Here is a 51,436-nt window from a genome sequence, read left to right on the forward strand (position 1 = left end):
ATGGTGAAGATCCTGTCGGTTCCCGCGGTGATGCGGCGGTATTCAGCCTCCATGCCACCAAGTTGTTAAACGGCTTCGAGGGTGGATATCTAACGACCAACGACGACAATCTAGCTGCCACGATGCTCCGTCAGCGGAACTTTGGCATAGGCGAAAGTGCGTTGATTGAGGACTGGGGGCTCAATGCAAAGCTTAACGAGATTCATGCCGCGCAGGCTCTTGCCAATCTGCCACATATCAATTGCGTCATGAGCGACAATCGGGCTCGCTTCGAGGCCTATCAAGACGCTTTTCGGGATATTTCATGGGTGAACTTTGCCGACTACAGCCGCTCGCCAGGCAACTACAGCCTCGTTCTGCTGCAAGTAGGCCCAACGTCACCATATAGCCGCGATGATCTTATCAGGCTTTTACGTGCGGAGAACGCTTTGGTTCGCTCATATTACTCCCCTCCCTTGCATTGGGTTGATCAGCAAACTCCTCGTGTGACGAACTTGCCCGCCACCGACAAAATTTCGCGGGAGTTTATTCAGATGCCTGTCGGTGACCACACATCGATAGAGGATATTTGGCGATTGGGAGATTTTTTCAGGAGGCTCGATCGGCAGAGGATGAGTATCACAACGCGCATGATGAACGTGCTTTCATGAAGGAAATTTTGTCCCCACTGCATGTTGGACAGATGAATCTACCATCCAATGAAGCATTTCGAGCTGCTTTCGAAGGAATTTTCGCACGTCGTCACTATGCCAATCACGGCCCCTTGGAACAGCACCTCGATAAGGCTTTAGCGGAACACTTTCAGGTTCGTCATGCCATCAGTGTGGTGAATGGAACCGTGGCGCTAATCCTCTTGCTCAAGGCGCTCGACATTCAGGGGGAAGTTATTACCCCTGCATTCACTTTCTCGGCTACTGCGCAATCATTGCTGTGGGCTGGCCTAAAGCCGGTTTTCTGTGACGTGAATGTCGAGAGCCAGATGTTGACAGCGGCAGGCGTCACAAAAGCAATCACCCCGGCAACCGTCGCGATTTTGGGTGTGCACATCTGGGGTAGAGCTTGTGATCCGATAGCTTTGGAAGAATTGGCCGCAGAGCGTGGCCTGAAGCTTATTTTCGATGCGGCCCATGCTACGTCGTGCACCTTCGCAGGGCGACGTATCGGAGGCTTTGGCGATGCCGAGATATTTTCCTTTCATGCCACCAAAGTGTTGAATGGAGCGGAGGGCGGATGCATTACGACCAATAATGATGCTTTGGCCGCACGGCTGCGCGTGATGCGAAGTTTCCACGATGGTACTGGAGACCCCTCCGGCCTCTTGCGTATGAACGCTAAGATGTCGGAAGCCCAAGCCGCAATGACACTGCTAGGGCTTGATGCTATCGATGGATTCATCGCCGAAAATCGCGCGCGATATGAGCGTTATCGCAAGAACCTCGCACACATCCCAGGTATCCGTTTCCTGCATCACGAGGGCTACGGCGAGAACAATTATCAATATGTTGTGTCACAAATCGACGCGCAGGCCTTCGGTTTAACGTGCGACGCCTTAAGCAATGCGCTCCAAGCTCGGAACGTTCTTGTTCGCCGTTATTTTTCACCTGGGCTCCATAAGAGTCCACCATTTTCGGAGGAGAGGTGGAACTTGCCTGTCACTGATGATCTGTGCCGTTCTCTCCTCCAGTTCCCGTCCGGACAGGTGATCAACCTAGAGGATGTCGACGCAGTTTGCTCCCTGGTGCGTTCGCTTCAGGCTGGCACGCTATGATATTGGGCGTAATGCAGCCCTACTTCTTTCCCTACCTTGGCCATTTTCAGCTGATCATGGCGACGGATCGATGGGTTGTTTTCGATCTTGTCCGATACAATCGCAAGAGTTGGATGAACCGCAATCGCATCTTGCACCCTACGGACGGATGGCAATATGTGAGCGTTCCCGTAAGTGGACCGCAAGACCAATTGGTGAGCGCCGTTACCATGGTCGACCCCGACGCCGCGCTGCGACGTATTCAAGGACAGTTGGAACACTATCGCGGAAAAGCGCCCTACTTCCACGTCGTTCGCGACTTGGTCGACGCCGCCTTTGCGCGAACCAAAGGTGGCAAGCTGCGTGACCTCAACATACAAACACTCTCTGTTGTCTGCGAGTTTTTGAACATCAGATTCGATTGGTGTATCGGATCGGAACTTGACCTTGATCTTTCCGGAGTTCAGCATGCAGGACAATGGGCGCTTGAGATTGCGGATGCCTTGAATTGCGTGCGCTACATCAACCCACCAGGTGGCAGGGATATCTTTCGTGTGGACGAGTGGACCGCTAAAGGCATTGAGTTGCGTTTTATCAATCCTCCCGTTTTTCAATATCCAACAGGTCCTTACGAATACATAGAAAATCTTTCAATACTCGATGTATTGATGTGGAACAAGCGAGAATCAGTAAGAGAATTTATTGCCGGAAACATTCACGTAACAGAATAATATCTGGATACCGAAAAGAGGGTGGATACGTGTTTAAAAAAATCATTCGCTTGTTGCGCGGGACCAGCGATCATGACGTTTCCGAAGATTTTAATCCTGACTTTTATAAATCCCTCTACTCGGACTTGAATGGCGAGGACCCACTTATCCATTGGCGGCAGCAAGGACGGCGAGAAGGGCGTATTGGTAACATTCCGACGGAACTCCCCGCTTTTGATCCAGATTATTATCTTTCTCGGTACTCCGATGTCGGTATTGCCGGGGTAGACCCGTTTCATCATTGGCTGCGTTTTGGTCGGCTTGAGGGTCGGGTCGCTGCTTGGCCCGCGGATCAAGAGGGAAACTTTCCACGCTTGCGCCAAATGATCGAGCAATATAATTTTTTCGATCGGGAAACCTATCTCGCCAACTATCTAGAAGATATCTCCGAGGGACACGACCCCCTTGATTATTATATTTCTGTTGGCCAGCATAACAGTCATAAGCCAAACAATATTTTTGATCCTCTTATTTATTTGCTGAATTATCCGGATGCCCATTATCTCGGACCGGTGCTACATTATCTAGAAAGACTGAGGAATGGTGAGGCGTCCATTGGAGACTTGTGTTACGCTTCTGTCTTTTCAGATATTCGTCAACAGATAAGCTGGCCGGGCTTCAATGTTCAATCGCAAGAATTAAAGGATCGCGATCGAAATCAGGGGATCGAACAATCCGAGGCTTTTGCCCAAGAGCAGGTATTGGAGTTCACGATTGACGACAAAAAGTATAGTCTTGTTGCGCCGTCTGCGGATGATTTATTTAACCGAATACGGGATGATCAAGCTTTTGCCCTATCCCGATTGCCACACGGCTTCTGGGATGGGCTCCTGTACTTAAGTCATGCGCGCGATACTGTAACAGCTAAGATTGCTGTTCTTGCTCCAAAGCTGCAATTGTCTGATGATGATCTTGATCGGCTAGCAGAGAGGGCTTGTGACACCATTTTGCCGGAGATGGGGATTTATCAGGAGAATTTTCTCCGTGAATTGTTTAATGAAACGACGAGCAGTGAAGTGAGTAAGGATCACCTCCGCTCGGTGTCCTTCAAATGGCAGCCGACTGTGGAAAATCGAGTATTTGGCCGTACCGATACAATGGGTGGCATGGAGCTCGATCAACTGAAATTCTTCTCAAAATATTTCAAGCCCGAACATTCCGTCTTCGAAGCAATGATTTGGAAACGTTGGGTATTTTCTGGTGACGTGATGCGATTGCCAGTCGAAGCCCGCGATAGGCCCGTTGTGCTGGTAGGCCCTGAACGTATGGCGGAATTGGGTATGCGATGGAAATTGCCATGGTTCTCCCACGTCACGATACCTCTCATAAATCATGAGCGGCGCTATAGAAGTTATGAGCTACGCTATAGCATCCTGGAACAATGCAAAGATGCGGTGCAAGTCGCAAAAGCACTCGCTATTGAGAATGGAACAAAGAAGCCTCTGATTGTCTTTCAGGGTGGCTCATTTGCCTATTGGCTGATCGCGCGACTGCACAAATGGGATCCTAGTGTGTTCTATCTCGACTTCGGGCAATCCTTACATATCTGGTTTCTAGACAACCCCGAAGTCTTGGCCCCATGGTTGACATTCCATCCAAGGCTCATCATGGAAAATTGTAAACTTGATGAATTTTACGAGGGTTTAGGTATTCATTTGGCAGCACCTTTTGGCCTCTCCATGTCAGATGAACGGGAACTTTAACAGCATTCTAGCCCCTGAATATTAAAGGGCACAGATATGACTTTGTTGCAGCGATCCCCATATTCCTGCGATCAGCCGACCATTTGGGCCTGTCGCAAATTTTCGCGCTTAACCCTATGCTGACCATCTGAAGAGTAATTCCGCCAGTAGGTAGTGCTGTCTGCAAAAATGTTTGCGACACGCCCCTAAAACACGGGGAGGTTTCTCACAAAATCAGCAGTTTCATGGGGGTGAATACGGGTAACCCTGATCAATTCATCGAAATGGCGTTGCATTTTGCGGATGGCTTCCGTGCTGTTGAGAACAAGATACATGCTGCCAATAAAAAGTGCAGCGCGCTGCGAGCCAAAAATGGTGTACGGCACAGAAAATCTTTCTTTTTCATTGAATAAAAACAGTCGGAAGGACGGATAAAGTTCATTGATCAGATTGGACATATGCTGGAGCTGCGCTAGACGAGTCTCTCGCGTCAACCCACTCCACATGCCGCGCCCTTCAGCAAGTGCCTCCAACGTTTCGCGGGGCATACACACTTCCATGTCAGTTCCCGGTTGGCGGTTGTAATCCAGACGAAACGCCGTTTCACTTGCTTGCGCCATCACGTCCTGATGTGCCCCCAAGGCCTCGAAAGCGACAATTTCCGGCGTGCGAAGGAGGTCGGGAATGCGAGCAGGGACGTAACGGATTTTGGAGCCCGCAGCCTCTGCATGCCATTTCATCAAAAGTGTTTTCCCGTCATCAGCCCCTCCTTCCTCCATTTCAAAACTTGGTCGCAGCTCTGGCATCAAACCTTGATCGTATGAAAGGCCCAGCAGCCAATCGAGCGTTACCGAATGGCGCTCGGCAATATTCAACAGCGTCTCGACACGTGGAAGCCGGGCCGAGTGACCCGATAACAATTGCGATAACGCTGATCGATCAATGCCGATGGCTGCGGCAAAATCGGCCTGGCTTTCTCCGGCCCGGTCTACCAATTGGGTCAACCGGGCACGAAACATATCTGCAAGAACACGCTTGTCCACTTTTCACCCATTTGGTTACAATTATCATCATTCTAAATAAATCATGACCAAATTCAACAATTGGTCACCATAAACTCATTGTGCGACGCACACGCGAATGAGACCCTGAGGCCAATGGGCATCAAGGGTATAAGATGACAAACAGAACCAACACAGAATTTCCGACGTCGCCGAATTCGGGCTATGTCAGAAATCCCCATCGTATTGAATGGCCAACATTAGCGCTGCTGGCGGCCTGCTACAGCCTGTGGATCTGTGCGGGATATGCTGTTTTTCCTGCGTTTCCCTTGCTTTCCCTTGTGATGATGGGAATTGCGGTGGCGCTTTATTCTTCACTTCAACATGAAGTTCTGCACGGCCATCCCACACGCAATGCACGGTTTAACGAGGCACTTGTTTTCCTGCCTATTGGTATTTTTTACCCCTACCGCAGCTATAAGCGGACGCATTTGCAGCATCATGCAGACGAACGTCTGACAGACCCTTTCGATGACCCGGAGAGCTATTATCGAGCCGTGGCGGATTGGGAGAAAATGCCATCATTTCTGAAGATCCTTCTTGCCTGGAACAATTCATTCACAGGTCGTCTGGTGATTGGGCCGCCGCTGATGGTTATTGGTTTCACAATGGCAGAATGGCGCAAGATCTTCCTTGGGGATCGTCGGGTCATGTACGCATGGTTGTTACATCTCGCGGGTCTCATACCCACGCTGCTCATCATCGCCTTTGTGTTTGGCATTCCGCTTTGGCTCTACGTCAGTGTCGCCGCCTATCTCGGCATTTCCATCATCGCCATTCGTTCCTATTGTGAGCATCAATGGGCGGATCGGCCGGATGGACGAACAATTATCGTTGAAAACTCGATTCTTGCGCCGTTGTTTCTTTTTAATAATTTGCACTTCGTGCATCACAAAATGCCAACAGCTGCCTGGTACCAATTGCCGTCGCTCTATCAAGCGAGAAGAGCCGAGTGGCAGCAGATGAATGATGGCTATGTCTATCGCAATTACTTCGACGTGTTTCGTGCCTTTGCTTTCAAGGCGAAGGAGCCAGTCGCGCATCCGGTATTGCGACGCGATGGAGGATCACAAACGTGACATCAAACGTCAAATGGATTGCCGCACTGCCGATGTACGATTGGCCTGAATTGCGCAGCGAGACTGATGCCCTTTGGGCCAGCATGCGCCGCCGATTTCTCGATCACGGTATTGATGCCCCCGAAAATCTCGTCCGTCGTAACGCCGATATGCCGCCTGTTCCCGGTGGCATTCGAAGCAAAGATGGAACCGTCATCGCCGCAGATCCTGCCACACTTGATCCCGATGCTTTCGACTTAGCGGTTTTGTGGCGACATCCGGGCCTGCTTGTTGCCAATACCTGTTGGGGACCCATGGAGTTTGGTCTGAAAGACCACGTTCAGGTGATCGGACAGAGTGATTACCAAGGGGTTGAGGGTGGTAAGGGAGAATTCTATTGCAGCGCCATCATTGCCAGAAAAGGTGATGGCGAAGAAGAGATTGCTCCCTCATCGGTTGGCGACGCACTCTTGCCGCTGGATTTCTTTCGACAGAAAATTTTGGCATTTAACGACCCAATATCCTTATCAGGCTACCTCAGTCTAAAGCGGGATCTCAAGGCGCTCGGTGAGAGCCTGGAGGTGTTTGCAAATCGTCTTGAAACAGGTGCCCACCGGGCTAGTGTCACAGCAGTTGCCAGGGGGCAGGCCGATATTGCCGCCATTGACTGTAAGTCCTGGATGCTTGCGCAACGCTATGAGCCTGCTGCAAAAGAGCTTCGCGTCATCGGCTGGACGGCACACCGTAAGGGTCTGCCGTTTATTCGCGCCAAAGGTATCAGCCTGCCGTTCGGACTATGACTTTGCGCAAGACGACCTAAAGCGGCTCCTTCTCGCGCAAAAGCGCCCGTACCCCCTCGATGTCCATTGCCAGCGGCCGGTCGTCTGAATAAGGCAGAACGTGTTCACGAAGCATCCTGTGCAGAGCGTTGGTTCCCGCTGCACGATCACCAAGATCGCTCAAAAAATCATGGGCTTGTACGGCGGCCATCCATTCGATCGCAAAAATATATTCTGCATTATCAAGAACTGCGAGCAGTTTGTTTGCGGCTGCCGTAGGATGCGCCAGAAAGTCCTCCTGCAAGCCGGATGTCAATCCGCCGTCGGTGGAAGCTGGCGCTGCAAGGCGGCGGTTGTCCCCAACCAGGGCTGCTGCCGTGTATTGGGCGATCATAAAGCCCGATTGGGTCCCCGCATCGGAGGCGAGAAAGGGCGGAAGGCCGCTCACCAGTGGATTGACCAGACGGTCGACGCGGCGCTCACTCATCGCCGCGATCTGCGCAATCGCAATCGCCAGGCTGTCAGCCGCTTGACCCAATGCCGGTGCAACGGCATGGGCTTGTGAAGCAATAAGCGGCTGTTCGACCGTGCCCATAAGTGCCGGATTATCGGTGACAGACGCCAGTTCACGGTTAACAATGGAAGCAGATATTTCAAACACATCACGAGCAGCGCCATGGGCTTGCGGCACGGCCCGAAGACTTAAAGCATCCTGAGTTCTTTTGCCATGCGCTGCTGCAATCAGGCCGCTACCCTGGAGTCTCGTCCGAAGCGACGCGCCGACCTCTGCGATGCCTTTTGAGGGGCGCAATGCAAGAACGCTTTCATTGAACGCATCCATCTGCCCACCCACCGCCTCAAGCGTGAGAGCTGCAATGGCGTCGGCCCAGTCGAGCAGGTGAGCAGCACGATTCAGCGCCATACAGGACAAGCCTGTTGCGCAAGATGTACCATTCACCAAGCTCAGCCCCTCCTTGGCACCCAGAACCAAGGGCTCAAGACTCATTTCCGCCAAAGCCTCGCGGCCGCTGAGAAGACGACCTCCCATACGAGCCTGACCCTCACCGATCAGCACCAAAGCTGTGTGAGCATTGTGGGTGAGGTAGCCCGCCGAGCCCCGTGACGGCACGATCGGGATGCAGTCACGCTCCAGAAATGTTGATAGGTTTGCAACAATTTCGCGCCGGACGCCGGAATAACCATGGGCGAAATTGGCAATCTGCGCAGCGATAATGGCCCGCACCTCCGGCGCATCCAAATGAGGTCCAATGCCGCATGCGTGGCTGAGCACAATTCCGCGCGAAAGCTTGCCTTGGGTTGTGCGGTCAACCACAGTATCCGAGAGGGCACCCACGCCTGTGTTTATCCCATAGGCGCGGACACCCACGGCCACGATGGCATCGAGAATCTGGCTTGCCCGATCGATACGTTCATAGGCATTTTCCGAGACATGCAGCGCTTCTCCTTTGCCGACGCGCGCAATAGAGCGCCAATCCAGCCCGCCATCAAGAAGAACGGTCATGCATTTCTCCAGTATTGAAATCTGTGAGATTACCAGACATCGGTCCAGGTCTCACGTGCTGCTATAAAGACGATAGCGACTGCCGGGATAGAGCAGACGAACGGAAGAGACGACGCCTTCTGTCGACCATGTTCTGCGTCGAACAAGCAGGCATGGCTCGGTTTTTGAAATTGCCAACAGCTTGCATTCCCAAGGCTCCGCCTTGACCGCTTCTATATGCTGTTCTGCTTTGACGATGGGTGCCGCCATCATCAGATACCGGTTCGGTGTCGTGACATTAAAGTCCAGATTGATGTAATCGGGCGCACACACGGGATTTACAAATCGATCTTCGATCTGCATCGGAATGCCGTCTTCGGCATGCACAATAACAGAATGCGCAACAGAGCTGTTGCATGGAACAGCAAGTGCTTCTGCAAGCTCAGGACCACAGGTTTCGAGCTGAAGAAGAAAGACCATTGCGCTGTGAGTGCCACCGTTGCGGCTAATCTCATCGGCAATGTTGGGCACAGTTTGAAACTGCGATGTGCGCTTGTTGGTTGAAACAAAAGAGCCCTTGCCTCGCACCCGTACCACAAGGCCTTCGTCGGCCAGCTCGCGCAAGGCACGATTAGCGGTCATACGGCTCACGCCGAGAATATCGACGAGTTCGTTTTCGGATGGAACGCGCTGACCAATCTTCCATTCACCGGATTCGACGCGGCTGCGAACATAATCCTTCAATTTTACATAGAGAGGGGCAGCCGAAATAGGCTCCTCCCGTTCGTCCTCGGCCGTTTGCTGTACCAATGGCATTGTTTTACCGGATATTTTCTGCGTTACGATCCATCGCGATGAACCAATCTGGTTGCACAATACACATGGTTTTTGGCAGGCACCAGAGTGCCTGCCAACAGTCCTCAGTTCAGCTTTTGCTTGGTAAGCCAGTCTCCAGCCACAACATCGAAACTGTCATGATTGCCCAGGCGACCATTCATCTCGATGAGATCCTGGGTGGTGAGCGCAGCAGATACCGCATCCAGCGTCTTTGTTACGACGTCATTGATTTTCGGAGTGGCGATCACAGGAACCACGTTCTGAGCCGGAAAGAGGTTTTTGACATCTTCCAACACAACCAGATTGTTTTGTGCAATGGCTGGATCGGTTGAAAACAGGTTCGCAGCCTGTATCTGATCATTGACAAGCGCCGACAGCGTCAAAGGACCACCGACGTCAAGTGCCTTGAACGACTTGAACTCCAAGCCATACACATCCTTCAAACCAACGATGCCTTCCTTGCGTGTTTTCCATTCCGGTGGGCCACCGAGCACCAGCTGCGAGGCGACGGGTGCAAGATCACCGATTGTCTTCAATTTGTATTTATCAGCCGTCGCGCGGGTCACGGCAACACCGTCTGAATCCTGCGCTGGTGATGGAGTTAACATCGAAACCCCCTTCGGCAAGGCTGCCTTCAGGGCCTTCGCCACATCTTCAGGCGCATGGGCGGTCGCGTTTTTGTCGAGATAGCTCAATGCTGCACCGGCGTATTCCGGCAAAAGATCGATTGAGCCGTCAAGCAGCGCCGGCATATAAACTTCCCGACTGCCAATGTTCAATTTTGTTTCAACCGCGACACCCTTGGCTTTCAGCGCCTGGGCATAAATAGTCGCCAAAAGTTGGCTTTCGGGAAAATCGGCGGAACCGATGATGATTGTCTTCGAATCCGACCGCGCAGCGGGGGCTGCGAGAGGGTCATTGGCGGCAAATGCGGAGGGCACTGAGAGGGTCATAAGCGCCAATGCGCTGAAGGCAGTAATAATCCTGAATGCCATGCGAGCTTCTCCTTTTGGTTGGGTCAAAATCTTGTCTGTGGGGTGGAAAGACAATCTTGTGTCATGATGGCCGCCCTTTCACCCGGCGTGTCAGGCCAGCTGATACAGTGAAACGGGCGACGAGGCCGATGGTGATATCAACCGCGAGGGCAAGCACACCGACCAGTACCGCTCCGGCAGCCATCTGGTAATAGTCATGCTGCGCCCGACCATCGATAATCAGACGACCGAGGCCGCCGAGCGAAACATAGGCGGCAATTGTTGCCGTTGAGATGATCTGAAGAGTGGCACTCCGCAGGCCTGAGAAAATCAGCGGCAGTGCACAAGGCAACTCGACGTCGAACAGGATATCAAGCGGGCGCTTGCCCATACCGCGTGCGGCATCGACCGCAGCCGGATCCACGGCTGCAACGCCCGCATAGCTGCCTGTCATGATCGGCGGCACAGCCAGAAGCACCAGCACGATCAGGCTTGGCACGGTAAAGGCCAAATCGGACGCGAAGACGGGGCCAAACAAGATCACCAGAAGTGCGAGAAGGCCAAGGCTTGGCAAGGAACGCAACGCATTCGCAAGCCCTGCAATAAACACGACGCCGCGCCCGGTGTGGCCAACATACAAACCCACTGGCAAACCGATCAAACAGGCAAAGAAAAGTGCTATTGCACTATAGCCCAGATGCTGAGCGACCAGAATGATGACACCGTCGGTGCCAGTCCAATGCTCGGGATTTGAGAACCATTCGATCATCGCACCATTCTCCCCGGTTGCCAAGGCGTCAAACGGCGCGCGATAAACAAAACAAGCCCATCCAGAAGGGCGGCCAGAATGACGCAAAGCACAATGCCCGCGATAATCGGAGTCATGAACCGCAACTGGAGTCCCTGGGTGAAAAGCAGGCCGAGCTGAGGTGTTCCAACCAGAGCGGCAACCGAAACGATACTGACATTGGACACAACAGCAACACGCAGCCCGGCAGCGATGACCGGAACAGCGAGCGGCAGCTCTACCGTCAGAAGACGCGCGGCACGTCTGTAACCCATGGCATTGGCTGCCTGAAGAACGTCAGGGGAAATGGAGTCGAGACCGTCGCTGACCGTGCGCACAAGAAGCGCCAAGGCATAGACTGTCAACGCGACGACGACATTGATAGGATCAAGGATGCGCGTTCCAAGGACCCATGGCAGCAGAACAAACAGCGCCAGCGATGGAATCGTATAAAGAAGTCCGGAGGCACCGAGGAGGGCTGTGCGAAACAGACCGGCGCGCTGCGCTATCCAGCCCAGTGGCAAAGCGAGAGCAAGGCCAATCAACACCGGCATCACGGACAGATAGAGATGCCAGAGAAAAAGCTCTGAGATCCAACCCGACTGATTATAGAGCCAATCGAATCTCATGGCTGCCCTCCAGATCGCCCGTTGCGCGCGCGGTCAATAGCGGCAACGACATCTGGTAATGTGACAGTCCCCACAAGCGTGCCGGATGAAGACACGACGACGCCACGGCCAGACGGAGAACTAAGCGCCGCATCCAGCACATGGCGCAGACTGCTCCCTTGCGGGGCCAGTGTGCCGCTGAGATTGAGATCATCGTTGCGCAATGGTTGTTTCAGGCTCTGAGCATCAGCCCAGCCTATCGGCTTGTTTTCATGATTCGTTGCAAGAACCCAGCGGTCTGTGGCGATATCGCGCAAGGCCTCCGGTGTAATGCCGAGCTTCGCCGTAGGTTCCGCACCCAGAGGAACGCTCCCATCGAATTCGGCAAAACTCAGAAACCGATAGCCGCGATCCCGACCAATGAAGTCAGCCACAAACGCATCGACCGGGCGCGCCAGAAGTTCCTGTGGCGAGGCGATCTGGGCAAGCTTGCCCCCGGTGCGCAATACAGCCACCTGATCGCCAAGCTTGAGCGCCTCATCAATGTCATGGGTGACCATGATGATTGTCTTGCCAATCTCTCGCTGCAGGCGCAGGAATTCGTCCTGTAACTGGCCGCGCACAACCGGATCGACAGCGCTGAACGGTTCGTCCATCAGCATGAATTTCGGGTCAGAAGCCAAAGCGCGGGCAACGCCCACGCGTTGCTGCTGGCCACCGGAGAGCTGCCAAGGAAAGCGATCAGCAAAGGCGCTGCTCAGTCCCACGCGCTCCAGCAAATCATGGGCGGTGCGCAGTGCTTTTTGCTTGGGAACGCCATTGAGGCGTGCTGTGGTGGCAATGTTTTGCACAACGGTCCGATGGGGAAAAAGACCAGCGTGCTGGATGACATAACCGATCCGCCGCCGCAAAAGAGCAACATCCATGTGCTCCGTTTTCTCGCCATCAAGCAGGATCGATCCGGTCGAAGGCTTGATCAATCTGTTGACCATGCGCAAAGACGTCGTCTTGCCACACCCCGAGGGACCAACCAGAATCGTCAGCTTGCCGGTTGGCGCTGTGAGCGAGAGACTATCTACAGCTAACGCCGCGTTGTCATAACGCTTGCAGACGTTATCAAAAGTTATCATGCATTCCCCTTTAGTGAGCGGTTGCGTCTTCTTGTTGGACGCATTTGGCCTGCCGTTAAGTTGTCTATACAATCACGCAGGAATTAATTTTGCAAGCTCGATCGGTGAAACAATGTGCCACTTTTGATGCTGATGAAGATTTAGGCACATCATCGCCTCACCCTGATGCCAAGAGCATGCTGGGTGATTGTTTAGAGCCTATAGCTTAAGCTCAGAAAGTCGATTGAGATTGAGCGTAAAGAGAGCAGAAAACGCCGGCCGGACGCCAAGAGCAGTCTCGCGACTTTGCGGTGCTCGCTTAACATTGAAAGTCAAATAGACATTTAAAGTCATTGCCCTCCTTTGGTGCGACGGATTAGAACACTTTTGATGGCACGAGCGGAGGTGAGCCCTTGAAGAGCGAGCGCGCAAAGATGGACGCTGGCGAATGGTATTGCTGTTTCGATCCTGAACTGGATGCGTTGCGCATGCGGGCCAGACGCGCCGTGCATGCCCACAACAGCATGACACCCGACGAACGTGGACCGATGGCGAGCGAACTCCGCGCGCTGTTTGTTACCGCTAAAGACGCCTTCATCGAGGCACCGTTCCATTGTGCATACGGTATGAACATCTCCCTTGGAAGCGGTGTCTATCTCAATTCTAGTTGTGTCATTCTCGATACTGCAACCGTGTCCATTGGTGATGGCACGATGCTTGGGCCAGCCGTTCAGATATATTGCCCGGAACACCATCGCGACGTAACGCTACGAAAGTCGGGTCTCGAAATAGCCCGGCCAGTCAGCATCGGGAAAGATGTCTGGATCGGAGGTGGCGCGATAATACTTGGGGGTGTGACGATCGGCGATGGTGCGATTGTCGGCGCGGGTGCGGTGGTGACGCGAAGCGTGGCCGCAGGAACGACTGTGGTTGGCAATCCGGCACGGCCGCTCCGCCAATTTTGATTTTGCATGAAGCGCGCCTTCATGAAGTCTTTGTCGGGTGGCCTCGCCTTAACCACCTGGTTGGGACCGAGTTGATATTCGAGTTGCCATGAACGAGGCCCCGAACTCCCACTTCAGCCGTTTCACATGGTCGCCTTTCAAGCCGCCATATTCTCCACGCCAGCGGTCGTGCGTAACTTCCGTCACACATATCGACCGGATCGCTTCCGCCATCGATTTTCCCTGTGCATTCAGCACGTCAAGGGCCGCGTTACCGTTCGCCGCGAACGCTTTTAACCCGTCGTTTGAGTTCACGTGCTGGCGAGTTCCACGCCCGCTTCTGTGGCCTGGCGGTCGCGGTCGCGACGGCAATACCACAGAAGCAGAGCTTCGCAATTTACTCGAGCTTCATAGGTCCTGCGTTCTCGGACGACCGGAGGATCCTCGGGCGGTTGAGGGTCGAGGCTTCGGCAGCTGTCGCCGATCAGATTAAGGATGTGAGGAGCCCGGCTGAGGCAGAGAGACAGGGGCAAGCCACTTTCGTCGCGAAGATCCGCGAATTCGTTATCCGAGACCAGCGCGGAGATGCGGTTCGCCGCACCGTTGGTTTCTTCGATCAAGCCTCGATATGTGCCGATATTGAGATTTGCGACAGGGTTTCGCTTTATCGTCTACTTCATGACGAAGCCTATCAAACGGGTTAGATGTTTGCCACTTTGATCACCGAGTTACAGCAGACTCAGCCTTCGTTCGGGCTAGGCCTAGATCGCCTGGCGGGCCCTGACGTCCTCAAAGCTAAAAAAAAATGACAAGCAAGATTGCAATTCTGTCCGTTTTTGAATGATTTTTTTGGTAGGCGGTGCTCGGACGCACCGTCAGCAGTCGCCAAGCGTTCCCTCATTTCAGAGACCGATGTACTGAACAGCGTCTTACTTGTCGGCCTCATTCGTAGCGCTAAATTTATTAATACGGCCGAAGTGGAGGCGCACTAAAAATTAAGCTACTATTTGAAATGTGATTGTGCTGGAGGAGTCGTCACAATCCTGACGACAGTCGAAATTGAGCCGGTGCCCTTGGCGTCCGGTGGGAGTAGATGAGATGCAGATTAAAGACGCGATTGACAGGATTCCCGGGGGCTTGATGCTTGTACCGCTACTGCTGGGCGCGGTCTGCAAGACCTTCGCGCCCGATGCAGCCGGCTATTTCAAAGGTTTTACTCAGGGGATCATGACCGGGGTCATCCCAATTCTCGCGGTCTGGTTCTTTTGCATGGGGGCGTCGATCGAATTGAGATCGACCGGAACGGTCTTGCGCAAGTCGGGCACGATCGTATTGACCAAATTCATAACTGCTTGGATTATCACGCTGATTGCGTCGATGATTCTGCCGTCAGAGGGAATTCAAACCGGTATTTTTGCCGGCCTTTCGGTGCTTGCAATCGTCTGCGCCATGGATATGACCAATGGTGGTCTTTATGCCTCGCTGATGCAAACTTACGGGACCAAGGAGGAAGCCGGGGCCTTCGTTTTGACGTCTATCGAATCCGGTCCGTTGATGAGCATGATCATTCTTGGCGCTTCCGGTGTCGCACATTTCGAACCTCAAATATTTATCGGTGCCCTTTTGCCATTCATCATCGGTTTTGCACTGGGTAATCTGGATCCGAAATTGAGAGCCTTCTTTGCCCCGGGAAGTGTCTTGATGATCCCTTTCTTTGCCTTCTCTCTGGGCAACACCATCAACCTGCACACTTTGCTGTCGTCATTGGCAGGCCTGGGCATTGCCCTTGCGATTGCAGTGATTGTTTTGACGGGAATACCGCTGATCCTTGCCGACAAATATATTGGCGGCGGTAACGGCACAGCCGGCGTCGCCGCATCCTCTACTGCAGGTGCCGCTGCAGCCAACCCGCTCGCTATCGCCGCCGTCGCGCCGCAATTTGCGCCTGCCGCGCCGAGTGCAACGGTACTCGTTGCGATCTGCATTATCGTGACGTCGATCCTCGTGCCGATCATTACAGGCTTCTGGTTCAAGAAGTTCGGCCCCCCAAAGGAATCGAACATCAGCGGTGACGACAAAATTTCGGCCAACAAAATCAATTTTGTCGACTGATATCTTCACTGAGTGTGTGGTTTGCATTGGCCGCCCCGACCGATGCAAAATTGGAAAATGTACGCCCAGCGCTTCGTGCCCGTTTGACAGGGGAGGGGATCAGCGCTCACTCGACGCCGTCTGGACAGCCGCTTGCCCTATAAGGTTAGCTTGACCCCGGCGAACATCAGGATGGACGCCCCTGACGGGGCGGTGAGATTGCCCCCGTTTGACGATGGTCATGCATGAAAAGGATGGTATGCTGTCGCCAATGGCTAAACGGTGCGCTGCGGCCGGGCAGTCAATTGACATGGCGGCAATGCAGGCAATGATTGACCCCGCCGATTTGATCATCGCCCACAATGCCAGGTTTGATCGACCGTGTTATACGGGTCAGATTCTGGTTGAGATAACCCTACCTGTGAAATTTTTCATGCAACGCGCTTGAACTCTGGACAGCCAAGTTCCGTCATCCGGTTGAGAACACGAACGCCTATCTTTGCTTCTGTCGTCTGATTGCGGACCTTGAACTGCCGTCTTGGGAGGCGGATGATGACCTCAACGAGTTCGCCGAGGCGGGTTTCGAGAAGGCCTCGGGTTGGCGATCCGTCATAGGCACCATCAGCGATAAACCTGGCAACTGAGCCGTCAATCTGATCAAGAAGGTCAGGTAAGGCTGTTGGTTCTCCAACATTATCCGTGGTCAGCTCGGAACAAGTGATCTCACCGCTGGCAAGGTCAAGACCAAGGTGAAGCTTGGGGGACCAAAACCGTCGCCTGATATCAGATTCTTGGCGATCCGCGCAAAAAGGCCGTGCCAAGGCACCTGAAGACGTGCCGGTCAGAGCACTCAAGATGCAAGCGGTACTCGATTGTCCAATTGCTGGAGACAAAAAGTTGCCGCTGGTCATCATTTCTCACGGCTATGGCGGCTGGTACTTCGGTCATCACGACACCGCCGAGGCGCTGGCGGATTCCGGATTTGTTGTGGTCGCCATCAATCATCCGTATGCGAACTATGCCGATATGAGCCGCGAGAATGGTCAGGCTGCGCTCGTCAATCGATCTATCGATATCGATCGAACTATTGATTTCATACTTACCGCGTTTCCCGATTCAGCCAGAATCGACCCGCAACGGATAGGGGTCTATGGCTTCTTGCAGGGCGGCTATATCTGGCTCATCCTCGCCGGTGCCAATCCAGACTTCAGCAAGCTGCCGCCGCGTTGCGCCGACCCGAAGGTAGTGGGCTGCCCGCAGTCCGGCCAACCCCGCCCTTTTCGACATGCGCACTGCCCCAAATTCTAACGCATGATCCCCGTATCAGGGTGATGGTGGTTCCCGACCCTCTCAGCATTGTGCTTCAGACAAGAGGAAGCGTAAAGAATATCAGAATTCCACCTCAGGTCTGGGGATCGGAACTTGGAGGCGGCGGTGGAGCGTCGCCGAAAGATGTTGCAACGCTGGTACGTTTACTGCCGGAACGGCCTGACTTCGGGATTGTACCCAAAGCTGTTCATATGTCGTTTCTGACGATGTATCCCAAGGTCAACACGTCTTCGCCGGCGTGCATCGATGCGCCGGGCTTTGATCGCGCGGCGTTACACCGCATGTTCAATATCGAAGTCGTTGCATTCTTCCGGCGGAATCGTGCGGAATGAAGGCTCATAAGAGAACGTCGGTTTTCGGGATTCCCCGCTGGTTGATCAAACGTCCGTTTTGGAGACGCTAAGCAGAAATAATTTCCACCTCGGGGCGCGCTAGTGGACGATCTGCATAACGGTGCGAGTTCGGCACTCTTTTGGGTTTCAACGAACCACGGCACAGGCGATATGCGCGCCAGCAGCCTCTGCTATTGCTTACTGTCGGCCGACAAACTTTCAAGTTATGGCAACCCGGAAGTAATTTCAGCGTTGTCTTGACTGAGCCGACCAATGCAGGTGCCCTCCGAGGGTTAAGCGTTATACGTTTGATAGCAGAAATTCCAATAGGCACATTAAAAGCTGGCACTTCAACGTAGACGTCCACACAAACCGCGCGACGTTGCTTTTTGTCGCCGTAGGTTCAGTGCTTCGTAACCACGAAATTTCCAGATCAAAGGCGCGCGTGATGTTGGCATTCGTCACCAATTGAGGTCAGTTCCTGCTTGGGGTGAAACGACGCCCTAGCTGTAATCAAGCGCAATAGATGGTGATTTCCAGTTCAGATTATTTGAGACGAATAGCATTCTTGGAATCACACTGGTTGAGAATGAGCTCACATTAACTGCGACCAACGCAAATTGCTGACTTCAAAGAGCGCGTTGAGTGACCAGACTTTTTGAATCCCGACAGTTAAATCCGAAATGCCGCTTGATCTGCCCTTTTCAAAAAACACAACCTAGACCTTGACCTTTTGGGAATGCGGCTTAATTTTTCACATTGGCGTGATTGCTACGCCCGATTGCACGACTATTGCTTCGATACGATCTTTTGATTTTTTGAGAACGACATTTTGGGGGCCTTTCGTATGGACGACGAACTCTCACCCGCCGATTTCATTCAGGCCAGTCGTGTTTTGAACGTGTCCTCGCCTCTGGGAGAGGATCAATTGCTACCAGAGCGGTTGATGGTGGATGAGGGCGTCAATCGCCTGTTCGAAATTACTTTGAATGTGCGGGCCAAGCGCGAGGCAGTCAAGCCGGAAGAGCTGATTGGCAAGCTGGTCGATGTGTCTTTGGAAATCCGTCAAGGTGAATTTGGTGAGAACGGTGTGCGGCGTCCGTTTAACGGGTTGGTGACCAATCTGTCGGAAGGACCGCCGGTCACACGCGGGCTTCGCAGCTATACGCTCACCATCCGCCCGCAGATGTGGTTGATGTCTCGCCGGTCTGATTGCCGCATCTGGCAAAACAAGACATCTTTACAGGTGATGGAAACGCTGTTGTCCGAACAAGGCATTCCAGCCGCCTCCTCCTCTCCTATGCACAAGCCTCCGCTTTCGCGCGAATACAGCGTGCAGTGGAACGAGACAGATCTGGATTATCTGCTGCGCCGGTTTCAAGAAGATGGTCTTTTCTACTGGTTTGAGCATGAAAAGGGCGTTCATCGCCTGAAGGTCAGTGATCACAAAGTAGCATGGAGCGCACCATCCGCGTCGGCCGAGGGCGAAGATAAGGTGAGATTGGCCCAAGGCTCATCCGACCGCAACCATATCACTGAATGGATGCGCGAGTTTTCCTTCATCCCCGGCCAAAGAGCAGGTGCAGACTGGAACTTTGAGACCCCCAGCACCGTGCCGCTCAAATCCACGCCGTCGCTGATCCAGATGCCGGGAGCCAAGCAGCGCGAACTGTATGAATATCCAGCTCGCATCGCCGATGATCAGGAAGGTGATAGGGCTGAGACGTTTCGAATGCAGGCAGAGGAGGCCGATCACGAGAAAGTCACGGGTCAATCCACTGTGCGGGTGCTGGAGGCAGGCCGCCGCTTTACCCCGTATGAAGAGCCACATCCAGATCATGTTTACGAAGAACACGTCATTACACGCATCAAGCACTGGGCGGTGGATCGGTCTTATGAGACCACCGAGAACGAGCCAGAATATCGCAACGAGTTTGAGGCCATCCCCTCACGGGTGCCGCTAACGCCGCATCGGGAGACGAAGCGCCCGCGCATCGAGGGTGCGCAGGTGGCGATTGTGGCTGGTCCAGCGGGTGAAGAGATCCACACCGACAAATACGGCCGCATCAAAGTGTGGTTTCCATGGGATCGCAAGGCACAAAAGGATGGCTCTGACACCTGCTGGGTGCGGGTTAGCCAGGCATGGGGCGGCGGCACCTGGGGAGCACAAGTCATTCCACGCATTGGCATGGAGGTGATGGTGGCGTTTGTGGACGGTGACCCGGATCGTCCACTGGTGATTGGCGTGGTGCCAAACCCTAAAAACCCGGTGCCTTATGATCTGCCCGATAACAAGACCCGTATGGTGCTGCGCTCCAACACCCACAAGGGCAGCGGTTTTAATGAAATGACCTTTGAGGATGAGGCTGGGCAGGAGAACATGTTCTTCCACGCCCAGAAGGATCAAACCACGCGGGTTTTGAACGACCGCACCAAGCGGATTGATCGGCACGAAGTGGCCTCCATTGGCGGCAACCGTGCTGTAGAGGTTAGTGGCAATCAGAAGCATGAAATTGGCGGTTCGCTCAACACCGTTGTCGGGGGCACGGGTCCGATGGCCACACTGGCCATGGCGGGTGTGCAGGCGCTTTCTGGCCAAACAGCAGGGCTTCTGGCACAGGCCGGTCAAATTGCAGGTGGCGGCGGACCGGGCCTTGCAAGCTTCGCCACCACGCTGGCCTCATCCGCACTCGGCTTTCTGGGTGCGGGAGGGCTGATGGCCCGAGAAGGCGTTGTGGCAGGCGCAAGCCCAAGGGCGGATGCTGGCACAGCACTGGCAGGCTCCGGCACGGGCGTTGGGCAGGATGCATCCGGCCTGTTCCCGCTTCCTGGGATTATGAACACTATCGTCAGCGCGTTCAAATCCGACACCGTGGGAGTGGCTCGGGCTGAGCAGATCGGTGTCAGCAAGGTCACCAATGTGGGACAGACCCAGATCACAAATGTTGGCAAGGAACAGCGGACAACCGTTGGCAAAACAGTTCGAATGGAAGTCGGTGAATTGTTCGATCTTTGGACACACAAACAATTCCTCGGACGATCCGAGACTTGGTCAATCAATGCCTCAAACAAGATTGTTCTGACTGCACCGGGCGGCAAAATAGAAATCAACCAAAACGGCATCGTCATAAAAGGCTTGCGTGTCGACATTCAGGGAAATCAAATTAACTTTTCACGCGGCGGTCCGGGAAAGCGGACTGACAAAGGCTTTGCCGAAGATTGTTCAAAGAAGAAGCGATAGATGAGTGACACATTTAAATCTCAGATCCTTGCACAACTTTCAGCCTCCGGTGAAAGCGATATCTCGCTTTATGCCCTGTTGGATCCTTCACGTAACGCGGGCATGCTGAATGTCGCTCAGGCTATGGCCGAAGAAGGCGCTTGCCTGTTTCTGGGTGAAGCGAGGGAAGAGTTTTCGGATGATGCCCCCTGGCTCTTCAAATGCGACGCCTCGGGCGAACTCGCCCGATATCTCATCAACGAGAGCTTGGGGAAGCGGTGGGCCGTTTTCATTCAAAGCAGTAGGCACTTTTCAGAGCTCTTCAACCATTTCAGAAAGTTCGTCAAAATTACCGATGCGGATGACGATCAGATTTTTTGGCGATTCTATGATCCCGCGATTCTGATGGGACAGATGCCGTTTTTAACCTTGGAGCAGCGTCAGTTTTTCTTCCAAGGGATAAAGCGTATCGGCACGGAAGTCGGCCAGGATGGCTTTGTGTTTACATCCTGCAATGCTGGCGGTTTGCTGGATACCAACGTATTTGTTCGGCACGGTGATCTGGTTGAACAATCAGAACACCAGATTGGCGATGTAAGAGACATTCCCAAAGACCTTGTACCAATCTCGGTGGAAGGTGCAAGTGTTCGGCCTATGATGCGGTTGACACAGAGCCAGATCGATGGGCCTTTGCTCTACAATCGCCCGGCGCTTGTCGCACATGTTATTGAAACGCTGGATGATGAATTCAGGCCTTCCATAGAGAAAATAGATCAAGCTCCTCTTTACGAGATGATCAGTCATGGCATTCAACTTGCCATGTTCTCTTATGCGATCCACGATGTACAGCACATTGAATTGTTTATTGATTTCATGTTCCGTATTGCTCCGGGCTGGCACAAGCAGCCGCAACTGAACAAAATTCTCATCAGACGGGACATCACAACTGAGGTTAAATTTGACCTGCTTGCTGCGGACAACATGGCGAAAGCTTGGGATGACGCAGAACGCTATGATGACGCACGCGAATGGCTTCCCGATGCCATCGCTCGCCAGCTTGATGCGAATGGAGACCCATTGCCATGAGTGAGGCCTATAAAGCGGAGTTGAATACCGGCATTTGGGCAAAAGCCAAGGAAATGGCAAAAAATGATCCTGCCATTCTGACGGATATCACCGGCATTTTTGACCCAACGCCAATTTCTGACGGAACCAGCACGGTGATCCGGTTGGCTAAAGCGGATTGGTGGGGAGCGCTTTTTTCCGCAGTTTCAATTGTGCCTTACATTGGCGATGCGATTGGTAAAAGCAAACTGCTTGCCCGTTATGGACCGGAAGGTTTGAAGCTCGGCAAGGCCATCACCAGCTATTTCGGCAAGAGCGCCAAAGCCTTGCAGGAAAGTTTTGTTGAAATGAAAGGCGTCAAGGAAGCCATCGCAGCCCGCAAGCGCGCAATGGAAAAAGTGCGCGAAGCAATGAAAAAGAAACGCGCCAAAACCAACTGCAAGAAATGCAGCAAGGTGCCGAACGGGCGGATGCCTGCCAACAGCAAAAACGGCAATTGGACTGATGCCGCTGGCAACAAGATCGCGCAACCCGCAGATGGCAACGGTCTTTTCAAGTTCAGCGAGCCCAAGACGCTGCCGGATGGAACCAAGGTTGACGGCATTCCATATAAGGATGGCTTTCCAGATTTCGACAAGTATGTCGTTGGTGGCCGCAACGACATCTCGGTTGTCACCGGCGACGCCGCAGCCGATGCGCGAATGTTACTTAAAGAGAAAGGTATTGCTTCTCCCAATGAGCGCACATACGTCCTCAACCATTTTGAAGACGGAACTGTAGGATATGTTCCACGCGCTGTTCACGATACCGTGGAAGGTGGCGTAGCCCATGTCGGAGGCGCGTCTATGGTTAACTCCGAACTTTTCTAAATGTCAAAAATGTCCACAAACAGGAAAGTTAACATGCGAATACCTGAAGCACTCCTAAAAATTTTGAATGCTCCAGATTTCGCTGGTCGGCTAGAACAGCCAATAATACTCGAAAACATACATAATTTTGAGAAAAAAGTCGGAATAGCTCAATTGCGTAACAAAGCTCTTGGGACAACCAAGAGGTCGTAAGACTCATAAGACTGCATGCTTGTCGAAACATTAATCATTTTAACAACGTCGCAAGATATGGGAGAAGTTTGAAATGTCATTACAGATACCAGCCGAACTCAATGCCTATTTGAACAAACCGGATGAGATGGGGCGTGCAGAAGAGCTCATAACTCAGGCAGATTTAGATGAATTCGAACGATCGCAAGATGTTAAACTGCCATCTGACTACAAAGAATATTGCCTGAAATACGGCTCAAGAACGTTGCAGAACAAACAAATTTTCTGCTTCACTACTAAAATATCTTTTCCTGATAGAAAGAAAAAAAAAGCTAATATTGGCTCCATATCGGGACCGCCCTATATTCTTGAAGCACATGATCGCTATATCAACCCAACATATGGCAATAGTGGGCCGCGTTTACCTGAGAAATTATATCCGTTTACATTCGACAGCGGCTATGGTCACTGCCTACTCGATCTTAACAAGGATACCCTTGGACGTATTCTCTACATTGTCATCAAGGCCAAAACTTTCGGTGAACCCGGCTACGGTTGGGATCAAGTGGGATTTGTTGCAGACAGTTTTTCGGATTTTGTCGCCAACCTGAAGCCTGATTACTTGTAGAGAAAATTCCAAAATAGTGGATTGGATTTGGTGAGTTGGGGGCGCTCAGAGATGTTACAGGAAACATATACTCGACTTAGCACAATTATAAAAAAACATAGCGAACCTGTTATCATGACATCCTATGAGAATTGGTCTCCTCTGTATCAAAATCATGCCTTGGTTGAGCCTGAGTATTCAATTCCGCTTTCGTGTTCCGTCATAAGTTCCACTGTTGGTTTTGGAGATGCAGATTATAAAAAAAATGCCGATAATATAAGTATTATTTGGGAAAATATGCGTATTGGGCGTCCGTCAAATTCGAACAACCTGTTTCCCAAAATCGGACCAGTAAGCTGGAAAGAAGTTCCAGCGTTTATTTCGGTGAATGCTGAAGAGCTTTCATGCGAGATCCCTTTTCTTTTTGCCGCCGTGACAAGCAGAATGAAAATCATACTACAGCCATTCATTGATCTTCAAATTCCAACATTCCTCCATCTTTTTCCTTTTGTTGATTTTTCTCGATTTATGGAAGTGAGAATGACGGTGATGGATGGGAAGGTTGTCGATGCTCAATGGCAAAATATTCCCAAAGGAACCGTTCCGTCTCAGCGCTGCAAAGATATTTTGGCACAACTTTCGGTAGATTTAGTAAGGAATAGTCCAATGCCAAATTTTTATCTTGATCTCTGTCTGGATAGCCGTGATGCAAATGCGAAACCGAGATTGGTTGAATTCAATCCACTCATTCCTGAATTGAAAAGAGGAGTTTGAAATGGGATCACCTGTTTCCCTCAAAGGTCATATGCACGTCTGTCCAAAAGTCGATCCGGGGCCACGACCGCATATTGGCGGTCCAGTGATTTCAACGCAGCAAAGCTTTGTCACCGTTGATGGTATACCGATTGCGACGGTTGGGGACACCTGTATTTGCACAGGTGTTCCAACCAACGACGGTATTGCCAGTGGTTCGACGATCGCAAACATTAATGGAAAATCGATTGCACGGCAGGGCGATCCTTGTGACCACGGAGGTAAACTGACTCAGGGTGTGCCATGGCTCACCTTTGAGTGAGACTTCCTGGTCGGGATTTTGTTTTAGCCTGAATTGTTAAGTGCACGGCCTGAAATCAAAATGTGCCAACCGTTTGATCGTTCAAAATCAACGCATGACTGCTCCGAGAGGTGGCTCGGTTTGTCTGAACAGTTTCGTGCGTTTGGTTAAGTGGATTTCCGCCTTGATTATGTTGCCATCATCATTGGAGCCAGCGCGTTGAAGTAAGCTTGATCCGGCGTCTGCCGGTCAAGGGATGAATGTGGGCGTCTGGTGTTATAAAAAGTCAGATATCGGCCAATGGCAGTGCGAGCCTCGGACACTGTTTTGGAGGCGTGAAGATAAACCTCCTCGTATTTGATTGACCGCCATAGCCGCTCGACGAACACGTTGTCGCGCCACGAACCCTTGCCGTCCATCGAGATAGCGATCCCGCCTTATTCAGCACGGTGATGAAATCTATCGAGGTGAACTGCGATTCTTGATCTGTGTTGAAGATTTCTGGCCTGCCATAGCGGGCAAGGGCTTCTTCAACGGCCTCTATGCAGAAAGTGGCTTCCATCGTGATCGATAGCCGCCACGACAGAACTCTCCGGTTGAACCAGTCCACGAGGTGGCAGAGATAAACGAAACCACGCGCCATCGGAATATATGTCAGGTCCATTGCCCAGACCTAGTTGGGCCGAGTGACCGAAAGCTTGAGCAGGAGGTAGGGATAGATTTTGTGCCCGGGCGCTGGTTTCGAGGTGTTCGGACGAAGGTATATCGCATCAAAGCCCATTTTCTTCATCAGAGTCCTGCGCGCTTTCACCAGATGCTAACTCTTTGTTTTAACCTATTTCTGATTGCCAGCCGCATACACTTTTGCTCGATCAAAATGGAGCGGAACAACGTTGGCGGGACGTAGTATTTCCCCTCTGAAACTTGCTGCGCCAACGGTTGGGTCGAAACGAGGTTACAGCGTTCCCTCGTTGATTGCGTTCAGTGCTTTTGCAGCTTGTTCCCGGATGGCTTGCTGTCGTTCGGGCGTGAACTTATCCCAGGCTGCATAGACATATGGCATGCGTTGGTTGCTTTGAAACAGGTTCCGGTGACGGTCAAGAAAATCCCAGTAAAGTGCGTTGAAGGGGCATGCGCAGTCACCGATGGTCTCAGCAGGATCATAACGGCATGTGGAGCAAGAGTTGCTCATCCGGTTGATGTATTTACCGCTGGCCGCATAGGGCTTGCTGGCAACAATGCCGCCATCACCAAACAGGGCCATGCCGAGCGTGTTGGGCATTTCCACCCATTCGAAAGCGTCTGAATAGACAGCCAGATACCAGTCCTGCACTTCCTTCACATTGAGACCGGCAAGAAGTGCGAAATTTCCAGTAATCATCAATCGTTGGATATGGTGTGAATAGGCATGGTCGCAGGTGTGATGCACTGCTTCCGCCACACAAGCCATCTCAGTCTTTCCGGTCCAGTAAAACGCAGGCAAGGGCCGCTCGGCCTGCAGGCTATTGCGTTGCCCGTAATGGGGCATCAGATGCCAGTAGATTCCGCGAATATATTCCCGCCAGCCAAGAATTTGCCGGATAAAGCCTTCCACTGCGTTCAAGGGCGCGCGGCCTTGATGATAGGCCTCCTCTGCCGCGCGACAGATTTCTAACGGCAGCAGAAGTCCGACATTCAGATAGCTCGCGAGAAGCGAATGAAAGAGATAGGGCTCACCAACCACCATTGCGTCCTGATAGTCGCCAAAATCAGGAAGAACATGGTCTATGAAATGATCCAGTTCCAGCAGCGCCTGCGGACGGGTCACAGCAAAATGGAAGGGTCGCAATTTTCCAAAGTGTCCCGCAAATCGGGCCTCCACCATGTCAAGAACCGCTTGGGTGATCGCCGATTTGCGGTGGCTAATTCGCTTGGGCGAGGTCAGTCCTTTTTTGGGTGGCTTACGGTTTTCCTTGTCGAAGTTCCAGACACCACCCGTCGGTTTGCCGTCCTGTTCCATCAGGATCTGATGCTTCTTGCGCATCTCGCGATAGAAAAACTCCATACGCAGTTGCTTCTTGCCCTCCGCCCAGGCTGCAAATTCCCGGATGGTGGACAGAAATCGCCCATCTTCGCGCAGATCAACCGCAATGCCGAGGTCGGCCCTCACGGCTTTTAGCACGTTGATCATCTCATAGGAGCCGGGCCGGGTTGCAACCAGCCGGGATGTGCCAAGTGCCCGGACCGCCCGCTCGATTTCACCCAACACATTGCCGCTGTTATCGGCGTCTTCGAGTTGCACATAGCGAACATGAAAGCCCTGAGATGTCAGTTCTTCGGCAAAGTGGCGCATGGAAGCGAACAGGAAGGCGAGTTTTTTCTTATGGTGCGGCACATTGGTAGCCTCAGCCATGGTCTCGCATATCAGCACAACGCCCTCTGCCGGATCGTAATCGCGCAGCGCTGACAGGCTTTGCGACAGTTGATCCGGCATGACCAGATGCAGCGTGCGCGTCATGCTTCAGTCTGCTGTTGCAGCCGCGATTTGCGTTCGTGCTTGGCGGCGCGCCCTGACACCCGCTGTCGCCAGATGCGGAAGCTGGCCGGTTTCAGATTTTGTCGCATGGTCCTGATCACCTGCGCTTCGTTCAAGCCCGTATAACGCTTGATCTGATCGAACGAGACATCATCCGCCCAAGCGAGATCAATAATCCGGTTGATACGAATGCTGTCATCTGACTCGATCATGGCTATGCTTTCGTTCATGTCATCAGACCGGCTGCAATGGTCATTTCATCCTACAAACCACGCTGCAGAATTTGCTGGTGGGCAGCATCGACCTCCAAATAAAGCGCAAGCTTGATGAATCAAGACTGTGGGGCGCGCCATAAGAGTCTGTCAGGTTCAGGGTGAACCAGACAGACTCTATACTTTCTTGTTTTCATTTGTCTTTTCTGGAAATTCGGATTCCACTTTTCCCTGACAAACCCTAGAAATCAAACTGCATCTGCTTCTTGTCGACGGGTTTTGTTTTTTGGCGTCGGTTGGGCTGCTTCTTGCGGCTTCCGAGCTTTTCATGCACTTCGCGCGCCTCATCCCGAAATCCCGGGCGAGACCATCGCTTTGCTATTTCCGCCTTTGCAAAGCGGATCGCCGCTTGATGATCGACAATTGGCGGTGGATAGGAGCGCAACGGCCTATCCATTCGCCACGGTTCATGCACAAACATGGCGGGCACATCGCGCAGTTCGGGAATATACCGGCGGATGAACCGGGCTTCAGGATCCTGATCGATGGATTGCTTGATCGGATTATACATGCGGACGGCATTGATACCGGTGACGCCTGATTGCATCTGGAATTGCGAATAGTGAATGCCGGGTTCGTAGTCGGTAAACAGCCCGGCCATAAAAGGCGCGGTCTTTCGCCAGTCGAGCCACAGATGATAGCTGGCAAAGGATACAAGCATGGCCCGCATGCGAAATGTGATCCAGCCATTGTCCTTCAATGAGCGCATACACGCATCAACCAATGGATAGCCGGTCTGGCCCGCTTTCCAGGCTTCAAAAAAGTCGTCGCGAAAATGCGGCTCGCGCATACCTTCAAAAGCCGGGTGCATGCACTGATACTCAATCTGCGGCTGCTGCTCCAGTTTCTGCACAAAGTGGCAGTGCCAGGCAAGCCGTGACAAAAAGGCTGAAAGGTTGCGTCTCTTGGCAACCGAATCCGCATCGGAAAACGCCAGAAGAGAATCGATCTCTCGCCGGGTTGCCTGTTCCACCTCTCGCACAGACAGGGTTCCGAAGGTCAGATGCGCACTCAGCCGCGAACAATGCCGGGCCGAGATACCGGGTTTCGATATTGTTTGAAGATAGTTCCGCGACCGGTCGGCCAAAAATGATGAGAGGACCCGCAAGCCTTCCTGCCTGCCGCCCGCCTGCACACTGCCGATGTCGACGCTGCCAAACAGCGGATCATTCTTCTGCGGCAATGGATCTGATCCTATCCCAACGCAGAGGGTGGCCTGATGTGACGAGAGTTCGGGATATAATGGTTGCCCGATTGCGGCGTCCCGAGCCTTCGCCCAGCCATCCCGCGCCCGCAGGCCACGCACAACGCCGTTGCTGGTAAATTCCCGCCACGCAATTCCATGCCCCTGGCACCAGGCCTTGACCGCGAGATCGCGCCGGAATGTCCAGCCATTGCCTGTTTCCTGATGAGACCAGAGCGAGAATCCGCCCGTTTCGGCGAGGAGATCGGCAAAAACCGTTTCCACCGATCCGATCCTGATGATCAGATCCAGACCCAAGGACCGCAGATCCTTTTGCAAGTCGATCAGCCCATCGCGGATAAAACACCAATGACGCCGCGAGGAATCGGCACATTTCCAAAGTTCAGGTTCAACAATGTAGAGCGGCATCAAAGGTCCGCGTTTTGCCGCTTCCCACAATGGAGCGTGATCTGCGAGGCGCAAATCCCGTTTGAACCAGACAATGTTGACCCGATTGACCATGCACAAATCTCCTTGGCAGAGAAACTATGGCGGAACATACAAATTGCCACCGATTGCATGCACTTTCATCCGAAAAGGCAACGTTGAAGGCGTTGTTGCAAATTTTCGAAAGGCTTTAGGAAACGGTGGTCTTGCTTGAGAATGTTGTTGAGATATTTGATCTGTCTGATCCCGATCCTACACCTGCTGTTGGTAAATTTCAGGATGACGTTCACCGCTTGAAGCCCGGCGAGATTGGCACCGCTCTTGTCGATAACGACGCGGTCAGGCACCCATTTGTACTGATCGTCTTCTTGCAGAAACGTCGAGCGGCAACGAGATCGCGGCGCTTGGCGATCAGTGGTGCAAACTTGACAACCCATCGGTTCAACGTCGCACGGTCGGCCTAAACCCCGCGCTCAGCCATGATCTCCTCAAGGTCTCGGTGCGAGACGGCATAGCGGACATAGAAGACCACCGCGAACAGAACCACCGATTTCGGGTAGTCTACACCTTTGAAATCAATAGCCATCTGCCGGATCCGCCGCTCTTGCCTTCCATCCGACGTAGCGAGAAATTCAAAGGGACGGAAGCAGGGACATGAGTTTGCGACAAAACCTCGCCTATTGCTGTTGCGCCGTGATTTCAACAGATCGGTCGCAGGTCTTGTCAATCAATGCCCGGTCATGGCTGACAATCAACACGGCACACTGTCTCTCACGGGCGAGCTCGACCAAAAGCTCGATGGTTTCCTGCTGGGTAATCAGATCCAGACGCGAGGTTGGTTCGTCGGCAAACAAAAACACCGGGTCGAGAAGCAAAACGCGCAGCAAAGCAAAGCGCTGCAACTCTCCACCCGATACTTCATTCGGCAAACGGCCAAGAAGGGCGCGCGGCAAGCGCAATCTGCGCATCAAGGGCTCAATCTGATCGGGATCAAGCTTATGCAGACGCACAAGATCAGCAAGCGTCGCGCCAAGGGTGATTCTGGCCGGAAAGGCGGATGGCGGATCCTGATAGATCTTTTGGAAGCGGGTCGTTGCGATGCCAGAGGCGCGCGAAATACTGCCCTGATCGGGATCAAGCAGGCCCAGCAATATATCCCCCAGCGAGCTTTTGCCCGATCCACTTTCGCCAGTGATACCAACAATGTCGCCACGATGGAGTTGAAGGCTTTGATCTGAAAACAGCAGTCGTCCGCCCCGCGCCTTTGACAAACCTTCTGCGGTCAGCACCACGTCTTGTTTTGCGTCTTCAGGTGCCGCCTTTTTGACCCATTTTTGCGGATCTGCGGCAATCAGGCGCTTGGTATAGTCATGGGAAGGATTTTGCAGCACTTCTTGCGTCTCGCCTTGCTCGATGATCTTGCCATCAAGCATCACGGCCAGATCTCCGCCCATTTGCTCGGCCAAAGCAAGATCATGGGTGATGGTCAGCACGCTACCGCCGCTTTCCACTTCACGCATCAACAGTGCAATGACCTCATCGCGCCGCGCCACATCCAGACCCTTGGTGGGCTCATCGGCAATGATAATGTTTGCGCCGCCCGCCCGCGCTGCCGCAAAAGCAACACGCTGGGCCATGCCGCCCGAAAGCGCTCCGGGCAGTTTATGGCCCGCATCGCCCACGCCAAGGGCTTGCAAATCGCCCATCGCTGCCTCTGCCGCCGGCGCGTCAGCAAGACCACGGACATAGTGATGGCCTTCCGCAATCTGAGCCATCGCAGGCATGGTTGGATCGAGCGCCAGCCAAGGTTCCTGCGGCAAGATGCCAATTTTGCGGCCCCAAAGCGGGCGATGAGAGACCGGATCGGACAGATCCAATGCTGCACCATCCACCAACACCCGTCCCGATGCCTGCAAGCCTTCAGGCAACAGGCCAATGATCGCCTGCGCCAAAAGGCTCTTGCCCGATCCGGTTTCTCCCAGAATGGTAAAGGACCGCCCGGCCCGCAATGTCAAAGACACAGGCGCAACAAGAGGGCCAGAGGGTGCGGCCACCGTGGCAGCGTCAACCTGCAATAATATGGTCATGCTCTGGCCTTTCCAGCAATCAATTGGAGCGACAGAACCATCATGAAAATGATGAGGATGGGCTGTAGCAGGCCATGCGGCGCTTCTTCGTAATAGGGCAAAAGCTCGATCATCATGCTGCCAAGTTCAGGCGTTGGCGGGCGAACGCCAACGCTGACAAAACCCAAAGCCGCAATGGCCATCACCGCAGAGGCGGCACCATAGGCTCCTATTGTCAGCAGCATCGGGGCAACTTCCGGCCAAATGTGCCTGCGCAGGATATACCACGGGCCAAAACCAAGCAGCTTGGAGGCCTGCACCGCAGGGGAGGCCAAAAGCGGCCGCGACATGGCTCTGGTCATGCGGAAATATTCCACCCACAGCACCAGCGAAATACCAATATAGAGCATAGCGGCATTATCGGGAACGATGGCGGTCAGCATCAACACCAGCAGCAGGCCGGGAAGCGCCAGAAACGCTTCGGACACACTGCCGATCATGCGATCCACAAACCCGCCCCGCCATGCCGCAGCAACGCCCAGCAAAACACCCGGAATCATCGCCGTTACCACGGATAGCATTGCCAGCCCCAGCGACAATCTCAACGCGGCGGCAAGCCTTGCGGCCATGGAGCGACCGAGATGATCATAGCCAAACCATGAATCCGCCGTTGGCCCCTGCAACGCATACCGCAGGTTCTGCTTCAGCGGATCGGTCCCGCCAACCACCAACGGCTGGAAAGCAAACACAAGCAGTGCCAGCAGAAGTGCCAGACCGATTGCGCGCCGGATCGGTAAGCGCGCCGGGCGGGGCATGACATCCTCAAACATGGTCATTGTGCCCGCCTCCTTGGATCAATCATGTAGCAAGCCGCATCCACCAGACCATTGAGCGCAACAAAAGTCAGGCCCATAACCAAAGCGGTTCCCTGCACCATGGGTATGTCGCGGCCAAAGATGGCATGCACCAGAGAGTGACCAATTCCGGGCCACGCAAACAGTGTTTCCACGACAACCACACCTTCGACAAGATAGACAAATTGCATGCCGAGATAGGTCAGGATCGGCACTGATACATTGCGCAGACCGTGGCGACGAAACACCTGCCACTCGGACAGACCCTTGGTGCGGCCAAAGGTGTAATAGGCAGAGCGTGACACCGCCAACATGGCATCCCGCGCCACTCGGTTGGAGACCGCCGCAAGTCCGAGGGCCAAAGTCAGCGCAGGCAAAATCAGATGGCCACCGTGATCATGGCCCGCCGCAGGCAGGAGCTGCAATGTCAGACCAAAAACGATAATCAGGACAAGGCCCACCACAAATTGCGGCAAGGCCCTGAGTGCAGTGGAGACAAATATGAGGCTGTTGTCGAGCCAGCCACCCGGACGCAAACCCGCAAGAATGCCCAGTGGAGGGCCAATGAACAATGACAGAAGGATGGCCGCCAAGGAAAGCTCCAGCGTATGGCCAAGCTGATGGCGGATTTCATCGATAACCGGCGCACCTGTAACCAGTGAGGTGCCAAGATCAAGCCGCAGCATATCGAGCAACCAATGACCAAGTGCTTGCAGTGCGGGTTGGTCCAGCCCAAGCTCGGCGGAGACTTTTGCCGCTGCCGCACTATCGACCACATCAAAACCATAGCGGCCAGCTGCGATACGGTAGGCAAGATCACCGGGCAAGGATCGCGTCATTGCAAAGGTGAGCAAGCCTACCAGAAGGGCAACGAGAACGGCCTGAATGAGACGATGCAGGATGGCTTTGATCATGGTGCCCACCGCATCTTATCCAGCCCAAAGCTGCGCTCAAAAGGATCAATGGTTGCGCCTTCGAGCTTTGGAGACACAGCAATCGTCTGCTGATACCAGGCGACAGGAATGACCGGAAGATCGGTCTGGATTGCTTCAACGGCTTTCAGGCGAAGCAGTTTGCTGGCGTCGGGATCGGCAACGCGGGTCAATGCATCAAGGGCGTTTTCAAACTCTGGATTGGACCAGTTCATGGCCCCCCAATCGCCGCCACCGCGACCGTAATCAGACAGCATTGTGCCGATGGGATCAGGCACCAGTGCAAAATTACGCGCCATCAACGCCAGTTCCAGTGTGCCATCCTGATGCTTGGCGGGTATTTCTGAAGAATTGGTCGAATTGATCGTCACCTGAATGCCAATATCCTTGAACTGCTGCTGCAACACGGCGGCAATCAACGGCAATTCCGGGCGATCGGGATAGGTGGTGAGCGTCAGCTTGAACGGCTTTCCATCTTTTGCCAGAACACCATCGCTCTGCATGGTCCAGCCAAGTTCAGCCAGCAATTGCTTTGCTTTTTCGGGGTCGTAAGACAGAGGGGTCAGCGCGTCGTTGTGCCAGCTTGCAAGGCTTGGCGGAAACAATTGGGTGGCAGCGGCCGGATAGCGCAAAATGGCAATGGCCAGCCCTTCCCGATCAATGGCGGCGCTCAGCGCCTCGCGCGCCTTAACCGTATTGAGAAATTCATGACCGGCATTGACTTTCAAAAGCACGCTCCGGGGAATGGACACCGAGAGTAAATTCACTTTCTTGCTTTTTGCAAGGCGTGTGCGGCTGGCCGGATCAAGATTGAAGACATAATCTGCATCGCCACTTTCCGCCATCAAAGCGCGGGTTTCAGGGCGGCTGACCGAGAGAAATGTGGCCTTTTCAATCGATGGCTTTGCCCCCCAGTAATGGGCAAAACGCTCAACGCTGAGGCTTTGTGGCGGCTGTATCTGGGTGAGATCGAAAGGGCCTGTGCCGATAATGGCTTTCACCTCTTTGCCCTCATAGGAGGCCGGTGCCAGAATTTGCGCACGACTTTCAGCGAGAAAGGCAAGCAAAGGTACAAATGGCTTGCTGAGCGTGATCACCACGGTGTCCGCGCCATCCGCTGTAATTGTTTCAATTGGTGCTTTCGCCAGCAAGCCGGGCTTGCCACGGGCAATGTTCAAAGATGCCGCCACGGCGTCAGCAGTCATAACCGTCTCATCTTGAAATTTGACGCCCGATTGCAACGCAAATCGCCAAACCTTGCCATCATCAGAGATGGTCCAGCTTTTGGCCAGTGATGCCACCGGATTACCAGCCTTGTCTGCCTCAACCAGCGTCTCTACAATGCCCATGCGCAGGAAAATATCGCCAGATTTGGCCGGATCCAGTCCGGTGATCTCAAAGGGGGCAACCACATTGACCGCACCGCCGGGTGCCGCAAAGCTTGGCGCCGCTGAAAAAAACAAAAGCGAAATGCTAACACCAATATTCTTGAACATACAAATCACCATTATGTTATATCGTTACCGCCCTATATTGAGGCCAATACCGTTTGTCCAGCATTTTTGAACGAGCCAACCACAGACCCGGTGAAGTCTGAGGAAGACCAAACACTTCCCTTATCGCGCTCCAGTTTTGGTAATCCCGAGAGGTCAGTTATGCGTTACGCCTCGCCTCAGATGGCGTGAGTTGTGCTGACCACCAGTTCCAGATTGCGCTTCTGCTCGTCTTCGGTACCGGTGGCGAATTTTCGAGCTTAAGCGTATGTTGCCCATGGGAAGAGAAATTGCCGCTCCGAAAGTTGTGGAGCGAGCCCGTGATTCTGAATGCCATTTCAGGTTATTTGCTGCTTTCGCGCACAATCAATTCGGGCTTGATTAGCACATGGTCGGTCTCGAGCTTGTCGTCGAGAATGTCCAGAATGAGTTGGCCGGTGTATTGGCCGATATCACGCGAGCGGGCATTGATTGTGGTGAGGGTTGGCACGGAAATGCTGCCAATTTCGTAATCACCGAAGCCGCCAATGGCGATCCTGGATGGAACAGCAATATTGCGCCGCTGACATTCTGTCAGCGCACCGAAGGCCGAAAGGTCGGAGACGCAAATAACCGCTTCGGTATCAGGAAATTCCTGCAATAGCCGCGCCATGGCATTGGCACCCTCACGCATGGAAATGGGTGGGGGGCCGGCTGCAATCAGGCGCGTCGTGTCCAGGCCATGGGTTTTCATGGCGTCAACAAAACCGACGCGGCGGTCGCTGCCGCGGGTGTCGCGACCAACATCACCCCCAATAAAGGCGATGCGGCGATAGCCCACCTTTACGAAATGATCGACCATTTCGCGCACCGCCGCCGCATTGGAAAAGCCGATATAATGGCCAATCGGCTTTGCGGGCACGTCCCAGGTTTCAATAACGGGAATGGGAGCATTTTCGAGCAGTCTTCTGGCACGATCTGTGTGCTTGCCGCCCGTTACCACAATGGCCTGTGGCTTGCGGCGCAGCAATTGCTCGATCAGGCGTTCTTCTTCCTGCATGTCGTAATTGGTATAGCCCAGCAGGATTTGCATGCGCCGGGTTGCCAACGTCTCTGACAAGCCGCCAACGGTGTCGGCAAAATTGGCATTGTTGATGGAAGGAATGGTAACCGCGACGAAATCAGACTTTTGCGAGCGCAGATTGGAAGCGGTTGAATCAAACACATAGCCCAGATCTTCTGCCGCTTGCAAAATGGCTTCACGGGTTTCCTTGTTGATCAGGCTATCAGCCTTGAAAGCACGCGAAACCGTCATGGGAGAAACCCCGGTGATCCGGGCAATATCGGCCATGGTGGGTGGTTTGCGGTGTTTGCTCATCAATTGCCTGTTGTTATCAATGCCGGTGTCAAGATCGTCGCTCATATACCGGCCCCAGCTGTTTCACCAACTGGGGATGATACCGTATTGGAGTTTGTCAGGGAAAAGTGGAATCCGGTTTTCCCGAAAAGACAAACGAAATCAAAAAATCTAGAGCGCAAACTCGTTGGCGAGCGTGACGTGGTGGTGGATGCGTCCATCAAAGAACTCCGCAATAACCTCTTCGGTCGCGGCACGGGCCTGGGTGCGCACCGGGCTTGCCAATGCAGCATCGACCGCTGCCAGATCGGGATAGTTGACGGCCAAAATCATCGGAAATTCCGGCGCGCCATCGTCGCGGCTTTCCGCAAACGATACCCGCACATCCAAAGCGCCGGGAAACTGCTTCCATTTTGGCAGGATTTTTTCCAAAACGGCGGCGCGAAAGGCATCCGTCTGGCCGGGTTTGATGCTGCCTTCAAACAAGGCGTAACGTGTGATCATGGCGAAATCTCCCTTTTCGCGCCTGTGAAAAACTCCATCAACGCCGCTTGATCTTCTCCTCCAAGACCGGCTGCGGTGAGCATACGATGCACTTCGGCGCAAACGGCGGTCAGCGGCATGGCCGTGTTGGTGCGGCGTGCCAGATCCTGTGCGCTGTTTAAATCCTTGACCATATTGTCGATACGGCCTGTGCGCCGATAATCCTTGGTGGCAAAGCGTGGCATGTATTCTTGCAAAATTGCGCTATCAGCCCGGCCACCCTTGAGTGCGAGCGGAATTTTTGCGGCGTCAACACCGGCATCAAGCGCAAGCTGGGTGGCTTCTGCTACGGCCAGAAAATTGAGGCCGCACAAGACTTGATTGATCAGCTTGGTGGTCTGGCCAGCACCAACTGGTCCCATATGGGTGTAGTTGCTGGCAAGATGCTTCAAAACCTCATGGGCATCCGCAACATCGGTCTCGCTACCGCCTGCCATTAAGGTCAATTCGCCAATCAAGGCTTTGGGCGCACCGCCCGAAAGAGGGCTGTCGACCCAGCGCAAACCTTTTTCAAAAGCGTCAGCGGCCAGCTCTTTGGTGGCGTCGGGATCAATGGATGACATATCAATAATCAACGCGCCCTGCTTGGCACCGTCGGCAACCCCATCCTTGCCAAACACAGCTGCACGAACAATTTTGGGCGCGTTCAGGCTGAGAATGATGACGTCTGAGGTAGCGGCAGCTTTTGCTGCCGTCTCGGCCTCGATGGCACCAAGGGCTGCCAGGGCGGCGCGTTTTTGCGGATCGAGATCGAAAACGGTGAGACTATGCCCCGTTTTGACCAGGCGGGTGCCAATTGCGCCACCCATGGCACCTGCACCAATCAAGGCAACCGTCTTGGTCATGATATTTTATTCTCCAGCGCAGCAAGAATGGTGGCAATAATCCCGTCCAGCGATTGGTCGATGTCGACTGTCAGGGCCAGCTCGTCATTTTGTGGCGCCTCAAGGGTGGCAAACTGGCTGTCCAGCAGCGAGCCGGGCATAAAGTGGCCAGACCGTTTGCCCATGCGGGCGGCAATCACTGCGCGGCTGCCGGCAAGATGAATGAACAACACCGGCTCGGCCACAGTCTCGCGGATTTTATCGCGATAGACGCGCTTAAGGGCCGAACAGCCGATGATGGCACAGCCTTTGTTGGCCGCGAGGGTTTCGCCCACTTTGCCAAGCCACGGCCAGCGATCCTCATCATTCAGCGGCAGACCCTTGCTCATTTTGGCAATGTTTTCTGCCGGATGTAGATCGTCACCATCGACGTAAGCCACACCCAGTTTTTCACCCAAGGCGGCCCCGACCGAGGATTTGCCACAGCCTGAGACACCCATAATGACGAATTTTTGTGCTGCTATCATATCAGAGAGACACCGTGATGCCGCCATCGACATAGAGAATATGGCCGTTGACGAAGGTGGACGCTTCAGAGCTTAAAAAAATGCAGGCCCCGACCAGCTCTTCAACCTTGCCCCAGCGCCCGGCGGGGGTGCGCTTTTCCAGCCATTCGGTAAAGGCAGGGTCATTGACCAGCGCTGCATTCAATGGCGTGTCGAAATAACCGGGCGCAATAGCGTTGCATTGCAAACCGTATTTGGCCCAATCGGTGGCCATGCCCTTGGTCAGATTGCCAACGGCTCCTTTGGTGGCGGTGTAAGGGGCGATAGAGGGGCGGGCGAGCGCCGTTTGCACGCTGGCAATGTTGATGATCTTACCGCGCCTGCGCGCAATCATGTGGCGGGCAGCCGCCTGTCCAACGTTGAAAACACTGGAGATATTGGTGCGCAGCAAGCGCTCAAACGCGTCAGCCGGAAATTCTTCCAAAGGTCCGCGATGCTGCATGCCGGCATTGTTGACCAGAATGTCAATCGGGCCGGTTTCCGCTTCAAATTGATCAATCGCCGCACGGGCGGCGGCGTGGTCTGTGACGTCGAATGGCAAAACATCAACGGGTTTGCCACATTGGGCCGCCGCCTCGGATAGTTTTGCCGGATCACGGCCATTCAACACAATCGAGGCACCGGCTGCGGCCAAACCTTTGGCAAGAGCAAGCCCTATGCCCTGCGACGATCCGGTCACCAAAGCGCGTTTGCCAGTGAGATCGAAAAGACTAAGGGACATGGCATTCTCCGGATTTTTTAACTCGACAAGCACCTGTTCCCCTGTTTATGTTATCGATAACATAATCTGTCAAGATATTTCCGTGGGAGGAAGATGAAAATGGCGAAGCCGGATATTCTTCAGGTTGGCCCCTATCCCGCATGGGATGAAGAGCCATTGAATGAGGCTTTTCAAGTGCATCGCTATTTCGATGCCACTGATAAAGACGCCTTTCTCAAAGAGGTTGGCCCGCGCATTCGTGCCATTGCAACGCGTGGTGATCTTGGGGCCAGTCGTGCCATGATTGACGCTTGTCCCCAGCTGGAAGTGATCTCGGTCTACGGGGTTGGCTTTGATGCGGTCGATCTTGCCGCATGTCGTGCGCGCGGTATCCATGTCACCAATACACCAGACGTGCTGACCAATGATGTCGCGGATCTCGGTGTTGCCATGATGCTTTGCTTGGCGCGCGGCGTTATCGGTGCCGAATCCTGGGTCAAAGACGGAAGCTGGGTCGAAAAAGGCACGTATCCTCTAAAGCGTCAGGTGTCAGGCAGACGTGCTGGCATTCTCGGCCTTGGTCGTATCGGCTTTGCCATTGCTCAGCGTCTGAAAGGCTTTGATATAGACATTGCCTATTGCGGCCCAAGCCCCAAAGAACATGCGAAAGGCATGACTTACATTGCCGATCCTGTCGCGCTTGCCGAGCGTTCAGATTTTCTGTTCGTTGCGTTGGCGGCATCGGCGGCCACCCGCCATATTGTCGGGCGCGAGGTGATTGCGGCACTCGGGACGGATGGCATGTTGATCAATATTTCGCGCGCATCCAATATCGATGAGGAAGCCCTGTTGGAAGCGCTGGAATCCGGCGCGCTTGGCTCAGCAGCTCTTGATGTGTTTGAGGGTGAACCAAAGCTCAATCGGCGTTTTCTCACGCTGCCCAATGTTTTGGTACAGCCGCATCACGGCTCGGGCACCATTGAGACCCGCAAGGCCATGGGCCAATTGGTTCGCGATAATTTGAACGCGCATTTCGCAGGCCAGCCATTGCTAACCCCGGTTTTCTAAGGAGCAGAGTATGAGAGCCATTGTTGCCCACGCGGCCAAGGATGTTCGCATCGAACAGGTTGGACAGGAAGAGCCGGGAAAAGGTGAGGTCAGGCTGCGGCTGGCCACCGGTGGAATTTGCGGCAGTGATCTGCATTATTACAATCACGGTGGTTTTGGCGCCGTGCGCCTGAAACAGCCTATGATTCTCGGCCATGAAGTCTCGGCCTTTGTTGAAACGCTGGGCGAGGGCGTATCTGGTCTGGACGTTGGCCAGTTGGTGGCGGTTTCGCCGTCCAGACCGTGCCGCACCTGCCGCTATTGCCAGCAAGGGCTGCACAATCAGTGCCTCAATATGCGCTTTTATGGCAGCGCCATGCCGTTTCCGCATATTCAGGGTGCTTTTCGTGAAAGTCTGGTTGCCGATGCCCTGCAATGTGTTGCAGCCGATGGATTAACACCCGGAGAGGCGGCCATGGCCGAGCCCTTGGCCGTTACCCTGCACGCCACCCGCCGTGCAGGCGAGATGATGGGCAAGAAAGTTCTGGTCACAGGCTGCGGGCCAATTGGCGTTCTGTCTATCCTTGCGGCCCGGCGCGCTGGTGCGGGCGAAATTGTTGCAACCGACCTTTCCGATTTCACCTTGGCGATGGCAAAGTCGGCGGGGGCTGATCGTGTTATCAATTCCAAGGATGAACCGGAGGCCTTGGCCGCTTACGCCGCAGACAAGGGCACATTTGATGTGCTTTACGAATGCTCAGGCGCTGCAGCAGCACTCAGCAGCGGCATTGCGGCCCTTCGACCCCGCGGCGTGATTGTTCAGCTTGGTTTGGGTGGTGATATGACCCTGCCGATGATGGCGATCACCTCCAAGGAATTGGAGCTGCGTGGTTCTTTCCGCTTTCATGAGGAGTTTGCGGTGGGTGTTGAGCTGATGCGCAAAGGTTTGATTGATGTGAAGCCGTTGATCACCCACACCGTTGCCCTGGACGATGCAATCTCGGCGTTCGAGATTGCATCCGACCGCAGCCGCGCCATGAAAGCGCAAATCGCCTTTTCCTAATTCTGTATCTGCTTCAGCCAAAGAAAATAGGCGGCGTGGTCCAGTTCCGCGCCGTCTTTGTTGTTGACCAGATCATCAAAGCCAGCTTGCGCCTGTCCAGACAAGGGCAGGGTTAGTTTATGCTCTTTGGCAACATTGAGGGCGTTGTTGAGATCCTTGAGTTGGGCCACAGAGCGGCCACCGGGCACAAAATTGCCTTCGACCATGCGCGCGCCATGCAGATCGAGAATGCGGCTATCGGCAAAGCCGCCGCGCAAAGCGCCCCGCAGCGTGCCAATGTTGCAGCCTGCTGCTTCTGCAAGGGTAAAGGCTTCGGCCACTGCACCAATGGTGATGGCGACAATCAGCTGATTGGCCAGTTTGGCGGTTTGCCCGGTGCCGATTGCGCCCATATGGGTGGGGCGGCCCAGCACCTCAAGCAGTGGTTTGGCAGCCGTGAAATCGTCTTGCGATCCGCCAACAAAGATAGAGAGTGTCTGTTCATTGGCCCCTTTGACGCCCCCCGAGACTGGCGCATCGACAAAGCGTTTGCCGAGGCTTTTGGCGTACGCTTCAAGTGCGCGGTCGCAGTCGGGCTCTACGGATGCCATATTGATGATCAGGGCACCGGGTGCCGCCGCCTCAATCACACCTTCATCTTTCAAAATGGCTGTCGATGTCGGGCCATCAATCAACATGGAAACAACCACGTCAGCCCCATTTGCAGCCTCAGCCGCAGAGGTTGCAACCTTTGCAACGTCACTCAGCGCCTGGGCTTTTTCGGTGCTGCGATTCCAGACGGTCACCTGATGGATCTTGGCCAAATGCCGCGCCATCGGTCCGCCCATCAATCCCGTTCCGAGAAATGCAATCTTTGTCATGGGGTCTCCTCTCCCGGCTTTACATGTCGTGTCTTTTGCATATGTTATCGTTACCATACTTGATGGCAATGGGAGGAGAAATCAAGATGACATTCTTTGAGGTCGTGGATCCGGTGTTTTCCACCTATGTGTTGGGCAATGCGCCGCTCAAGGAAATTGCCTCGGGTTTTGATTGGGTCGAGGGGCCGGTTTGGTTTGGTGATCTCAATTGCCTGGTTTTTTCGGACATTCCTAATAACAAGATGCATCGCTGGATACCGGGTGTGGGCACCAGCGTGTTTCGCTCGCCATCGAATTTTTCCAATGGCAATACTCGCGACCGGCAAGGTCGTTTGATCAGTTGTGAGCATGGTGGGCGGCGTGTCACCCGCACCGAATATGATGGCTCCATCACTGTGATTGCCGATCGCTATCAGGGCAAGCGTTTGAACTCGCCCAATGATGTGATTGTGGCCTCGGATGGCGCAATCTGGTTCACCGATCCGCATTATGGCATTCAAACCAATTATGAAGGAACGAAATCCGAGCAGGAGCTGCCGTGCAACGTCTATCGGGTTGATCCGAATGGCGAGATCAAAGCGGTGCTGACGGATTTCAATTGCCCCAATGGTCTGGCCTTCAGCCCGGACGAGCGCAAACTCTATGTCGCCGATACCGGCCGCATGTTTACCGATGATCCGCGTCATATTCGCGTGTTTGATGTGGGGGCTAAATGGGCATTGTCGGGGGGCGAGGTGTTTCACACCATTGTGCCGGGCTGCGCCGATGGCATGCGGGTGGATAGTGATGGCAATATTTGGTCATCGGCGGCCGATGGTGTGCACTGCCTTGCACCGGATGGCCGCGTGCTTGGCAAAATTCTGGTGCCACAAACCGTTTCCAACCTCTGCTTTGGGGGGCGCAACCGCCATGTGCTGTTCATTACCGCATCGACCAGCGTTTATTCTGTCGCCCTGAACAGACAAGGATAAAAGCGCATTTCAAACAACAAGAGGAGCATGTCGCCGTTCTCTCCCCATAAAAATGCACAGCTGTGCATAGTTTTGCTTTTCCTGCGCAATATTAGTCCCTAATAAAGAGGGGAGATGGTCTGGGAGGATCACCCACGCGACGTTCATGTCGCGCAGGACCACAGAAAAGGGAGGAATTCATGTCTTTTAAGCTGTTTTTTGCGAGCACTGCGGCCTCAATGGCGATGATGGGGTCTGCCTCTGGTGCATTTGCTGCAACGGAGTTGCAATGGTGGCATGCCATGTCCGGTGCAAACAACGAGGTGGTGGAGAACCTCGCCAAGGAATTCAATGACAGCCAGAGCGAATATAAAGTCACGCCGGTCTATAAAGGCAGCTATCCCGAAACATTGAATGCCGGGATTGCCGCCTTCCGCGCCAAGCAGGCTCCCGCTATTTTACAGGTTTTCGATGCTGGCAGCGGCGTGATGATGAGTGCGCAGGGGGCCGTCATGCCGGTTGCGGAAGTGTTGAAAAAGGGTGGCTACACCTTTGATAAATCCGAATATCTTGCCGGTATCGTTGCTTATTATTCCAAGCCGGACGGCACCATGTTGTCATTCCCTTATAATTCATCGTCGCCGGTGATGTATTATAACAAGGATGCCTTCAAAAAGGCTGGTCTGAACCCGGATGATGCGCCCAAGACCTGGCCAGAGGTGTTTGCCGCCGCCGAAAAAATCAAAAAGTCTGGTGCCAGTGCCTGTGGTATGACCTCCACCTGGCTCACCTGGATCCAGACGGAAAATTTTGCGGCCTGGAATAACATTTCCTACGGCACCAATGAAAATGGTCTGGCGGGCACCGATGTCAAGCTCAAGGTCAACGCGCCCTTGTTTGTCGAGCATTTCCAGAAGCTTGCCGATCTGGCCAAGGATGGCACTTTCCGTTATGGCGGCCGCACTTCTGAAGCCAAGCAGCTTTTCACCTCGGGTGAATGCGCGATGTTGACCGAATCCTCTGGTGGTTTGGGCGACGTTATTAAGTCCGGCATCAATTATGGCATCGGTCAGCTGCCTTATTATCCGGGCGAAGGACGTCCGCAAAATACCATTCCAGGTGGCGCAAGCCTCTGGGTGTTTGGCGGCAAGAGCGATGCAGAATACAAGGGCATTGCCCAGTTCTTCCATTTCCTCTCCCAGACCAAGATTCAGGCGCGCCTGCATCAGGTGTCGGGTTATCTGCCAATCACCAAGGCAGCCTATGAGGAAACCAAAAAGTCTGGCTTCTATGAAAAGAACCCGGCCCGTGAAACGCCGATCCTGCAAATGATGGGCAAGGCACCCACCGCGAATTCCAAGGGTGTTCGTCTGGTCAACCTGCCGCAGGTTCGCGACATCATGAATGAAGAATACGAAGCCCTGCTGGCTGGCAAGCAAGACGCCAAGACCACGATGGATCATATTGTTGAGCGCGGTGATGCCGCAATCAAGAAGGCCCAGCGCTAACCAACAGACATTTGCAATGTCCTCAAGGCGAGAATGCGTCAGCATCATCTCACCTTGGTATAGAACGATCATTCGCCAGTTCGCGCCGAGTTCGTGCGGGCTGGCGTTAAAACAGGACAATCGCCGTGCAACGCGTTGTGTTTCCCAATAAGGTGCTGCCCTATTTTCTGGTGGCACCGCAAATCATCTTGACGGTGATTTTTTTCTTTTGGCCTGCCAGTCAGGCGCTCTATCAATCCACCCAGCGCGAAGACGCCTTTGGGCTCAGCAGCATGTTTGTCGGGCTGGATAATTTTCGCTTCGTGCTGTCGGATGACAATTATCTGCATTCGCTGCAAGTGACAGCCGTGTTTAGCGCCGCAACCGCCTTTTTGGCGATGGCGGCAGCTCTTTTGCTGGCCACGGCTGCCGATCGCGTTGTGCGCGGCAAAGGCCTTTATCGCACCTTGTTGATCTGGCCCTATGCGGTGGCACCGGCGGTGGCGGGTTTGCTGTGGTTGTTCATGTTCAATCCCGCCATGGGCACCTTCGCCTATATCCTGCGCCGCAATGGTGTGGATTGGGACCCGCTTTTGAATGGCAATCAGGCCATGAGCCTTGTGGTGGTGGCGGCTGCGTGGAAGCAGATCAGCTATAACTTTCTGTTTTTCGTCGCAGGCCTGCAGGCGATTCCAAAATCGCTGATTGAAGCCGCTGCCATCGATGGTGCGCGCGGTGCCCGCCGGTTTTGGACCATCGTATTTCCGCTTTTGGCCCCCACAACCTTCTTCTTGCTGGTGGTGAACACGGTCTATGCGTTTTTCGACACATTCGGCATCATCCATGCCGTTACCGGTGGCGGCCCTGCGAAAGCCACGGAAACGCTGGTTTATAAAGTTTACAACGATGGCTTCGTGAATCTTGATCTTGGTTCTTCTGCGGCACAATCGGTCATTTTGATGCTGATCGTGATTGCGCTGACGGCCTTCCAGTTCCGCTTCGTTGAAAAGCGTGTTCACTATGCATGAGGCCCGGTCATGATTGAAAGACGTCCTATCGCGGCCCTTCTTGGCCATCTGATGCTGATTATCGGCATCATCATTGTCGCGTTCCCGATCTATTATACCTTCATCGCCTCGACCATGTCGTCGGCGGAAATCCTGCGTCCGCCGATTTCGCTTTTGCCCGGTAGCCATTTGATTGACAATTACGTCAGTGCCTTGAATGGTGGCGTCGAACGCGTTTCAGGTGTCAGTCTCGAGCGGATGCTGTGGAACACCTTTGTGGTGGCCATCGCGATTGCCGTTGGCAAAATTCTGATCTCGTTCATTTCGGCCTATGCGATTGTGTTTTTCCGCTTTCCCTTTCGCATGGTGTTCTTCTGGATGATTTTTGTGACGCTGATGCTGCCAGTTGAGGTGCGCATTCTGCCGACCTATAAGGTCATCGTCGATCTGGGTTTGATTGATACCTACACCGGCCTGACCCTGCCGCTGATGGCATCCGCCACCGCGACTTTCTTGTTTCGGCAGTTCTTCTTGACCATTCCCGGCGAATTGGTGGAGGCCGCCCGCATCGACAATGCCGGTCCCTTCCGCTTCATGAAGGATATTCTGCTGCCACTGTCGGCCACGAATATCGCGGCGCTGTTTGTGATCCTGTTCATCTACGGCTGGACGCAATATCTTTGGCCGCTGCTGATCACCAATGATGCGAAAATGTCGACAATCATCATTGGTCTTCGCAAAATGGTTGATTTTGCCGATGCCTCGACCCCTTGGAATTATGTCATGGTCACGGCGATCCTCGCCATCATCCCTCCCATTCTGGTGGTGGTGTTGATGCAACGCTGGTTCGTCAAAGGCCTTGTGGAGACTGAAAAATAATGGCCAGAATTACGCTCAATAACGTCCGCAAGACCTATACCGATGTGGTGGAAACCATCAAAGGCGTGTCGCTGGACATTGCCGATGGTGAGTTTCTCGTGCTGGTTGGCCCCTCTGGCTGTGGCAAGTCCACGCTGCTTCGCATGATTGCCGGTCTTGAAAGCATCTCCTCAGGTGAAATTTCCATTGGTGATCGTGTGGTCAACAAGCTGGAACCATCGGAGCGCGATATTGCCATGGTGTTTCAAAACTATGCGCTCTATCCGCATATGACCGTGCGCCAAAATCTGGCCTATGGCTTGAAAAACCGTAGTACACCGCCCGCCGTGATTGAAGAGCGGATCAAAAAGGCAGCAGCAACGCTGGAGATCGATCAATATCTCGAGCGCAAGCCGCGGCAATTGTCGGGCGGTCAACGCCAGCGCGTGGCCATGGGCCGCGCCATTGTGCGCGAACCCTCGGCGTTTTTGTTTGACGAGCCATTGTCAAACCTTGACGCCAAACTGCGCGTACAGATGCGGGTTGAGATCAAGCGTCTGCAGCGGGCTTTGGCCACCACCAGTGTTTACGTTACCCACGATCAGATGGAAGCGATGACATTGGCCGACCGGCTGGTGGTGCTCAATGGTGGCAAGATCGAACAGGTCGGTACACCCATTGAACTTTACGAAAAGCCTGCAACGACATTTGTTGCCACCTTCATTGGCTCGCCATCGATGAATCTGCTGGATCGCGCAACGGGCGGCTTTGAGCTCAACGGCGTTGTTGATGCTGCCATCATTGGTATTCGCCCGGAAGACTTGCGATTGCAAGACGCAGGCTCCACTGAAGCTGTGGCACTGCGTGCAGAGGTGATTGTCGGCGCGGTTGAGTTGGTCGGTGCTGAAAGCTATGTTTATAGCAGATTGGCATCGGGCCAGGATATCGTGTTTCGAGTTTCCGGGCGCTCTCGCATTGCCTCAGGCGATCGTATGACGGTTGTTGCGGCAATGAGCGACATTCATCTGTTCGACCAGCAAGGAAAGCGCTTGCCCGGGACGTGATTCGGATTGCGGTGAGAGTGTTATCGCCTATGGCATGATTTCTGAGATATCACCTGGATTTGACAGAAAATGGTGCGATAGATTGAAGGTGTTACAACACGGTTGGGTTTATAAAGCCAATCGTGTTGTCAAATCCCGTTCGCAAAACGGACTGCTGCATCATTCCTGAAACCGTTTCCAGTTTCAGGAATGATGCAGCAGATATGAAGTCTTGCAGCGAACTTGTGTGCCATCTGTTGTGCACGGCGCTGTGATGGGCAGAGAAAGAGTGAAGAGATGGGGTCAACCGTCGTCATCATCAACCTGTGCGGAGCCGTCGCCCTGCTGTTGTTCGGTCTCTCGCAGGTCAAGGACGGTGTGTCACGGGCCTTTGGCGCGCGGCTGCGCACCGCGCTGTCCACAGGCACGCGAACCGGGCTGCGCTCGTTTGTTTCCGGCTTTTTTGCAACCATTGCATTGCAAAGTTCAACGGCAACCGCCCTCATGACGGCATCATTTGTCGAGCGTGAGCTTGTTAAACCGCGCATGGCGCAGATTGTGCTGCTCGGTGCCAATGTCGGCACGGCCGTGACGGCGTGGATTGTCGGCTTTGGCCTCGCATGGCTCTCACCCCTGTTGATTTTCATCGGTATTGGATTTTATCGCGCATCGTCGTCAAACCGGCAGGGACTGGGTGGTGCTTTGATCGGCATTGGCCTGATGCTGTTGTCGCTGCATCTGATGAGCGCCGCGACCGAGCCTTTGCGGGAATCGTCCGCCTTGCTTGCGTTTATCGGTCTGCTGGATAACGCGTGGCCCGTTGCCTTTGCCTTGTCGGCGTGCATCGCATTTATCTCGTCGTCCAGCCTGGCTGCGGTGGTTTTGATCCTTTCTGTGTCGTCCACGGGCGCTGTGCCGCCAGCACTTATTCTGGTTCTGGTGCTGGGGGCCAATTTTGGAGGAGCGATTCCGCCGTTTATTGCATCGATCGGCACGGCTGCGTCTGCCCGGCGTGTTACGCTGGCCAATCTGATTGTGCGCGGCGTTGGTTGTATCATCGTCTTGCCGCTGGCCGGGTATGGTGGTGTGCTTTTACAAATGTTGCCAACCCCGCACACAATGTTGCCGGTGGATGCACATCTGGCGTTTAATATCCTGCTTGCGCTTATTGCCTGGCCATTTTCCACAGCACTCGCACATTGGATGACACGACTGGTGGCCGATGAGGTTAAGCCCGATATGGCCCCAAAGTTCCTCGACCGGCATGATCTGAGTAGCCCGGTGATTGCTCTCGCCAGCGCCACCCGCGAAGTGCTGGGGGTTGGCGATATGATCGAGCGTATGTTGATGAAGACCTCGGATGCGTTTACCCGCAACGACCTCTCGCAATTGGCAGAAGTGGCCCCGCTGGAACGCCGGGTGGATATGCTGCAACAGGAGGTCAAGGTCTATCTTTCGATGCTCGGGCGTGTGGGCCTGAGCGACGAAAATAGCCGCCGTTCCATCCATATCATCGACTACGCCATTAATCTTGAACACATCGGCGACATCATTGAAAAGGGTCTGGTGCAGCAGGTGACCAAGAAGATCACGCTCGGCTTGAAATTTTCAGATGATGGCTATGAAGAGTTGATGCGGCTGATGAATCTGACCATCGACAACCTAGGGGTTGCACAAACCATTTTTGTAACGCGCGATTTTGCCCTTGCCCGCCAGATGATGGAAGTAAAGGTCGAGGTGCGGCGCATGGAAAAAGAATCGGCCGAGCGCCATCTGAAGCGTCTTCAAGACGGACGCCTTGAAAGCCTGCAAACGAGTTCACTCCACCTTGATTTGTTGCGTGACCTCAAGCGCATCAACGCCCACATCATCTCTGTCGCACACCCAATTCTGGATGAAAGCGGTGTGCTTGTGGAGAGCAGGCTTCGAGCTTCGCAGTAAAGTTTACATCAAGCGATAAAATCCAGGGCGGCACGATACTCTCGCGTGTTGCATCTGCTGCTGCCAAACTGTGCCACATCATTGCTCACGCTTTATGCGCAGGGACAGGCTGGACCAAAATTTGCTCTTCTTTCGTGTCAAATTCCAGCAAGAGAGAGGTTGTGCGGCCTTTTTTTGCAAAAAGTGTACTTTGAAATAATGCATCAAAAGGTTGTTTTCACATTGACAAATACAATCAATAGTGATTTTAATTTAAAAAAACAACCTTTGATGGAGTTGCCTTATGGAAGCGTATCTGGGAACAATTTTCATTATCCCCTACAATTTTGCGATGTATGGCAGCCAATATTGCCTTGGACAGACGGTGCAACTGTCTCAAGCCCAAGCGCTTTATTCTCTTATCGGCAATATTTACGGTGGTACTCCCGGTCAAAATTTCAAGCTCCCCAATTTGCAGGGGCAAGTTCCGATTGGCGTTGGCACGCTTGGCACTGTCAATTACATCCTTGGTACCCAATATGGTGCCGCCTCACACAGTTTGAGCCTCGGTAACCTGCCAAACCATACTCATCAAGCAGCATTTACGCCTCAAACGGGCCCTCAGTCGGTGACGATTCCGTCTGTGCCAAACACATTGGATGTCAAGGTTGATGTTGATGTTTACGGCGGCGGCGGCGATACGACGATTCCAACCTCTGCGAAAAATATGCTTGCAGGCGGTTCTGCTGCTGCGACAAAGATATATAATTCACCGCAAACGACCAATCTGGTAAAGCTTTCAAATGTGAACACAACTGTCACTGGCAGCGCCGGTTCTCCTTCGACGACAGTGAGTGTTGACACGGTGACGGGTGGCACGGTCGCTATTAGTCCAGACGTGCGCGGTGGCATAGCGCAGGTGCCATTGCCCGTGATTCAGCCTTCCCTTGCTTTGAATTTCATCATCGCAGTTGATGGCATTTATCCGCAACGCCCATGACAATATCCATAGCAACCGTTGAAGCATCTTTGTTTCAGGCGCACGAGGGCGCTTACTTTCAGATGTCGGATGATCAGGGCTTTAGCGAAAAGGTCTACCTCAAGCGCTGTCGCGAAAACCCGCAATGTGGGGTTCCGGGGGCAAAAAGAGTGCCGTTTTCGCTGGAATTTGAAGCTTCAGAAGAGGGGGTGCCACATTTTCATGTCGGAGATTTTTCCTTTTCGCACCCGGATATTGGCCTCCTGGGGCCGGTCTGTGTTGGCCGAATACTCAATCCGGCATCGCCCAATCTGGCCTTGTTTCAGGTTGTGTTCGGCTAGAGCGTTTCCAGGAAAAGTGCGTCGCGGCTTTCCGCCCGTAAACACGTAAAAACTGAGGGTTAGAGCGATAGAGTGTTTCCATGAAATACTCTATCGCCTGGATCCATTGGAAATGGCTTTAGGTATTTCTTTTGTCAATATTTCAAACTGCGGATGCATTCGAGATATTTGCAATGTCTTCAAGGCCAGGGTGCTTCAACATCTTCGAGCCTGTTATAAGCATGAAAGGGGACGTGTTATGGCGGGCCTGAATGGTTCATTTGCGCTACCAGGCAATCTGGCCTTGCGGTTCACGGGTGCGGATGACGAGCCGTTTTTGTTTCAATTGCTCAAGGAGGCGCGTCCCTGGCTGTCTTGGGCGGAAGGAAACAGCGATTTCTTGCGCGTGTTGCACGAACAGCAATTCAACGCGATACGAACCGGATTGGGGCAAGCCTATCCGGAGCATATGGATCTGATCATTGAAGATTGCGGTATCCGTGTGGGGCGATTGGTGGTTTCTCTGGGCTACAGCGAATGGCGCTTGTCTGAGTTGCAACTTCTGACGGGCGCGCAAGGAAAAGGCATAGGCTCCGGTGTGATTCGGAGTTTGCAGACGGCGGCGGCAAGGCTTTCCTTGCCAATCACACTGTCGACGCCCATGTTTGGCTCCCACGGACCTCACGTGTATCATCGTTTGGGTTTTCAAGTGACAGAAGTATCTCCTCCACACTACCATATGCAATGGATGCCCCCTCAGGTTGTGGCAAGTATGCAACATTAGTAAAAAAACAAAACACATTGCCGACACAATTTAACAACCCTGACTAGAGTGCGCAGCGAGATGTGCTAATTCGGTTTAATAAACCGTAGTTTGCATATTGCGATGGTAATGTCTTGATGCTTGTGGGGTGGCTTGTGGTTCGGCAAGAAATTTTGAGGCCTGTGTTTGGCTGGATATTGGCATTCACCAGCGTGCTTTTACGTCGGAGCTTTAAAGGGCTTTTCTTGCTTTTGGTCGCCGTATTGGCAGCTGGGCAATCTCATGCAGCGCTCTCAACGGCCTGTGCGGCAATTAATACGGATTGGGGTGCCGGTGTTACTCGCGATATTACGTCTGGCACTGATTATTTTGAAAAAGAATATGATACTGGGCTAAACGCTGGCGAGAGGCTGAGTTGGAGTTATTCCTTTTCTGGAGATGGATATCAAAACAACGGTTACGCTAATGCTTCAATTATAGTAAGCAGTTATGATGACCCTATCATGGAGCCGACTAATATTGGTTCGAATCCCAGCGGCTCCGGTGCCCAAACGTTTACGACCGGAGTAGCCAATGCTGACAGTATTTATATTGCAATCGATGCCGGTAATAGGTCGGGAACGCCAAATAAGAGCGTAACGTTGCAAGTTACGTGTTCGGACGGGAGTGCTGCGCATTCTACAGATGCGACTCTTTCGAACCTGACACTCTCAACCGGCACACTGTCTCCAAGCTTTGCCTCTGGCACGTTGAGCTACTCGGCAAGTGTTGCAAACGCAGTGTCGACGCTGACGGTCACGCCGACGGTTGCGG

Annotated in this window: 50 protein-coding genes and 4 pseudogenes (1 of these 54 only partly in view); 29 read left to right on the plus strand and 25 right to left on the minus strand. The window is 53.5% G+C overall.

The window, feature by feature from the left end:
* The 4 genes in view from BJF95_RS23335 to BJF95_RS23355 are tightly spaced (at most 29 nt apart) and all read left to right on the plus strand, a layout consistent with a single transcriptional unit that may run on beyond the window.
* On the plus strand, positions 1-650 hold the 3' portion of the coding sequence (locus BJF95_RS23335) for a DegT/DnrJ/EryC1/StrS family aminotransferase (protein WP_075641891.1). It extends 550 nt beyond the left edge of the window; only the last 650 of its 1,200 coding nucleotides appear in the window; its start codon lies off the left edge, out of view; the stop codon is at positions 648-650.
* Positions 647-1,768 (plus strand): DegT/DnrJ/EryC1/StrS family aminotransferase, encoded by a 1,122-nt coding sequence (locus BJF95_RS23340; RefSeq protein WP_075641892.1) that lies wholly within the window; start codon positions 647-649, stop codon positions 1,766-1,768. The genes BJF95_RS23335 and BJF95_RS23340 overlap by 4 nt, the downstream gene beginning before the upstream one ends.
* An 11-nt stretch (positions 1,769-1,779) precedes the next feature.
* The gene (locus tag BJF95_RS23345; RefSeq protein ID WP_083638964.1) at positions 1,780-2,478 is read left to right on the plus strand and encodes a WbqC family protein; all 699 of its coding nucleotides are present in this window, start codon (positions 1,780-1,782) and stop codon (positions 2,476-2,478) included.
* A gap of 29 nt (positions 2,479-2,507) precedes the next feature.
* Positions 2,508-4,220: a hypothetical protein gene (locus tag BJF95_RS23355; RefSeq protein ID WP_139317609.1), complete on the plus strand. Its 1,713-nt coding sequence runs from the start codon at positions 2,508-2,510 to the stop codon at positions 4,218-4,220.
* Positions 4,221-4,405: 185 nt separating this feature from the next.
* Here the strand turns inward: BJF95_RS23355 and BJF95_RS23360 are convergent, their stop codons facing one another.
* Positions 4,406-5,242 (minus strand): helix-turn-helix domain-containing protein, encoded by an 837-nt coding sequence (locus BJF95_RS23360; RefSeq protein ID WP_075641896.1) that lies wholly within the window; start codon positions 5,240-5,242, stop codon positions 4,406-4,408.
* 134 nt (positions 5,243-5,376) lie between these two features.
* On the opposite strand from BJF95_RS23360, the gene BJF95_RS23365 reads away from it, so the two are divergent.
* On the plus strand, positions 5,377-6,339 hold the full coding sequence (locus BJF95_RS23365) for a fatty acid desaturase (protein ID WP_083638957.1): 963 nt from the start codon (positions 5,377-5,379) through the stop codon (positions 6,337-6,339).
* A 32-nt stretch (positions 6,340-6,371) separates the two neighbouring features.
* Positions 6,372-7,118: a phosphate/phosphite/phosphonate ABC transporter substrate-binding protein gene (locus BJF95_RS23370; RefSeq protein ID WP_075641964.1), complete on the plus strand. Its 747-nt coding sequence runs from the start codon at positions 6,372-6,374 to the stop codon at positions 7,116-7,118.
* Between the two features lie 16 nt (positions 7,119-7,134).
* Here the strand turns inward: BJF95_RS23370 and BJF95_RS23375 are convergent, their stop codons facing one another.
* The 6 genes from BJF95_RS23375 to BJF95_RS23400 form a co-directional block, all read right to left on the minus strand.
* A complete protein-coding gene (locus BJF95_RS23375; RefSeq protein ID WP_075641897.1) occupies positions 7,135-8,619 on the minus strand; it encodes an HAL/PAL/TAL family ammonia-lyase in 1,485 nt (494 codons plus the stop codon).
* Positions 8,620-8,670: 51 nt separating this feature from the next.
* Positions 8,671-9,414, minus strand: coding sequence for a histidine utilization transcriptional repressor HutC (gene hutC, locus BJF95_RS23380; RefSeq protein ID WP_075641898.1), 744 nt, complete (start codon positions 9,412-9,414; stop codon positions 8,671-8,673).
* 104 nt (positions 9,415-9,518) lie between these two features.
* Positions 9,519-10,430, minus strand: coding sequence for an ABC transporter substrate-binding protein (locus BJF95_RS23385; protein ID WP_075641899.1), 912 nt, complete (start codon positions 10,428-10,430; stop codon positions 9,519-9,521).
* 61 nt (positions 10,431-10,491) lie between these two features.
* On the minus strand, positions 10,492-11,178 hold the full coding sequence (locus BJF95_RS23390; RefSeq protein ID WP_075641900.1) for an ABC transporter permease: 687 nt from the start codon (positions 11,176-11,178) through the stop codon (positions 10,492-10,494).
* A complete protein-coding gene (locus tag BJF95_RS23395) occupies positions 11,175-11,825 on the minus strand; it encodes an ABC transporter permease (RefSeq protein WP_075641901.1) in 651 nt (216 codons plus the stop codon). Before BJF95_RS23395 ends, BJF95_RS23390 begins: the two co-directional genes overlap by 4 nt.
* On the minus strand, positions 11,822-12,934 hold the full coding sequence (locus tag BJF95_RS23400; RefSeq protein WP_075641902.1) for an ABC transporter ATP-binding protein: 1,113 nt from the start codon (positions 12,932-12,934) through the stop codon (positions 11,822-11,824). The genes BJF95_RS23395 and BJF95_RS23400 overlap by 4 nt, the downstream gene beginning before the upstream one ends.
* Before the next feature lie 413 nt (positions 12,935-13,347).
* Here BJF95_RS23400 and BJF95_RS23405 point away from each other — a divergent pair, with 413 nt between their 5' ends.
* The gene (locus BJF95_RS23405) at positions 13,348-13,878 is read left to right on the plus strand and encodes a sugar O-acetyltransferase (RefSeq protein WP_075641903.1); all 531 of its coding nucleotides are present in this window, start codon (positions 13,348-13,350) and stop codon (positions 13,876-13,878) included.
* A gap of 111 nt (positions 13,879-13,989) precedes the next feature.
* On the opposite strand, the pseudogene BJF95_RS23410 reads toward BJF95_RS23405, so the two are convergent.
* A pseudogene (locus BJF95_RS23410) lies at positions 13,990-14,172 on the minus strand (hypothetical protein); the annotation flags it as partial.
* Positions 14,169-14,477, minus strand: coding sequence for a hypothetical protein (locus tag BJF95_RS23915; protein WP_139317610.1), 309 nt, complete (start codon positions 14,475-14,477; stop codon positions 14,169-14,171). The gene BJF95_RS23915 and the pseudogene BJF95_RS23410, both read right to left, overlap by 4 nt.
* Before the next feature lie 478 nt (positions 14,478-14,955).
* On the opposite strand from BJF95_RS23915, the gene BJF95_RS23420 reads away from it, so the two are divergent.
* Positions 14,956-15,969, plus strand: a complete 1,014-nt coding sequence (locus BJF95_RS23420; protein WP_075641905.1) for a 2-keto-3-deoxygluconate permease — start codon at positions 14,956-14,958, stop codon at positions 15,967-15,969.
* A 271-nt stretch (positions 15,970-16,240) separates the two neighbouring features.
* Positions 16,241-16,330: pseudogene (locus BJF95_RS24525) on the plus strand (3'-5' exonuclease); the annotation flags it as partial.
* Positions 16,331-16,379: 49 nt separating this feature from the next.
* Here BJF95_RS24525 and BJF95_RS23430 read toward each other — a convergent pair.
* On the minus strand, positions 16,380-16,859 hold the full coding sequence (locus tag BJF95_RS23430; protein WP_245297408.1) for a transposase: 480 nt from the start codon (positions 16,857-16,859) through the stop codon (positions 16,380-16,382).
* Here BJF95_RS23430 and BJF95_RS24530 point away from each other — a divergent pair.
* From BJF95_RS24530 to BJF95_RS23470, 8 genes are all read left to right on the plus strand, one after another.
* The gene (locus tag BJF95_RS24530; protein WP_245297409.1) at positions 16,846-17,256 is read left to right on the plus strand and encodes an alpha/beta hydrolase family protein; all 411 of its coding nucleotides are present in this window, start codon (positions 16,846-16,848) and stop codon (positions 17,254-17,256) included. The two genes, BJF95_RS23430 and BJF95_RS24530, sit on opposite strands and share 14 nt — an antisense overlap.
* 23 nt (positions 17,257-17,279) lie before the next feature.
* Positions 17,280-17,609 carry an alpha/beta hydrolase gene (locus tag BJF95_RS24535; protein WP_245297410.1) on the plus strand — a complete coding sequence of 110 codons (330 nt, stop codon included), beginning with the start codon at positions 17,280-17,282 and terminating at the stop codon, positions 17,607-17,609.
* Positions 17,610-18,456: 847 nt separating this feature from the next.
* Positions 18,457-20,850, plus strand: coding sequence for a type VI secretion system tip protein TssI/VgrG (gene tssI, locus BJF95_RS23440; protein ID WP_075641908.1), 2,394 nt, complete (start codon positions 18,457-18,459; stop codon positions 20,848-20,850).
* Positions 20,851-21,915, plus strand: coding sequence for a DUF4123 domain-containing protein (locus BJF95_RS23445; protein WP_075641909.1), 1,065 nt, complete (start codon positions 20,851-20,853; stop codon positions 21,913-21,915).
* 143 nt (positions 21,916-22,058) lie between these two features.
* Positions 22,059-22,763, plus strand: coding sequence for a hypothetical protein (locus BJF95_RS23450; protein WP_139317611.1), 705 nt, complete (start codon positions 22,059-22,061; stop codon positions 22,761-22,763).
* A 265-nt stretch (positions 22,764-23,028) separates the two neighbouring features.
* The gene (locus BJF95_RS23460; protein WP_075641912.1) at positions 23,029-23,562 is read left to right on the plus strand and encodes an SMI1/KNR4 family protein; all 534 of its coding nucleotides are present in this window, start codon (positions 23,029-23,031) and stop codon (positions 23,560-23,562) included.
* A 114-nt stretch (positions 23,563-23,676) separates the two neighbouring features.
* Positions 23,677-24,315, plus strand: a complete 639-nt coding sequence (locus BJF95_RS23465) for a hypothetical protein (RefSeq protein ID WP_139317612.1) — start codon at positions 23,677-23,679, stop codon at positions 24,313-24,315.
* Between the two features lies 1 nt (position 24,316).
* On the plus strand, positions 24,317-24,616 hold the full coding sequence (locus BJF95_RS23470; protein WP_075641914.1) for a PAAR domain-containing protein: 300 nt from the start codon (positions 24,317-24,319) through the stop codon (positions 24,614-24,616).
* Between the two features lie 167 nt (positions 24,617-24,783).
* On the opposite strand, the pseudogene BJF95_RS23930 reads toward BJF95_RS23470, so the two are convergent.
* From BJF95_RS23930 to BJF95_RS23540, 14 genes and pseudogenes are all read right to left on the minus strand, one after another.
* Positions 24,784-25,391, minus strand: a pseudogene (locus BJF95_RS23930) (IS3 family transposase); the annotation flags it as partial.
* A 159-nt stretch (positions 25,392-25,550) separates the two neighbouring features.
* Positions 25,551-27,092 carry a cryptochrome/photolyase family protein gene (locus BJF95_RS23480; protein ID WP_075641915.1) on the minus strand — a complete coding sequence of 514 codons (1,542 nt, stop codon included), beginning with the start codon at positions 27,090-27,092 and terminating at the stop codon, positions 25,551-25,553.
* Positions 27,089-27,322 (minus strand): TIGR03643 family protein, encoded by a 234-nt coding sequence (locus BJF95_RS23485; protein ID WP_075641965.1) that lies wholly within the window; start codon positions 27,320-27,322, stop codon positions 27,089-27,091. The genes BJF95_RS23480 and BJF95_RS23485 overlap by 4 nt, the downstream gene beginning before the upstream one ends.
* 241 nt (positions 27,323-27,563) lie before the next feature.
* Complete coding sequence (locus BJF95_RS23490) at positions 27,564-29,087, minus strand: FAD-binding domain-containing protein (RefSeq protein WP_075641916.1); 1,524 nt, start codon at positions 29,085-29,087, stop codon at positions 27,564-27,566.
* A 113-nt stretch (positions 29,088-29,200) separates the two neighbouring features.
* Positions 29,201-29,598, minus strand: a pseudogene (locus BJF95_RS23715) (DDE-type integrase/transposase/recombinase); the annotation flags it as partial.
* 91 nt (positions 29,599-29,689) lie between these two features.
* Positions 29,690-31,099, minus strand: a complete 1,410-nt coding sequence (locus BJF95_RS23500; RefSeq protein WP_075641918.1) for an ABC transporter ATP-binding protein — start codon at positions 31,097-31,099, stop codon at positions 29,690-29,692.
* The gene (locus tag BJF95_RS23505) at positions 31,096-31,914 is read right to left on the minus strand and encodes an ABC transporter permease (RefSeq protein WP_210187756.1); all 819 of its coding nucleotides are present in this window, start codon (positions 31,912-31,914) and stop codon (positions 31,096-31,098) included. Before BJF95_RS23505 ends, BJF95_RS23500 begins: the two co-directional genes overlap by 4 nt.
* The gene (locus BJF95_RS23510; protein ID WP_075641968.1) at positions 31,911-32,846 is read right to left on the minus strand and encodes an ABC transporter permease; all 936 of its coding nucleotides are present in this window, start codon (positions 32,844-32,846) and stop codon (positions 31,911-31,913) included. Before BJF95_RS23510 ends, BJF95_RS23505 begins: the two co-directional genes overlap by 4 nt.
* Positions 32,843-34,360 (minus strand): ABC transporter substrate-binding protein, encoded by a 1,518-nt coding sequence (locus BJF95_RS23515; RefSeq protein WP_075641967.1) that lies wholly within the window; start codon positions 34,358-34,360, stop codon positions 32,843-32,845. The genes BJF95_RS23510 and BJF95_RS23515 overlap by 4 nt, the downstream gene beginning before the upstream one ends.
* Positions 34,361-34,700: 340 nt before the next feature.
* Positions 34,701-35,714: a LacI family DNA-binding transcriptional regulator gene (locus BJF95_RS23520; RefSeq protein WP_075641969.1), complete on the minus strand. Its 1,014-nt coding sequence runs from the start codon at positions 35,712-35,714 to the stop codon at positions 34,701-34,703.
* A gap of 150 nt (positions 35,715-35,864) precedes the next feature.
* The gene (locus BJF95_RS23525; RefSeq protein WP_075641919.1) at positions 35,865-36,197 is read right to left on the minus strand and encodes a hypothetical protein; all 333 of its coding nucleotides are present in this window, start codon (positions 36,195-36,197) and stop codon (positions 35,865-35,867) included.
* Positions 36,194-37,081: an NAD(P)-dependent oxidoreductase gene (locus tag BJF95_RS23530; protein ID WP_075641920.1), complete on the minus strand. Its 888-nt coding sequence runs from the start codon at positions 37,079-37,081 to the stop codon at positions 36,194-36,196. The genes BJF95_RS23525 and BJF95_RS23530 overlap by 4 nt, the downstream gene beginning before the upstream one ends.
* A complete protein-coding gene (locus BJF95_RS23535; RefSeq protein ID WP_075641921.1) occupies positions 37,078-37,587 on the minus strand; it encodes a gluconokinase in 510 nt (169 codons plus the stop codon). The genes BJF95_RS23530 and BJF95_RS23535 overlap by 4 nt, the downstream gene beginning before the upstream one ends.
* A 1-nt stretch (position 37,588) precedes the next feature.
* The gene (locus tag BJF95_RS23540; RefSeq protein ID WP_075641922.1) at positions 37,589-38,347 is read right to left on the minus strand and encodes an SDR family oxidoreductase; all 759 of its coding nucleotides are present in this window, start codon (positions 38,345-38,347) and stop codon (positions 37,589-37,591) included.
* A 99-nt stretch (positions 38,348-38,446) separates the two neighbouring features.
* On the opposite strand from BJF95_RS23540, the gene BJF95_RS23545 reads away from it, so the two are divergent.
* Entirely contained in the window at positions 38,447-39,394 is a 948-nt protein-coding gene (locus tag BJF95_RS23545; protein ID WP_075641970.1) for a 2-hydroxyacid dehydrogenase, read from the plus strand.
* Between the two features lie 10 nt (positions 39,395-39,404).
* Entirely contained in the window at positions 39,405-40,436 is a 1,032-nt protein-coding gene (locus BJF95_RS23550) for an L-idonate 5-dehydrogenase (protein ID WP_075641923.1), read from the plus strand.
* Here BJF95_RS23550 and BJF95_RS23555 read toward each other — a convergent pair.
* Positions 40,433-41,296, minus strand: coding sequence for an NAD(P)-dependent oxidoreductase (locus BJF95_RS23555; RefSeq protein WP_075641924.1), 864 nt, complete (start codon positions 41,294-41,296; stop codon positions 40,433-40,435). The two genes, BJF95_RS23550 and BJF95_RS23555, sit on opposite strands and share 4 nt — an antisense overlap.
* An 86-nt stretch (positions 41,297-41,382) precedes the next feature.
* Between BJF95_RS23555 and BJF95_RS23560 the strand changes: the two genes are divergently transcribed.
* The 10 genes from BJF95_RS23560 to BJF95_RS23935 all read left to right on the plus strand — a co-directional run.
* The gene (locus tag BJF95_RS23560; protein WP_075641925.1) at positions 41,383-42,267 is read left to right on the plus strand and encodes an SMP-30/gluconolactonase/LRE family protein; all 885 of its coding nucleotides are present in this window, start codon (positions 41,383-41,385) and stop codon (positions 42,265-42,267) included.
* 179 nt (positions 42,268-42,446) lie between these two features.
* A complete protein-coding gene (gene ugpB, locus BJF95_RS23565; RefSeq protein ID WP_075641926.1) occupies positions 42,447-43,754 on the plus strand; it encodes a sn-glycerol-3-phosphate ABC transporter substrate-binding protein UgpB in 1,308 nt (435 codons plus the stop codon).
* Between the two features lie 125 nt (positions 43,755-43,879).
* Positions 43,880-44,761, plus strand: coding sequence for a sn-glycerol-3-phosphate ABC transporter permease UgpA (ugpA, locus tag BJF95_RS23570; RefSeq protein WP_075641927.1), 882 nt, complete (start codon positions 43,880-43,882; stop codon positions 44,759-44,761).
* A gap of 9 nt (positions 44,762-44,770) precedes the next feature.
* Positions 44,771-45,619 (plus strand): sn-glycerol-3-phosphate ABC transporter permease UgpE, encoded by an 849-nt coding sequence (ugpE, locus tag BJF95_RS23575; RefSeq protein ID WP_075641928.1) that lies wholly within the window; start codon positions 44,771-44,773, stop codon positions 45,617-45,619.
* The gene (locus tag BJF95_RS23580) at positions 45,619-46,662 is read left to right on the plus strand and encodes a sn-glycerol-3-phosphate import ATP-binding protein UgpC (RefSeq protein ID WP_075641929.1); all 1,044 of its coding nucleotides are present in this window, start codon (positions 45,619-45,621) and stop codon (positions 46,660-46,662) included. The genes ugpE and BJF95_RS23580 overlap by 1 nt, the downstream gene beginning before the upstream one ends.
* Before the next feature lie 276 nt (positions 46,663-46,938).
* A complete protein-coding gene (locus BJF95_RS23585) occupies positions 46,939-48,582 on the plus strand; it encodes a Na/Pi cotransporter family protein (protein ID WP_075641930.1) in 1,644 nt (547 codons plus the stop codon).
* A 283-nt stretch (positions 48,583-48,865) separates the two neighbouring features.
* The gene (locus tag BJF95_RS23590) at positions 48,866-49,561 is read left to right on the plus strand and encodes a phage tail protein (protein ID WP_075641931.1); all 696 of its coding nucleotides are present in this window, start codon (positions 48,866-48,868) and stop codon (positions 49,559-49,561) included.
* Positions 49,558-49,881: a hypothetical protein gene (locus tag BJF95_RS23595; protein WP_075641932.1), complete on the plus strand. Its 324-nt coding sequence runs from the start codon at positions 49,558-49,560 to the stop codon at positions 49,879-49,881. The genes BJF95_RS23590 and BJF95_RS23595 overlap by 4 nt, the downstream gene beginning before the upstream one ends.
* A 112-nt stretch (positions 49,882-49,993) precedes the next feature.
* The gene (locus BJF95_RS23600; RefSeq protein ID WP_139317614.1) at positions 49,994-50,644 is read left to right on the plus strand and encodes an N-acetyltransferase; all 651 of its coding nucleotides are present in this window, start codon (positions 49,994-49,996) and stop codon (positions 50,642-50,644) included.
* Between the two features lie 134 nt (positions 50,645-50,778).
* A partial coding sequence (locus BJF95_RS23935) for a hypothetical protein (RefSeq protein ID WP_139317615.1) occupies positions 50,779-51,436 on the plus strand: 658 nt, incomplete at its 3' end.

Origin of the sequence: Rhizobium oryziradicis, assembly GCF_001939045.1 — a bacterium.
Lineage (GTDB): Bacteria > Pseudomonadota > Alphaproteobacteria > Rhizobiales > Rhizobiaceae > Allorhizobium > Allorhizobium oryziradicis.

Bases quoted from the DNA above. Each gene is read 5' to 3' on its own strand.
- BJF95_RS23430 (WP_245297408.1), bottom strand. From the start codon at position 16,859: ATGACCAGCGGCAACTTTTTGTCTCCAGCAATTGGACAATCGAGTACC.
- BJF95_RS23420 (WP_075641905.1), top strand. From the start codon at position 14,956: ATGCAGATTAAAGACGCGATTGACAGGATTCCCGGGGGCTTGATGCTT.
- BJF95_RS23480 (WP_075641915.1), bottom strand. From the start codon at position 27,092: ATGACGCGCACGCTGCATCTGGTCATGCCGGATCAACTGTCGCAAAGC.
- BJF95_RS24535 (WP_245297410.1), top strand. From the start codon at position 17,280: ATGGTGGTTCCCGACCCTCTCAGCATTGTGCTTCAGACAAGAGGAAGC.
- BJF95_RS23445 (WP_075641909.1), top strand. From the start codon at position 20,851: ATGAGTGACACATTTAAATCTCAGATCCTTGCACAACTTTCAGCCTCC.
- BJF95_RS23345 (WP_083638964.1), top strand. From the start codon at position 1,780: ATGCAGCCCTACTTCTTTCCCTACCTTGGCCATTTTCAGCTGATCATG.
- BJF95_RS23560 (WP_075641925.1), top strand. From the start codon at position 41,383: ATGACATTCTTTGAGGTCGTGGATCCGGTGTTTTCCACCTATGTGTTG.
- BJF95_RS23390 (WP_075641900.1), bottom strand. From the start codon at position 11,178: ATGATCGAATGGTTCTCAAATCCCGAGCATTGGACTGGCACCGACGGT.
- BJF95_RS23505 (WP_210187756.1), bottom strand. From the start codon at position 31,914: ATGACCATGTTTGAGGATGTCATGCCCCGCCCGGCGCGCTTACCGATC.
- BJF95_RS23510 (WP_075641968.1), bottom strand. From the start codon at position 32,846: ATGATCAAAGCCATCCTGCATCGTCTCATTCAGGCCGTTCTCGTTGCC.
- BJF95_RS23485 (WP_075641965.1), bottom strand. From the start codon at position 27,322: ATGATCGAGTCAGATGACAGCATTCGTATCAACCGGATTATTGATCTC.
- BJF95_RS23590 (WP_075641931.1), top strand. From the start codon at position 48,866: ATGGAAGCGTATCTGGGAACAATTTTCATTATCCCCTACAATTTTGCG.
- BJF95_RS23540 (WP_075641922.1), bottom strand. From the start codon at position 38,347: ATGTCCCTTAGTCTTTTCGATCTCACTGGCAAACGCGCTTTGGTGACC.
- BJF95_RS23535 (WP_075641921.1), bottom strand. From the start codon at position 37,587: ATGATAGCAGCACAAAAATTCGTCATTATGGGTGTCTCAGGCTGTGGC.
- BJF95_RS23405 (WP_075641903.1), top strand. From the start codon at position 13,348: ATGGACGCTGGCGAATGGTATTGCTGTTTCGATCCTGAACTGGATGCG.
- BJF95_RS23595 (WP_075641932.1), top strand. From the start codon at position 49,558: ATGACAATATCCATAGCAACCGTTGAAGCATCTTTGTTTCAGGCGCAC.
- BJF95_RS23375 (WP_075641897.1), bottom strand. From the start codon at position 8,619: ATGACCGTTCTTCTTGATGGCGGGCTGGATTGGCGCTCTATTGCGCGC.
- ugpB (WP_075641926.1), top strand. From the start codon at position 42,447: ATGTCTTTTAAGCTGTTTTTTGCGAGCACTGCGGCCTCAATGGCGATG.
- tssI (WP_075641908.1), top strand. From the start codon at position 18,457: ATGGACGACGAACTCTCACCCGCCGATTTCATTCAGGCCAGTCGTGTT.
- BJF95_RS23365 (WP_083638957.1), top strand. From the start codon at position 5,377: ATGACAAACAGAACCAACACAGAATTTCCGACGTCGCCGAATTCGGGC.
- BJF95_RS23525 (WP_075641919.1), bottom strand. From the start codon at position 36,197: ATGATCACACGTTACGCCTTGTTTGAAGGCAGCATCAAACCCGGCCAG.
- BJF95_RS23545 (WP_075641970.1), top strand. From the start codon at position 38,447: ATGGCGAAGCCGGATATTCTTCAGGTTGGCCCCTATCCCGCATGGGAT.
- BJF95_RS23400 (WP_075641902.1), bottom strand. From the start codon at position 12,934: ATGATAACTTTTGATAACGTCTGCAAGCGTTATGACAACGCGGCGTTA.
- BJF95_RS23370 (WP_075641964.1), top strand. From the start codon at position 6,372: ATGTACGATTGGCCTGAATTGCGCAGCGAGACTGATGCCCTTTGGGCC.
- BJF95_RS23585 (WP_075641930.1), top strand. From the start codon at position 46,939: ATGGGGTCAACCGTCGTCATCATCAACCTGTGCGGAGCCGTCGCCCTG.
- BJF95_RS23515 (WP_075641967.1), bottom strand. From the start codon at position 34,360: ATGTTCAAGAATATTGGTGTTAGCATTTCGCTTTTGTTTTTTTCAGCG.
- ugpE (WP_075641928.1), top strand. From the start codon at position 44,771: ATGATTGAAAGACGTCCTATCGCGGCCCTTCTTGGCCATCTGATGCTG.
- BJF95_RS23555 (WP_075641924.1), bottom strand. From the start codon at position 41,296: ATGACAAAGATTGCATTTCTCGGAACGGGATTGATGGGCGGACCGATG.
- hutC (WP_075641898.1), bottom strand. From the start codon at position 9,414: ATGCCATTGGTACAGCAAACGGCCGAGGACGAACGGGAGGAGCCTATT.
- BJF95_RS23550 (WP_075641923.1), top strand. From the start codon at position 39,405: ATGAGAGCCATTGTTGCCCACGCGGCCAAGGATGTTCGCATCGAACAG.
- BJF95_RS23340 (WP_075641892.1), top strand. From the start codon at position 647: ATGAAGGAAATTTTGTCCCCACTGCATGTTGGACAGATGAATCTACCA.
- BJF95_RS23580 (WP_075641929.1), top strand. From the start codon at position 45,619: ATGGCCAGAATTACGCTCAATAACGTCCGCAAGACCTATACCGATGTG.
- BJF95_RS23490 (WP_075641916.1), bottom strand. From the start codon at position 29,087: ATGGTCAATCGGGTCAACATTGTCTGGTTCAAACGGGATTTGCGCCTC.
- BJF95_RS23500 (WP_075641918.1), bottom strand. From the start codon at position 31,099: ATGACCATATTATTGCAGGTTGACGCTGCCACGGTGGCCGCACCCTCT.
- BJF95_RS23395 (WP_075641901.1), bottom strand. From the start codon at position 11,825: ATGAGATTCGATTGGCTCTATAATCAGTCGGGTTGGATCTCAGAGCTT.
- BJF95_RS23460 (WP_075641912.1), top strand. From the start codon at position 23,029: ATGTCATTACAGATACCAGCCGAACTCAATGCCTATTTGAACAAACCG.
- BJF95_RS23520 (WP_075641969.1), bottom strand. From the start codon at position 35,714: ATGAGCAAACACCGCAAACCACCCACCATGGCCGATATTGCCCGGATC.
- BJF95_RS23385 (WP_075641899.1), bottom strand. From the start codon at position 10,430: ATGGCATTCAGGATTATTACTGCCTTCAGCGCATTGGCGCTTATGACC.
- BJF95_RS23465 (WP_139317612.1), top strand. From the start codon at position 23,677: ATGACATCCTATGAGAATTGGTCTCCTCTGTATCAAAATCATGCCTTG.
- BJF95_RS23470 (WP_075641914.1), top strand. From the start codon at position 24,317: ATGGGATCACCTGTTTCCCTCAAAGGTCATATGCACGTCTGTCCAAAA.
- BJF95_RS23600 (WP_139317614.1), top strand. From the start codon at position 49,994: ATGGCTTTAGGTATTTCTTTTGTCAATATTTCAAACTGCGGATGCATT.
- BJF95_RS23530 (WP_075641920.1), bottom strand. From the start codon at position 37,081: ATGACCAAGACGGTTGCCTTGATTGGTGCAGGTGCCATGGGTGGCGCA.